Origin of the sequence: Pseudomonas sp. B21-017 (assembly GCF_024749245.1) — a bacterium.
Lineage (GTDB): Bacteria > Pseudomonadota > Gammaproteobacteria > Pseudomonadales > Pseudomonadaceae > Aquipseudomonas.
In genome coordinates, this window is record NZ_CP087194.1 from 1,117,501 (window position 1) to 1,175,002 (window position 57,502).

The window sequence follows — 57,502 nt, forward strand, 5'->3', positions numbered from 1 at the left end:
GCTCAACGGATAAAAGGTACTCCGGGGATAACAGGCTGATACCGCCCAAGAGTTCATATCGACGGCGGTGTTTGGCACCTCGATGTCGGCTCATCACATCCTGGGGCTGAAGCCGGTCCCAAGGGTATGGCTGTTCGCCATTTAAAGTGGTACGCGAGCTGGGTTTAGAACGTCGTGAGACAGTTCGGTCCCTATCTGCCGTGGACGTTTGAGATTTGAGAGGGGCTGCTCCTAGTACGAGAGGACCGGAGTGGACGAACCTCTGGTGTTCCGGTTGTCACGCCAGTGGCATTGCCGGGTAGCTATGTTCGGAATAGATAACCGCTGAAAGCATCTAAGCGGGAAACTAGCCTCAAGATGAGATCTCACTGGAGCCTTGAGCTCCCTGAAGGGCCGTCGAAGACTACGACGTTGATAGGTTGGGTGTGTAAGCGCTGTGAGGCGTTGAGCTAACCAATACTAATTGCCCGTGAGGCTTGACCATATAACACCCAAGCAATTTGTATGCTTCGAGCTGAAAAGCGAAAGGGCACCAGATTGCGGTGTGTGAAGACGCAATGAACCGAAAGTTCGCAAGCATTCACAAAAACCGCACAAACTATCGCATACCCAATTTGCTGAAGCGTCGAAAGACGGTTCGGTACCCGAATTTCTTGACGACCATAGAGCATTGGAACCACCTGATCCCATCCCGAACTCAGAAGTGAAACGATGCATCGCCGATGGTAGTGTGGGGTTTCCCCATGTGAGAGTAGGTCATCGTCAAGATTAAATTCCGAAACCCCTATCTGCGTATGCAGGTAGGGGTTTTGTTTTGTCCGCAGGAAAGTTTCTTCAGCCTGGATCATGGCTATATCTTTTTTATCGAATATCGCAGTATATGAAAATATATAGCGAGAATTCGTACAAAAGGAATGATCGATGACAGCGGCCCTGAGCGGTAAAGAAGCAGTAGGCGAGCATTACACGTCGGAAACGATGCGCCATGCGCAGCAGATGACCTGGAAGGCTATCGAACAGATTGCCCGGGTTGTTTCTCCCGGCATGCGCGAGTCCGAAGCCCAGTCACTGGGTAAACAGGTTCTGTCGGAACTTGGCATGGATCGCATCTGGCACCCGCTGCTGATCCGCTTTGGCGCCAATACGCTCAAGACGTTCAAACAACGCTCCGATGGCGATCCTGTGTTGGGTGACGAAGATATTTTCTTCGTCGACATGGGCGCGGTCTGGCAAGGGCACGAAGGTGATGCAGGGGCGACGTTCACCACCGGTTCCGACCCGGAAATGATCGCCTGTGCTGCGGCCTCCCGGGAGCTTTTCAATAGAGTCGAAGGTTTTTGGCGCAGCGAGCGGGTTTCCGGCATGGAGCTTTACCGCTATGCGGCCGACCAGGCGCAAGCCATGGGGTGGAAGCTCAACCTGGACATCAAGGGCCACAGAGTCAGCGATTTCCCTCATGCCATTCACCGTGGTGGCGACCTCGGGGATTTAGACAAGTGCCCAACGACCGGCCTGTGGATTCTGGAAATCCAGATCGCCCACCCTGAGCGCCCTTTCGGAGCGTTCTACGAAGACTTGCTTATCTGATTAAGGAAACCTCATGCCAAACCAAACAGAGCAACCGGTTCTGCTGTTCTCCTACGGTACTTTGCAGGACCGGGCCGTTCAGCTGTCCACCTTCGGGCGCGAGTTGAAAGGGCGCCTGGACAGCCTGCCAGGTTACAAGCAGAACTTGGTCGAGATAACCGATCCGGCGGTGTTGGCGGCGAGTGGGAAAAGCCATCATCCGATCGTGCAGGAGAGTGGCGACCTGTCGGACAAGATCGCCGGCACTGTTTTCGAGATCACGGCCCAAGAGCTGGTCGCGGCCGACGAATACGAGGTGGCGGACTACAAACGCGTCAGTGTGACCCTCAAGTCCGGCATCAGTGCCTGGGTCTACGTGCGAGCCTGACTTCCGGAAGTTTCACGCCGACGGGCAAGGACTCTCGCCGGCGATGATCATGCAGGCCCAGGCTGAAGTTCAGCAATTGCCTGGGGGGATACTCATTTGCTGGGGAGGAGGATTACTGACCACACTACCAAAGTGATCGCTGCCGCCAACAGACTACACGTCCCGGCAATCAAATGACGGAAGGCGGGGTGTTCAGACTGCTTGAGTCTGGCAATCACCAAGAGCCATGTGCCGACGAAGGCGCCCATAACCGCCATCAACGTATAGAGTACGTATAAAACGATCCGTGCTGAGGAGGCTTCTCCGGGGGCAAGCCATCTATTGAACAAAACCAGCACCGCTATCCCGACAATAAAACTACCCACGGCACCTGCCAGGTTGGCGAGCCATAGATTCACAGCTCCGCGGTTCTTCACCACCCAAATCCACATCCCCACTGTCGCAGCGAGGAACACCAATACGCCAATTAGCAGCATTCAATCCTTTTCCTTGTTCGCCATAACCCTGAAACCGCCATTGGTCATCTTTGATGAGATGAGGCGATGGCAACACGATATCAAACCGATGGGATTATGCCGAAGGATGTTGCTGACTGATGTGGATTTTGGCTGCGTTTGGCTCCGTCACTCATTGAATACAGGGTCGACGTTAAAAACGCTGGAACGCTCCCTTGGCCCGTCTCAACAGGCCAAGGGATCTGTAAACCTAAGCCTCCCAGCCAGCCCCACTAACCGCTGCCTGCGCCAGCGGGTGCAAGTCTGCTCCCTGATGCGTCGTCTGCCAGGCCAGCAACTCCTTGCGCATGCCGGGCGTCCAGTACATCTGCAGATGATTGCGCACGCCGAGCACGGCCTGTTGCTGATCCGGTTCGCTGGCAAAGTATTGGGCGATCTGGTTGACCATCTTGATCAGGTTTTCCGTACTCATCGGCGTACCTCGGCTTTTGTCCCGGCGCTGCGTTCATGGCGACGTTCGTTGAGCAGGCGTTGTTGTTCGTCGCTGAATGCCTGATAGCGTTTTTGCCACTCGGAAGGGTGATAGACGCGGCTGACCTCCACGGCGGTGACCTTGTACTCCGGACAGTTGGTCGCCCAGTCGGAGTTGTCGGTGGTGATCACGTTGGCACCCGACTCAGGGAAGTGGAAGGTGGTGTACACCACGCCCGGGGCAACCCGTTCGGTGACTCGTGCCCGCAGTACGGTCTGGCCGGCGCGGCTGCCGATGCCGACCCAATCGCCTTCGTTGATCCCACGGCTCTCGGCGTCGGTCGGGTGGATTTCCAGGCGGTCTTCGTCGTGCCAGGCGACGTTTTCAGTACGCCGGGTCTGGGCGCCGACGTTGTACTGGCTGAGGATGCGTCCGGTGGTCAGCAGCAGCGGATAGCGACTGTTGACCTTTTCCTCGGTCGGCACGTAGCCGGTGAGCATGAAGCGCCCCTTGCCACGCACGAATTCCTCAATGTGCATGGTTGGGGTGCCGTCCGGTGCCGCGGCGTTGCACGGCCATTGCAGGCTGCCGTGACTATCCAGTGCGGCGTAGCTGACGTTGGTGAAGGTCGGCGTCAGGCTGGCGATTTCATCCATGATTTCCGACGGATGCTTGTAGTTCATCGGATAGCCCAGGGCGTTAGCCAGAGCCACGGTGCCTTCCCAGTCGGCCTTGCCGCCCAGAGGCTCCATGACCTTGCGTACCCGGGAGATGCGCCGCTCGGCGTTGGTGAAGGTGCCGTCTTTTTCCAGGAACGAGGCGCCTGGCAGGAACACATGGGCGAACTTGGCGGTTTCGTTGAGGAAAATGTCCTGCACCACGATGCATTCCATGGCCGACAGCGCCGCGGTGACGTGTTGGGTGTTGGGGTCGCTCTGGGCGATGTCTTCGCCCTGGCAGTACAGGCCCTTGAAGCTGCCGGCCAGTGCAGACTCGAACATGTTGGGAATGCGCAGGCCCGGATCGGGTTGCAGGGTGACGTTCCAGGCCTGTTCGAACTGCGTCCGTACCACCTCGTTGGAGACGTGACGGTAACCGGGCAGTTCGTGGGGGAAGGAGCCCATGTCGCAGGAGCCCTGAACGTTGTTCTGCCCACGCAACGGGTTCACGCCCACGCCTTCGCGACCGATGTTGCCGGTGGCCATGGCCAGGTTGGCAATGCCCATGACCGCGGTACTGCCCTGGCTGTGCTCGGTGACGCCCAGGCCGTAGTAGATCGCCGCGTTACCGCCGGTGGCATACAAGCGCGCAGCGGCACGGATATCGGCAGGTTCTACGCCGCAGACAGGGCCAAGGGCTTCCGGCGAGTTTTCCGCTCGGCTGACGAACTCTTTCCAGTGGGCGAAATCGTTGCCTTCGCAACGGGCGTCGATAAAGGCCTGGTTGAGCAAGCCTTCGGTGACGATGACGTGGGCCAGGGCGTTGAGCATGGCGACGTTGGTGCCCGGACGCAGGGCCAGGTGCAGTTCGGCGCGGGCATGCACCGTGTCCACCAGGTCAATACGGCGTGGGTCGATGACGATCAGTCGCGCGCCTTCACGCAGGCGGCGCTTGAGCTGGGAGGCGAACACCGGGTGAGCGTCGCTGGGGTTGGCACCCATCACCAGGATCACGTCAGCCTGCATCACCGAGTCGAAACTCTGTGTGCCGGCGGACTCGCCCAGGGTTTGTTTCAGGCCATAGCCGGTCGGTGAGTGGCAGACCCGCGCACAGGTGTCGACGTTGTTGTTGCCGAACGCGGCGCGCACCAGTTTTTGCACCAGGTAGGTTTCTTCGTTGGTGCAACGGCTGGAGGTGATGCCACCAATGGAATCGCGGCCGTATTTTTGCTGCAACCGGCGGAATTCGCTGGCGGCGTAAGTCACCGCTTCATCCCAGCTGACTTCCTGCCAAGGGTCGTTAATGGACTTGCGGATCATCGGCTTGGTGATGCGATCCGGGTGAGTCGCGTAGCCCCAGGCAAAGCGCCCCTTGACGCAGGAGTGGCCGTGGTTGGCCTGGCCGTTCTTGTCTGGAACCATGCGCACCAGTTGGTCGCCTTTCATCTCGGCGCGGAACGAACAGCCCACACCGCAATAGGCGCAGGTGGTGATCACACTGTGTTCGGGCTGACCCAGTTCGACCACACTTTTTTCCATCAGCGTCGCGGTCGGGCAGGCTTGCACACAGGCGCCGCAGGACACGCATTCCGAGTCGAGGAAGTCCTCGCCACCGGCGGCCGCGACCCGGGATTCGAACCCGCGCCCGGTAATGGTCAGGGCAAACGTACCCTGGGTTTCTTCGCAGGCGCGCACGCAGCGGTTGCAGACGATGCACTTGCTCGGGTCGTAGTCGAAGTACGGGTTGGACGTGTCCTTCACGTCGTCCAGATGGTTCTCGCCCTCATAGCCGTAACGCACTTCCCGCAGGCCGACCTGGCCGGCGACGGTTTGCAGCTCGCAGTTGCCGTTGGCCGAGCAGGTCAGGCAATCCAGCGGGTGATCGGAGATGTACAGCTCCATGACGTTGCGGCGCAGGGTCGCGAGCTTCGGCGTCTGGGTGTGCACGGTCATGCCTTCGCTGACCGGCGTGGTGCAGGATGCGGGGTAGCCGCGCATGCCGTCGATCTCCACCAGACACATCCGGCAGGAGCCAAAGGCTTCCAGGCTGTCGGTGGCACACAGTTTGGGGATGGTGGTGCCCAGCAACGCGGCGGCGCGCATCACCGAGGTGCCTTCGGGCACGCTGATGCTTTGGCCGTCGATGTTCAGGGTGACTTGCACCTGGCTTTCGCGGGCCGGGGTACCCAGATCCATATCGGTTTTCGGGTCGAATACAGTGATCATTGCTCGGCCTCCGAGGCTTGCAGACCGAAGTCGGCGGGGAAGTGCTTGAGGGCGCTGACGACCGGATAGGAGGTCATGCCACCCAACGCGCACAGCGAACCGTATTGCATTGTGTCGCACAGGTCCTTGAGGATAATCGCCTGCTCATCGCGACCGTTCTGGTCAGGCGCAGCCAGCAGGCGGTCTATCACCTCAACGCCCCGGGTCGAGCCGATACGGCACGGTGTGCATTTGCCACAGGATTCCTCGGCACAAAACTGCATGGCGAAGCGCGCCATGTGGGCCATGTCCAACGTGTCATCAGCCACCACCACACCACCGTGGCCGAGCATCGCGCCCATGGCGGCGAAGGCTTCGTAATCCAGCGGCGTATCGAATTGCGAGGGTGGCACCCACGCACCGAGAGGGCCGCCAACCTGCGCGGCCTTCAGCGGCCGGCCACTGGCGGTCCCGCCGCCGTAGTCTTCCACCAATTCCCGCAGGGTCAGGCCAAAGGCCCGTTCCACCAGACCGCCGTGACGAATATTACCCGCCAGCTGGAAGGGCATGGTGCCCAGGGAACGGCCCATGCCGTAGTCGCGATAGAACTGCGCGCCCTTGGCCATAATCATTGGCACCGAGGCCAGCGTCAGCACGTTGTGCACCAGGGTCGGCAGGCCGAACAGGCCCTGCAGCGCGGGGATCGGCGGCTTGGCGCGGACGATCCCGCGCTTGCCTTCGAGGGAGTCCAGCAGCGCGGTTTCCTCACCGCAGATGTAAGCGCCGGCACCGACCCGCACTTCCATGTCGAAGGCCAGTCCGCTGCCGCCGACATTGGCGCCGAGGTAACCGGCGGCCCGGGCGATGTCCAGCGCCTCGCGCAAGGTGGCCACGGCCTGTGGATATTCCGAGCGCACATAGATGTAGCCGTAGCTGGCGCCGACGGTGATGCCGGCAATGGCCATGCCTTCGATCAGCAGGAAGGGGTCGCCTTCCATCAGCATACGGTCGGCGAAGGTGCCGGAGTCGCCTTCGTCGGCGTTGCACACAATGTATTTCTGCGCCGCTTGGGTAGCGCGCACCGTGCGCCATTTGATCCCGGCCGGGAAAGCCGCGCCGCCACGGCCACGCAGGCCAGAATCGAATACTGCAGTCGCGGTCTGCTCGCCGCCCAGAGCGATGGCCTGGGTCAAGCCCTCGAAACCGCCATGAGCCCGGTAATCCTCCAACGACAGCGGCCGGGTAATACCGGCGCGGGCGAACAACAGGCGTTGTTGGCTCTTCAGATAAGGCAACTCCTCCACCAGCCCCAAGGCCAGCGGATGAGCGGACGGCTCGCCTTGCAGCGCATCGAGCACGGACGGCACATCGGCAGCGGTCAGCGGGCCGAAGCCGATACGACCTTGCGGGCTGTCCATTTCCAGCAGCGGTTCCAGCCAGTACAGGCCGCGCGAGCTGGTGCGCTGCAAGTCCAACGACAGACCGCGCTCCCGGGCCTGAGTGGTCAGGGCCACGGCCACCTCATCGGCGCCTACGGCACGGGCAAGAGAATCACAGGGCAGATAAAGCGTCGGCATCATGCGTCCTCCTGGCAAGCGTTGAGCAGGGCATCCAGGCGTTCGGCAGTGAGCCGCGCATGCACCTGACCATCCAGCTCCAGGGCAGGCGAGCAGGCGCAGGCGCCGAGGCAATACACCGGGCGCAGACTGATGTTGCCGTCGGCACTGCTGCCGTGGTCGTCCAGTTGCAGGCGGTCGCGCAATTGCGCCGCGAGCTGCTCGGCACCGCGGCTCTGGCAGGACTCGGCCCGGCACAGACGCAGGATATGTCGGGCAGGAGGCGCGGTACGGAAATCATGGTAGAAGCTGATCACCCCGCGAACCTCGGCCTGACTCAGGTTGAGGGCGTGGGCAATCTCGGGAACGGCGGCATCGGGGATATAACCGATGCCCTCCTGAATTTCATGAAGGATCGGCAACAATGCGCCGGGCAAACCCTTGTGGCGCTCCAGCAGGCTGTTGACCATAGGCAGGTGCAACATCTCATCAGACATACAGCATTCCTCACGGTCACGGACAAACCAGGCGGTTGTCGGTCGTCCGAAAGTGTCGGCTGCGGCGTTCACACCACGTCACGGTTTCGTGGCATTTTCAGACCGTTGGCCAGGGCACCCTGAGTGGGCATCTTGTTGTGCCCGGCGCGGTCTTTGCCGCACCTCTTCAGGCATATCACGCAGCTTGCCACGCCGCCTTTGAATCATCCGCACCAAAGCGACGTGTTCGGTTCTGCCTACGACTATCCATTAAGTCTAGATGAGCGGGGCGTGGGGCGTTCGCTCACTGACCTAATGCCCTGAGGGCCTGTCGATGCCTGATATATATCAAGCATCACAGGTAAGAAACAGCATCAGATCCGTGGGCAATTCCAGGGAGCAGATGCGTTGATTTATTGCGCTGTAAACCAAAGGCCCTATAAACATTCACGCTGGATAAAAAGCCCCGCTTTGATCTGATCAACTAAAAGCCCCGAAAAGCTCGGGGCTAACAATCCCTGTCAGACAACCGCAACCCCTGTAGGAGCGAAGCTTGCTCGCGAAAGCGCCAGCTCAGCCAACATCAATACTGATGCCCGGCCACCATCCCAAGCAGCTCACTCCCACAGGCGTCATACCGGTCACCCACCGGCATCAAAACCATCCCGCCATTCTCCAGCCACTACCCTTCAGATGTCGCCGCCCGCTCAGGTGCCGGCGCAGAATCTCGATCCCGCGCAAGCACCTTCACCGCATCATCAACCACCGCCTTACTCATCGCCGTCAAATAATGCGCAGCCCAGGCATGGCGGCTTCAGGTATCGCAAAAAATGTCACCGCCGTCAGATGGACCGTCCCCTTTTTATGCAATTGTTTCTCCCGCACGACAACGCTACCCTTTACGCCGTTTGGAATTTAAGTTTTTAACAGGAAAAAATAATATGGATATTCAGCACTTCTATCCTTCAGTGCGCCGCTTTATAAAAATTGACGCGATCATACTGCTTTTTATTACCCCGCTTTTTGTTCATGCGGACATTACAGAGGAAGAGGCGACGGCTAACTGTCTTAAAGTTAGTGAATACTCCGCCGAGGGCGGAAAGTATTACAAGCTTAAGCAATACGCCAAGGCTCGGGAGCAATACGAGCGGCAGGTCGGCTGGTCGGAGAGTTGTCAGCTAGGCGAAGAGGCAGTTGCGATGGCCTACAATAACGTCGCTCTCACCTATGTACACGAAGGCAATTACCTTAAGGCCCGGGCATGGCTGAATATTCTTCCAAACGACAAAAAGTCGATTTTCAACCTTGAAAAATTCAGTAGCGATATAAAAAACTCGGTAGAGAAACTGTCTGCTAAGTCAGAAGGACAATATTGGCAATATGCCGGGGCGTCGTTATGGAGCACCATGACTATCAAGCCGCAGGGTCAGAAATACAAAGTTGATTTTCAGGGTTATTACACTGGCCTGATGGCGATGTACTACGGTCCCAATATAGGTGAGTTTTCAACGGTATTAGAGGTTGATAATGGCAAGGCTAAATACGCCATGAGCGGAGATGACGAAGGCGACTGCGTATACGACTTCGACATTAAAAAAGATCTGCTCACTGTAAAGCGCACGGCAGGTGAGTGGTGCGGCTTTGGTCATAATGTGGGAGCTGAAGGCGTTTATAACAGGGTTGAGTTCTAGCAGCTTTCTTGAAATTCGCGAAATTTGGTAAACAGCCGAAACCCTACATAGTCGGACTGGCATTTGTACGAGTGTCGGTAGTAGCAATTCCAGTAACTGATCATGCGTGCTTGCGTCGTTTGAAAGTACGCCTGATTGTCCCGAATAAAACGACCGTAAAGCGCCGGATCGAACTTGGGTAGGTGCGCTTCAACGGTTTCTAGAATCTGGATGACGTACTCGCCTGTCAGTTGCAACACGAACGGGACAATCCAGGGGGCATGCACTGAGAGAATCCGTTCCAATTGACGTTGGCGCACATGACCATCGTGGTGCCGTGTCAGAAGGCACGAGTACAAAAGGCTCTGGGTTTCACTCAAGTAGTCAAAGGCTGTCTCATAACCTAGGTCATAAATCCGGTAGGGAATGATCAACTCCTCCTCACCGACTCTGACCTCTATGAATCGATGCATTTCCACACGCGCCTGGCAGAGCAGCCCTATAACCTGGTCGAGAGCCTCTGCCTCTTGTTTAAGAAAAGCCGGAAACGCCTGGTTTGCACACTGCATTTTCATTCACTGAATATCTTTCAAGTATTCCTTAAGGGCAATGAGCGGTGTATCAAGCTGTTCCATCGTCTGCGCAGCGCTGAAATCTCCTGACAATCTATCCAGCTCTCGACCCAGCGGCGTACCACCCCCACCTATCGCCTCAAGCGCCAACTCCACGCATTCACCCACTTTGACCTTAATGGTCTCGACATCCCCTCGCCGCACCAGCAACTCAAACACATCCCGCTGGTAATCACCCATGACCAGATCGTCACGCAAAATCGGACTTGAATCTTCCGTCTCATAAGCCAGCTTGAGAGAGAAGAGGGCAACAGTTTCCAGCTGCAATTCCATGGGGGAATCCTTGTGAAATGTTCCACCGGTGCGGGACGTGCGTGACAAGAAGCAAGATCAAAAGATCGCAACCTTCGGCAGCCCCCACACGACAGCGGTGCGGGCAATGGCTTTTCTACAGGCGAAAAAAAAGGCCTTGCAAAGCAAGACCTTTCTTAATTTTGGTGCCCCGAGGGAGACTCGAACTCCCACTCCTTTCGAAAACGGATTTTGAATCCGCCGCGTCTACCAATTCCGCCATCAGGGCTCAATGGCGGCGAAGTATAGAGAGGTGAATACCGCTGGTCAATCAGGTACATGGAGAATTTTTGATATTTCCGCTAGACTTCCCGGCCCTGCTAGACGAACCCCATCATGCGCGTTGCTGACTTTACCTTCGAGCTCCCTGATTCGCTGATTGCTCGCCATCCTTTGGCCGAGCGTCGCGGTAGTCGCCTGTTGACCCTGGATGGGGTCAGCGGCGCCCTGGCACACCGTCAATTCACTGATTTGCTTGAGCATTTGCGCCCAGGCGATTTGATGGTGTTCAACAATACCCGGGTGATTCCGGCGCGGCTGTTTGGCCAGAAAGCTTCCGGCGGCAAGCTGGAAATTCTGGTGGAGCGGGTGCTCGACAGTCATCGCGTGCTGGCCCATGTGCGTTCCAGCAAATCGCCCAAGCCCGGCTCGAAGATTTTGATCGACGGCGGTGGCGAGGCCGAGATGCTGGCGCGTCACGATGCGTTGTTCGAACTGGGGTTTGCCGAAGAGGTGTTGCCGCTGCTCGACCGCGTCGGGCACATGCCGTTGCCTCCTTATATAGATCGCCCGGATGAAGGCTCGGACCGCGAGCGTTATCAGACGGTGTACGCCCAGCGCCTGGGCGCGGTGGCGGCGCCGACGGCGGGGCTGCATTTTGATCAGCCGCTGATGGAGGCGATTGCCGCCAAGGGCATCGAGACCGCATTCGTGACCTTGCACGTCGGCGCGGGCACGTTCCAGCCGGTGCGCGTGGAGAAGATCGAAGATCACCACATGCACAGCGAATGGCTGGAAGTCGGCCAGGACGTGGTCGATGCCGTTGCGGCCTGCCGCGCTCGTGGCGGTCGTGTGGTGGCCGTGGGGACCACCAGCGTGCGTTCCCTGGAAAGTGCCGCGCGCGATGGCGTGCTCAAGCCGTTCAGTGGCGACACCGATATCTTTATCTACCCGGGTCGGCCGTTTCATGTGGTCGATGCTCTGGTCACCAACTTCCATTTGCCCGAATCCACGCTGTTGATGCTGGTTTCGGCGTTCGCCGGTTATCCCGAGACCATGGCCGCCTATAAAGCCGCCGTCGACAACGAATACCGCTTTTTCAGCTACGGTGATGCGATGTTTATCACCCGTAATCCCGCACCACGTGGCCCTGAGGACAAAGAATGAGTCGCCAAAGTCGTATGTCGTTTGAGTTGCTTGCTACTGACGGCAAGGCGCGTCGCGGTCGTTTGACCTTCCCGCGCGGTACCGTCGAGACCCCGGCCTTCATGCCGGTGGGCACGTACGGTACGGTCAAGGGCATGCTGCCGCGGGATATCGTCGCCACCGGCGCGGAAATCATTCTGGGCAACACTTTCCACTTGTGGTTGCGTCCTGGCACCGAAGTGATCAAGAAGCACGGCGACCTGCACGATTTCATGCAGTGGAAAGGCCCGATTCTGACCGACTCCGGCGGTTTCCAGGTGTTCAGCCTGGGCGCCATGCGCAAGATCAAGGAGGAGGGCGTGACCTTCGCTTCTCCGGTCGACGGCGCCAAAGTGTTCATGGGCCCGGAAGAGTCGATGCAGGTCCAGCGTGACCTGGGCTCCGACATTGTGATGATTTTCGACGAATGCACCCCGTACCCGGCCGACGAAGACGTCGCTCGCGTATCGATGGAGCTGTCGTTGCGCTGGGCTCAGCGTTCGAAAAACGCCCATGGCGACAACACGGCGGCGTTGTTCGGCATCGTCCAGGGCGGCATGCACCAGGATCTGCGCATGCGCTCCTTGGAAGGCCTCGACAAGATCGGCTTCGACGGCCTGGCCATCGGCGGTCTGTCGGTGGGCGAGCCCAAGCACGAGATGATCAAGGTGCTCGATTACCTGCCGGGTCAGATGCCGGCTGACAAACCTCGTTACCTTATGGGCGTTGGCAAACCGGAAGATCTGGTTGAGGGTGTGCGCCGCGGTGTGGACATGTTCGATTGCGTGATGCCAACCCGTAATGCCCGCAACGGGCATCTGTTCATTGATACAGGCGTGCTGAAGATCCGTAACGCGTTCCATCGCCATGATGATTCGCCGCTGGATCCGACCTGCGATTGCTATACCTGCCAGAATTTCTCCCGCGCTTATCTGCATCACCTGGACAAGTGCGGCGAAATGCTGGGAAGCATGCTCAATACCATCCATAACTTGCGCCATTATCAAGTGCTTATGGCTGGTTTGCGCGAGGCTATTCAACAGGGTACATTGGCCGCCTTTGTCGATGCCTTCTACGCCAAACGCGGGTTGCCTGTTCCGCCTTTGGACTGAGTTTTCTGACCCCAAGATTCAACATTTGCAACTGGAGTGCTAAATGAGCTTTTTTATCTCTAATGCCATGGCTGACGCTGCTGCACCTGCGGCAGGCCCGATGGGCGGCGGCTTTGAGTGGATTTTCCTGGTCGGTTTCCTGGTCATCTTCTACCTGATGATCTGGCGTCCACAGGCCAAGCGCGCCAAAGAGCAGAAGAACCTGCTGAGCAGCCTGCAAAAAGGTGACGAAGTTGTGACCACCGGTGGTATCGCCGGCAAAATCACCAAAGTGTCCGACGACTTCGTGGTTCTGGAAGTTTCCGACACCGTTGAAATGAAGTTCCAGAAAGGCGCCATCGCCGCCACGCTGCCAAAAGGCACGCTCAAAGCGATCTAAGTTACAACTTCTACTCAATCGACGGGGCGCGCAAGGCGCCCCGCGTCATAAGCGGGCGGCGTGATGCTGAACAAATACCCTCTGTGGAAATACATTCTGATCCTGGCGGTGCTGGCGGTCGGTCTGATTTATTCCGCTCCCAATCTATATCCTGATGACCCGGCCATTCAGGTCAGCGGTGCAAGCACTGCGCTGCAAGTCAATCAGGCTGATCTGGACCGTGTGAGCACCGCGCTCAAGGAATCCGGGATCAACGTCAAGGCGGCCACGCTGGCGGCAAACGGCAAGGGCGGTCTGATTCGCCTGGTCAAGGCTGAAGACCAGTTGCCAGCCAAAGACGTTGTGCGCAAGGCATTGGGCGATGACTACGTCGTTGCACTGAACCTGGCGCAAACCACCCCGCAATGGCTGCGCAGCCTGGGCGCGCACCCGATGAAGCTGGGTCTGGACTTGTCCGGTGGTGTGCACTTCCTGCTGGAAGTGGACATGGACAAAGCCCTCGACGCACGCCTGAAAGTCTACGAAGGCGATGTGAAGAGCCTGTTGCGCAAAGAGAAACTGCGCTATCGCAGCCTGCCGCAACTGGGCGGTGCCATTCAGCTGGGCTTCACTGATGAAGACTCCCGCGAACAGGCCCGTGCGCTGATCCGCAAGAACTTCAACGATTTCGACATTGTTCCGGCCGACCTCAATGGCCAACCGGTACTGCGTCTGGCGATGACCCCGGCCAAGCTGGCGGAAATCCGTGAATACTCCATCAAGCAGAACTTGACCACGGTACGTAACCGCGTCAACGAGCTGGGTGTTGCCGAACCTATCGTTCAGCGCCAGGGCGCCAACCGCATCGTGGTTGAGCTGCCGGGCGTGCAAGACACCGCAGAAGCCAAGCGTATCCTCGGCAAGACGGCCAACCTGGAGTTCCGTCTGGCCGCTGAGCCTGGCGCTTCGAAAGCCACTTCCGAGGAATTCGAGTTCCGTGAAGGCAAGCGTCCTCCGGCTCTGATCGAGCGTGGCCTGATCATCACCGGCGACCAGGTGACTGACGCCAAGGCCGGCTTCGGCGAGCACGGTACGCCAGAAGTGAACATCCGTCTGGATGGTCACGGTGGCGAGCTGATGAGTCGTGCGACTCGCAGCAACGTCGGTCGCAGCATGGCGGTGATCTTCATCGAACAGCGTCCGGTCACCACTTACGTCAAGCAAGTGGTCAACGGCGTCGAGAAAGACGTGCCGGTTCAGACGTTCAAGGAAGAGAAGAAGATCATCAGCCTGGCGACCATCCAGTCGCCGCTGGGTGCCCAGTTCCGCATCACTGGCCTGAACGGCCAGGGCGAATCGTCCGAGCTGGCGCTGCTGCTGCGTGCCGGTGGTCTGGCGGCTCCGATGTACTTCGCTGAAGAGCGCACCATTGGCCCAAGCCTGGGTGCCGACAACATCACCAAAGGTATCGATGCATCGTTGTGGGGCATGCTGTTTGTCTCGCTGTTCATCATGGCCATCTACCGCTTCTTCGGCCTCATCGCCACCGTTGCGCTGGCAGTGAACATGGTGATGCTGCTGGCCTTGATGTCGCTGCTGGGTGCAACGCTGACCCTGCCGGGTATCGCCGGTATCGTATTGACCATGGGTATGGCGGTCGACGCCAACGTCCTGATCTTCTCGCGGATACGTGAAGAGATCGCGGCCGGCATGACCGTACAACGGGCAATCAACGAAGGCTTCGGCCGGGCATTCACCGCGATTCTCGACGCCAACCTGACAACCTTGTTGGTGGGCGGGATTCTCTTTGCCATGGGCACCGGCCCGGTCAAGGGTTTCGCCGTGACCATGTCCCTCGGGATCTTTACCTCGATGTTCACGGCCATCATGGTGACCCGCGCGATGGTCAACCTGATCTTCGGCGGTCGTGACTTCAAGAAGTTGTGGATTTAAGGGGCTGCCATGTTACGTACAATCAACTTCATGGGCGTTCGCAACTTTGCGTTCGGCGTCACATTGTTCCTTACCGCGCTGGCAATGTTCAGTGTCTTTCATAAGGGCATGAACTGGGGCCTGGACTTCACCGGCGGTACGCTCATCGAGCTGACCTACGAGCGTCCGGCCGATGTCACCAAGGTGCGTGAGCAACTGGCTACAGCCGGTTATCACGAAGCCATCGTGCAGAACTTCGGTGCGACTACCGATCTTCTGGTGCGCATGCCTGGCGAAGACCCGCAACTGGGTCACCAGGTGGCTGAAGCGCTGCAGAAAGTCGGCGGCGACAACCCGGCTCAGGTCAAGCGTGTCGAGTTCGTCGGCCCGCAGGTGGGTGAAGAACTGCGCGACCAGGGCGGCCTCGGCATGCTGATGGCACTGGGCGGCATCCTGATCTACCTGGCTTTCCGCTTTCAGTGGAAGTTTGCGGTCGGTGCGATCGTGTCCTTGATCCACGACGTTATCGTGACCGTCGGTATCCTGTCGTTCTTCCAGATCACCTTCGACCTGACGGTGCTGGCGGCGGTACTGGCGATCATCGGTTACTCGCTCAACGACACCATCGTGGTATTCGACCGGGTTCGTGAGAACTTCCGCGTCCTGCGCAAGGCCAGCCTGATCGAGAACATCAACATCTCGACCACGCAAACCCTGCTGCGGACCATGGCGACGTCGATCTCCACCTTGCTGGCGATCGCGGCCCTGTTGTTCTTCGGTGGCGACAACCTGTTCGGTTTCTCCATTGCCCTGTTCATCGGTGTTCTGGCGGGTACTTACTCCTCGATCTACATCGCGAACGTGGTGCTGATCTGGCTGAACCTGAACAGCGAAGACCTGATTCCTGTGGCAACGAGCGAGAAGGAAGTCGACGACCGCCCATAACGGTTATCTTTTTCCTGCTGCAAGCCGAGAAGGCGCGAGTGTTGAACTCGCGCCTTTTTTTATGCTCCAAGGCTGGGAGAAGCGCGGGTATGTCCCGTCTGTTATAGCCAGGAGGTTCATGTGAACAAGTCGTTGCTGGTTGGTGCGGTATTGGGTGCTGTCGGTGTGACTGCCGGTGGTGCTGTTGCCACCTACAAACTGGTTAAAAGCGGCCCTGAGTATGCACAAGTGCTGGCCGTTGAACCGGTCAAGACACAAATCAAGACTCCACGTGAAGTGTGCAAGGACGTTACGGTGACCCGGCAAGCGCCGGTGAAAGACCAACACCAGATCGCCGGTACGGTGGTCGGCGCCCTGGCTGGTGGCCTGTTGGGCAACCAGATCGGCGGCGGTACAGGCAAGAAAATCGCCACAGTGGCCGGTGCGGTCGGCGGCGGTTATGCGGGTAACAAGGTGCAGGAAGGCATGCAGGAGCGTGACACCTACACCACGACTCAGACTCGCTGTAACACGGTCAATGACATCAGCGACAAGGTCGTAGGCTACGACGTTCGTTATTCGCTGGACGGCAAGGAAGGCAAGGTGCGGATGGATCGCGATCCGGGCAATCAGATTCCGGTCGACAAGGATGGCAAGCTGATCCTGGGGCAGAACGAACCGGCCCGGTAATGAGCTGAGCGTCTACTCAAAAAGAAGCATCCCGCAAGGGATGCTTTTTTTGTGCCCGAATTTCATGTGTCACCTTCAACGTGTTATGCAAGACTCTTCATTTTTGCGGCCTTTTGCCCGCCAGTCCTGAGCCCCCATGCCTGCCATCGATCATCCCCTGATAGACCAGTTCCTCGACGCCCTGTGGCTGGAGAAAGGCCTTTCCGATAACACCCGCGATGCCTATCGCAGCGACCTGGCCTTGTTCAACGGCTGGTTGCAGGAAAAAGGCCTGGAGCTGATCAACGCCGGGCGCGAGTTGATCCTCGATCACCTGGCCTGGCGCCTGGAGCAAAACTACAAACCCCGTTCTACGGCGCGATTCCTCTCCGGCGTGCGTGGTTTCTATCGCTATTTGTTGCGGGAAAAGCTGATTGCCGTCGATCCGACCCTGCGCGTGGATATGCCGCAACTGGGTAGGCCATTGCCTAAATCCTTGTCGGAAGCCGATGTGGAGGCCTTGCTGGCCGCGCCGGACTTGAGCGAGGCCATCGGTCAGCGTGATCGCGCCATGCTTGAGGTGCTTTACGCGTGTGGCTTGCGGGTGACGGAGCTGATCAGCCTGACGCTGGAGCAGGTCAACCTGCGCCAAGGCGTGCTGCGGGTGATGGGCAAGGGCAGCAAGGAACGTCTGGTGCCGATGGGCGAGGAGGCGATTGTCTGGGTCGAGCGTTACATGCGCGATGCCCGTGGCGAGTTGCTGGGCGGGCGTCCCAGCGATGTGCTGTTCCCCAGCCAGCGCGGTGAGCAGATGACCCGCCAGACCTTCTGGCATCGCATCAAGCACCAGGCCAAGGTCGCCGGGATCGGCAAGTCGCTGTCGCCGCATACCTTGCGTCATGCCTTCGCCACGCACCTGCTCAACCACGGTGCCGACCTTCGGGTGGTGCAAATGTTGCTCGGCCACAGCGATCTCTCCACCACCCAGATCTATACTCACGTCGCCCGGGCGCGCTTGCAGGATCTGCATGCCAAGCATCACCCCAGAGGCTAATCAATGCGGGATGGTTACAAACCCTGTGGCGAGGGGGCTTGCCCCCCGTTCGGCTGCGCAGCAGTCGTCAAGCCTCACGCCTCGGTCCATATGTCGGATAGGGATCGCCAAAGAGGGGCTGCTTCGCAACCCAACGGGGGCAAGCCCCCTCGCCACACGGGCCTTATGTGGTAGGCTTTGCCGGTTTGCACGATGGGCGGTTATGACCCGGTGTTTCGGCACGGGCGTTCTGATCGTCCCATTTGTCCGCCTTCAGGAGTTCTCATGCGTCTGACCCAGATTTTCGCCGCTGCAGCCATTGCGTTGGTCAGCACCTTTGCCGTCGCCGATGACGCGGCCGACCAAGCCATTCGTAAAAGCCTGGAAAACCTCCAGCTCGACGTGCCGGTCGAAACCATCACCGCCAGCCCGCTGCCAGGTCTGTACGAAGTCAAGCTCAAGGGCAGCCGCGTGCTTTACGCCAGCGCCGACGGCCAATACGTGGTTCAGGGCTACCTGTTCCAGCTCAAGGACGGTAAACCGGTCAACCTGACCGAGAAGACCGAACGCCTGGGCATTGCCAAACTGATCAATGGCATTCCTGTGGCTGAAACCGTGGTCTACCCGGCCATCGGCGAAACCAAGTCGCACATCACCGTGTTCACCGACACCACTTGCCCGTATTGCCACAAGCTGCACGCCGAAGTGCCTGAGCTGAACAAACGCGGCATCGAAGTGCGTTATGTTGCGTTCCCGCGCCAGGGCCTGGGCTCGCCGGGTGACGAGCAACTGCAAGCCGTGTGGTGCTCCAAAGACAAGAAAGCCGCCATGGACAAGATGGTCGATGGCAAGGAAATCAAGGCCGCCAAGTGCGATAACCCGGTGTCCAAGCAGTTTGCCCTCGGTCAGTCGATTGGCGTGAACGGTACACCGGCCATCGTTTTGGCTGACGGTCAGGTCATTCCGGGCTACCAGCCTGCGCCACAAGTCGCCAAACTGGCACTGGGCGCGAAGTAAATTCGCATCGTCACGGCCAGCCTTTGACGAGCGTGGTCCGGCGGCAGCATTTGCCGGGCCATCAATAGAGAGCCGCGAACCTGCGGCTGTTTTCACGGCCGGCCTCGAGTCGGCCGTTTTATGGGGAGTTCACAGTGAAACCGGTCAAAGTAGGCATCTGTGGGTTAGGGACCGTCGGTGGCGGTACCTTCAACGTACTTCAGCGCAACGCCGAGGAAATTGCTCGTCGTGCCGGGCGTGGAATCGAAGTGGCACAAATTGCCATGCGCACGCCAAAGCCTCAGTTCCAGACGACCGGTATTGCGATTACCAACGATGTCTTCGAAGTGGCCACGAACCCTGAGATCGACATCGTCATAGAGCTGATGGGCGGCTATACCGTTGCCCGCGAGCTGGTACTCAAGGCCATCGAGAATGGCAAGCATGTGGTCACCGCGAACAAGGCACTGATTGCCGTTCACGGTAATGAAATTTTCGCCAAGGCTCGCGAGAAGGGCGTGATCGTTGCGTTCGAAGCGGCCGTGGCCGGCGGCATCCCGGTGATCAAGGCGATCCGTGAAGGCCTGTCCGCCAACCGTATCAACTGGGTGGCCGGCATCATCAACGGCACCGGCAACTTTATCCTTACCGAAATGCGTGAAAAAGGCCGGACCTTCGAAGACGTGCTGGCCGAAGCGCAGGCCCTGGGTTACGCCGAAGCCGACCCGACGTTCGACGTCGAAGGCATCGACGCCGCCCACAAGCTGACGATCCTGGCGTCCATCGCGTTCGGCATTCCGCTGCAATTCGACAAGGCCTACACCGAAGGCATCACCAAGCTGACCACCGCTGACGTGAACTACGCCGAAGCGCTGGGCTATCGCATCAAGCACCTGGGCGTGGCGCGCAGCACCGCGGCCGGTATCGAGTTGCGCGTGCACCCGACGCTGATCCCGGCCGATCGCCTGATCGCCAACGTCAACGGCGTGATGAACGCGGTGATGGTCAACGGTGATGCTGCCGGTTCGACCCTGTTCTACGGTGCTGGTGCCGGTATGGAACCGACCGCTTCGTCGGTAATCGCCGATCTGGTGGACGTGGTTCGCGCCATGACCTCCGACCCGGAAAACCGTGTACCGCACCTGGCCTTCCAGCCGGATTCGCTGTCGGCCCACCCGATCCTGCCGATCGAAGCCTGCGAAAGCGCTTACTACCTGCGCATTCAGGCCAAGGACCATCCGGGCGTGTTGGCCCAGGTGGCGAGCATCCTGTCGGAGCGCGGCATCAACATCGAATCGATCATGCAGAAGGAAGTCGAGGAACACGACGGCCTGGTGCCGATGATCCTGCTGACCCATCGCGTGCTGGAACAGCACATCAACGATGCGATCGCTGCCCTGGAAGCCTTGGCGGGCGTGGTCGGTCCGGTTGTACGGATCCGCGTCGAGCACCTGAACTAAGCCGTTATCGTTCACCGGGCCCGCACGCGGGCCCGGCATTGCGAACACTGTCCATTGGAGTCAGTCATGCGTTACATCAGTACCCGCGGCCAGGCACCGGCCCTGAATTTCGAAGACGTCCTGCTGGCCGGTCTAGCCACCGACGGCGGTCTGTACGTCCCGGAAAACCTGCCACGTTTCACTCAGGAAGAAATCGCTTCCTGGGCCGGCCTGCCGTATCACGAACTGGCCTTCCGGGTGATGCGCCCGTTCGTCACCGGCAGCATCCCCGATGCCGATTTCAAAAAGATTCTTGAAGAAACGTACGGCGTGTTTTCCCACAACGCCGTGGCGCCGTTGCGTCAGCTGAACAGCAACGAATGGGTGCTGGAGCTGTTCCACGGCCCGACCCTGGCGTTCAAGGACTTCGCCCTGCAACTGCTCGGTCGCTTGCTCGACTACGTACTGGAAAAACGCGGTGAGCGCGTGGTGATCGTCGGCGCTACCTCCGGTGACACCGGTTCGGCGGCCATCGAAGGCTGCAAGCATTGCGAAAACGTTGACATCTTCATCCTGCATCCACACAACCGCGTGTCCGAAGTGCAGCGTCGCCAGATGACCACCATCTTCGGCGAGAACATCCATAACATCGCCATCGAAGGCAACTTCGATGACTGCCAGGAAATGGTCAAGGCGAGCTTCGCCGACCAGAGCTTCCTCAAGGGCACTCGCCTGGTAGCGGTGAACTCGATCAACTGGGCGCGGATCATGGCCCAGATCGTTTACTACTTCCACGCAGCCCTGCAACTGGGTGGCTCGGCGCGTTCGGTATCGTTCTCGGTGCCGACCGGCAACTTCGGCGATATCTTCGCCGGTTACCTGGCGCGCAACATGGGCCTGCCGATCAACCAGTTGATCGTCGCCACCAACCGCAACGACATCCTGCACCGCTTCATGAGCGGCAATCAGTACGTCAAGGAAACCCTGCACGCCACGCTGTCGCCGTCCATGGACATCATGGTCTCGTCGAACTTCGAACGCCTGCTGTTCGACCTGCACGGTCGCAACGGCGCGGCGATTGCCGGTTTGATGGACACCTTCAAGCAGGGCGGCGGTTTCAGCGTCGAGCAGGAACGCTGGACCGAGGCGCGCAAGCTGTTCGATTCGCTTGCGGTGGATGACGCCCAAACCTGCGAAACCATTGCCGAAGTCTTCGAGCAAACCGGCGAGCTGCTGGACCCGCACACCGCCATCGGCGTGAAGGCCGCGCGCGAATGCCGTCGCAGCCTGGATATCCCGATGGTGATCCTGGGCACGGCTCATCCAGTCAAATTCCCGGACGCGGTGGAAAAAGCCGGTGTAGGAAAAGCACTCGAACTACCTGCACATCTTTCTGATTTGTTTGAGCGAGACGAGCGTTGCACCGTGTTGCCGAATGACCTGAAAGCCGTGCAGGCCTTTGTCAGTCAGCATGGCAACCGCGGCAAGCCACTGTAACCGGTAAAAGCTGTCACATTTTGAAGCCCGTCTCCTGACGGGCTTTCTCATTTCTGCATGCCACACTTGTCGGGTTTCGTAAATGAAGAGCCGCCCATGAAGGGCGGGCGAGACGATCACCAAGGAAGTGGCAATGCTGTTTTTTAGAGGGTTTAAACCAGCTGCGTGCTGGATATTTCTGGTCGGCGCCATGAGCGTTGCTCAATGGGGGCTGGCGGCGCAATTGGCGGCTTATGAGCCCCGGGGGGCGGTCGCCGAGGCCGCTATCGGGCTAGACGCTCAGGAGCTGCAATGGATTGCGGAACATCCGACGGTCACGGTCGCGTCGGCGCAGTACCCGTTGTATCTGTTCAAGGATGAGCATGGACACTGGAGCGGGTTGAACAACGATGTGCTCAACCGCATCAGCGCCATGACAGGGCTGAAGTTCCTCCATGAAGAGACGTTTTCCACCGATCAATTGCTGGAGCGGCTGGAAAGCGGCGCGGCAGACATTAGCACCACACTGGCAATGAGTGAGGAGCGCAAGGAGTTCCTGGATTTCAGTCATGCGTTCGGTGGTGCGGGCTGGGTGTTCGTCGGGCGAGCGGGCGCGCCAGCGGTGCAATCCATGCAGCAGCTGTCGAAAAGAGTACTGGTGCTGCCAGCCCGGCATGCGCTGGAGGCGACCATTCGTCGCGACTATCCGTCCATCGAGCTGCGTTCGGTCAAAACCTACGCCGAGGCCAGGGCGCTGGTCGAAAGCGGCGAAGCCTACGCCACCATCGAGAATGAAACCGGGGCGCAGCTCTATCCGTCAGGGCAGCTCAAGGTGGGCGATACGGTGGAGGGTAAATGGGAAGCTGATCATCTGGCGCTACGCAAAGGGCAGCCGCAATTGTTGAGCATCCTCAACAAGGCGCTCGAAGCGTTTCCGCCTGCCGAATTACGCGCGATTCGCTTGAAGTGGCTCGATGGCATTGTTCCCGTACAGACGCCTTCGACCTGGCAGCAAATAACCGAATGGGGCTGTTGGAGCGTTTTTTTCGCCAGTGTTTTTGCGCTGCTATCCCTGCTGTGGAACCGGCGACTCACGGTGTTGATCCAGCAACGTCGGGACGCGGAAAAAGATCTCAATGACCAGCTCGCCTTCCAGCATGCCTTGATAGACGCCATGCCCGATCCGATGTTCGTGCGTGATCTGGAGGGGCGCTTGATCATGTGCAACAAGAGTTATGAAGAGGGGTTGTCGACCCGTTTCGACCAGATTCAGGGGCGTCGACTGATCGAACTCGATGTCTTGCCCAAAGAAACCGCCGAGCAACTGCACGCCGAGTTCATGGCCCAGCTCGGTACGCGCAAGACCCGCTTCAGCGAACGTCAGTTGATGTTCAAGGACGGCGTCAGGGACATCTATCAGTGGACGGTGCCGTTTTACAGTGCCGACGGTCAATTGCGAGGACTGCTGGGCGGATGGACCGATCTGGCCAAGCGGAGACAAGGCAGGCGTAAAGCGCAATGCCTGTAGCAGCTGCCGAGCCTGCGAGGCTGCGTTCGGCTGCGCAGCAGTCGTAAAACCTGCTTGCAAGGTCTGACTGAAGCACCGCGTGGCCTGGATTCACGACTGCTGCGCAGCCGAACGCAGCCTTCGACAGCTGCTACAAGGAATGCGTCTCGGGTGAAAGGGTTTAAACGCGGCTGTTTTTTTACTGTCATCTTTTCCGGGCATGCTTTATCCACCAGAGGCGCCGGTGCGCCTGCCGTTGGAATCCAGAACTTTCTTCTCGGGCCTGGGGTCATTTACTGTGGATACGCCCCAGGCACTTTGTTTGCGGACTATTGAGTGGTGATCGAGATGGAAAGTATCAGTCTATTGCTCGGCGAGGCTCTGAGCCCGTACCAAGTCACGTTGACCCCATCGGGTGCCCATGGCGAATGCCTGGTGACGCTCAAGAGTGCGACCGGCGCTATCGTGGTCGAACGGCTGTTCAATCAGGCCCAGTTAACCGATAAACGTCTGCTGACGGATGTCGTCGACGGCTTGCACCGTGACGTGCTGATCGCTGAAGGACGCCTGGAGCCCTGTGTTATCGCGGCGTTGCGCAATGCTGCTCAGGACAAGCGCCTGGCCAGCCGAAATTGAAGTGTTTTTTGTGGGAACCTTCCTGCGCCAAGGTCAGTCAGACCATGTAACGGCAGGATCAAGCATTGTGCTCCGGTGCTTGTAGCTTGCTGCTACGGGTCTGTAATACAGGCCACGTTTAACCCCGAGTTGTCTCCCCACTTCTCGGGGTTTCTTTTTGCCTGCGATTTGTCATTGCGTGGCCTGATGCTCGAAAAAGGCCTTGGTTTCTTCCAGGTAATTCTTGCGTCTTTGCGGGTCGAGCCAGTCGGCATACAACGGGTCCAGGTGCTCGCGGGGCAGGGCGCGCAATAGTCGGTTGATTTCACTGATCGCCTGTCGACCCTGGGGCGTATTCGAGCAACCGATGTACACGGGCATGTAGTTGCCCGTGCCTTTGACCGGGTAGAACTCCAGTTGCTCATCGGCCAGGTTTTCCTGATGGGCCTGATAGCGGATTTCCGGCCAGTAACCCAATACCACCTGCAAACGCCCCAAGCGTTGCATCTGCAGCAGGCTGCCGAGGGCGTCATTGCCATAGTGGGGCGTCAGCGCGCCGGCTGGCGCCTGTTGCAGCAGTGTGTCGAGGAACTCACCGTAACGGCGCTCGGCGATCACACCGACTTTCTGTCGACCGCTGGCCAACAGGGCCGCCAGATCGACTTCACCGTTGGAAAGAAACGGCTCCAGCACCGACCGATCTTCACGTCGGATCACCAGCCCATTGCTGACCACCCGGAAGGCCGGAATGGAATACGTGATCCACTGTTCGCGCTCCCTGCTCCAGACCAGCGAGGGGTCGCAGGTAAAGGATTCTTCGTGAAGCATCTGTATGCCGCGGGCGCGATTGACCCGTATCAGGGTGTGTTCGTACTGCGGCATACCGGCGATCAGCAGGGGCATCAATTGGTCAATGACGCCCTGGCCTTTTTTCGGGCCTTCGAAGATCGTCAGTGGCGGCAGGTCGCGCAACAGCCAGAACAAATGCTCCTTAGGTTGCGCCAGGGCCGGGGATATCAGGCCCGACAACAGCCCGAGCGCCGCCAGCAGACGCCCGATGCCGGCGTAATCGAGGACAGATGAAAGCAGGCGATTCAGCTTAGATGGCCCCGTCTTCACGCAGTCGTGCGATCTGTGCCGGGTCGTAGCCCAGATCGTGGAGGACTTGCGCATTGTGTTCACCCAACTGCGGCCCGACCCATTCCGAGGTGCCGGGTGTCTCGGAAAGCTTCGGTACGATGCCGGGCATCTTGAAGTCCTTGCCGTCGGGCAGCTTGGCTTGCAGGAACATTTCCCGGGCCAGGTATTGCGGATCGCTGAACATGTCTTCGGCGCTGAAGATCCGGCTGGCGGGAACGTCGGCCTGGTTCAATTGCTCGATCACCGCGTCCAGTGGCAGTGAGTTGACCCAGCGATCGATCACCCCGTAAATCTCGTCGCGACGGCTGTCACGCCCGTCGTTGCTGGCCAGCACTGGGTCGTTGGCCAGATCCTCGCGGCCGATGATCAGCATGAATCGCTTGAAGATCGCATCGCCGTTGGCGCCGATCTGCACGTGTTTGCCATCGGCGCTGGTGTGGATGGAGGAGGGTGTGATGCCCGGCATGATGTTGCCGGTGCGTTCGCGGATGAAGCCGAACACATCGAACTCCGGGACCATGCTTTCCATCATGGCGAAGATCGCTTCATACAGCGCCACGTCCACCACTTGCCCCAAACCGCCGTTGACCTCGCGATGACGCAAGGCCATCAGTGCGCCGATCACGCCCCAGAGCGCGGCAATCGAGTCGCCGATGGAAATCCCGGTGCGCACTGGCGGCCGGTCCTCGAACCCGGTGATGTAGCGCAGGCCGCCCATGGACTCACCGACCGCACCGAAGCCCGGCTGATCTTTCATGGGGCCGGTCTGGCCAAAGCCCGAGAGCCGCACCATCACCAGTTTCGGGTTCAGTGCGTGCAAGACTTCCCAGCCCAGGCCGAGCTTTTCCAGCACGCCGGGGCGAAAATTCTCGATCAGGATGTCCGCTTCACTGAGCAGCTGTTTCAGGATCGCCAGGCCATCGGGGTGTTTCAGGTTCAGGGTCAGGGATTTCTTGTTGCGCGCCTGAACGAACCACCACAGCGAGGTGCCTTCATACAACTTGCGCCATTTGCGCAACGGATCACCGCCGTCCGGTGACTCGATCTTGATCACTTCGGCGCCGAATTCGCCGCAAATACGCGAGGCAAACGGCCCGGCAATCAACGTACCCAATTCGATGACTTTCAGACCCGAGAGCGGTTTATTGGAGAACGGCATGCGAAATCCTGTAGGACAAAGGCTGAGCGAATACAGCGTTTTATCATAGGCCGACATCCATCGCCCAAAGTTGATTCGCCTTCAATTCGTTGATTGCCCTCTTGCATCGGTTAGACTTGCCGCCTTTCCCCGTATCAAGAAGCCCGTTCATGGCCCAGCCGTCCACGACCTACAAGTTTGAACTGAACCTCACCGACCTCGACCGCAGCGTCTACGAGAACGTGAAGCAGACCATCGCCCGTCACCCTTCGGAAACCGAAGAGCGCATGACCGTGCGGCTGCTGGCCTACGCCTTCTGGTACAACGAGCAGCTGTCTTTTGGCCGCGGTCTGTCAGACGTGGATGAGCCGGCGCTGTGGGAAAAGAGCCTGGACGACCGTGTCCTGCACTGGATCGAAGTCGGCCAGCCAGACGCCGACCGCCTGACCTGGTGCTCGCGCCGCACCGAACGCACCAGCCTGCTGGCCTACGGCAGCCTGCGTGTCTGGGAAGGCAAAGTGATCCCGGCGATCAAGACCCTGAAAAACGTCAACATCGCCGCCGTGCCCCAGGAAGTGCTGGAAACCCTGGCCAAGGACATGCCGCGCGTTATCAAGTGGGACGTGATGATCAGCGAAGGAACGATTTTCGTCACCGACGACCGTGGTCAGCACGAAGTCCAGTTGCAATGGCTGGCCGGCGAACGCGGCTGATTATTCGCCGCTTGGCCGCGTCCCCCCGGTTTTATCCTACGTATTCAAGAGAAGCACCTGTCACCCCATGCGCATCGAACCTCGCCTGTTGCCCGACACCCTGCCATTCCTCGGTGATATTCCACCGCTGTTGACCCGCCTTTACGCGGCGCGGGGCGTGCAGTCCGAGGCTGAACTGGACAAGAGCCTGGCGCGGCTGATTCCGTTCCAGCAGCTCAAAGGCATCGAGGCGGCGGTGGATTTGCTGGTAACGGCGCTGGAGCAGCGTCAGCGGATTCTGATCGTTGGCGACTTCGACGCCGATGGCGCGACGGCCAGTACCGTGGGCATGTTGGGGTTACGCCTGTTGGGCGCGGCGCATGTCGACTATCTGGTGCCGAACCGCTTCGAGTACGGCTACGGCCTTACCCCGGAAATCGTCGAAGTGGCGCTGACCCGCGAGCCGCAGTTACTGATCACCGTGGACAACGGCATTTCCAGCGTCGAAGGCGTGGCAGCGGCGAAAAAGGCCGGGCTCAAGGTGCTGGTCACCGATCACCACTTGCCCGGCGACGAGCTGCCGTTGGCCGATGCCATCGTCAATCCGAACCAGCCGGGTTGCGAATTCCCGAGCAAAGCCCTGGCCGGTGTCGGGGTGATTTTCTATGTACTGATGGCCCTGCGTGCGCGTTTGCGCAGCCTGGGCTGGTACGAGAGCAAGGCGCAGCCGAACATTGGCGAATTGCTCGACCTGGTGGCGCTGGGCAGCGTCGCCGACGTGGTGCCGCTGGATGCCAACAACCGGATTCTGGTGCATCAGGGCCTGGAGCGAATTCGCGCCGGGCGCGCGCGGCCGGGGATCAAGGCGATCCTTGAAGTGGCCAAGCGTGATCATTCGCGCATCACCTCCACTGACCTGGGCTTTATCCTCGGCCCGCGTCTGAACGCGGCAGGGCGGCTGGATGACATGAGCCTGGGCATCGAGTGCCTGCTCACCGAAGACGCTGGCGCCGCCCGTGAAATGGCGGCTCAGCTGGATGGCATGAACCAGGACCGTAAATCCATCGAGCAGGGCATGCAGCGCGAGGCGCTGGCCCAACTCAAGGATCTGCCGGTGGAATCGATGCCGTTCGGCCTGTGCCTGTTCGATCCCGAGTGGCACCAGGGCGTCATCGGTATCCTCGCGTCGCGTATGAAAGAGCGCTATTTCCGTCCGACCATTGCCTTTGCCGATGCCGGCGATGGCCTGCTCAAGGGCTCGGGGCGTTCGGTTCAGGGCTTTCACATTCGCGATGCCTTGAGCGTGGTCGCGGCGCAACATCCGAACCTGATCAGCAAATACGGCGGCCACGCCATGGCGGCCGGCCTGACCTTGCCGGAAGCGAATTTTCCGTTGTTCGCGCAAGCCTTCGACGCCGAAGTGCGCAGGCAAATGCGCGAAGAAGACCTGACCGGGCGACTGCTGTCGGACGGCACCCTGGCGGTCGAGGAGTTTCACCTGGAACTGGCCCGCGCCCTGCGCCACGCCGGACCTTGGGGGCAACACTTTCCGGAGCCGTTGTTTCACGGGGTGTTCCAGTTGGTCGAGCAACGAGTCGTTGGCGAGCGGCACCTCAAAGTGGTGCTCAAGAGTGAATGCGGCTCGGTGAAGCTGGATGGCATCGCCTTCGGGATCGACCGGGACATCTGGCCGAATCCGACCATCAAGTGGGTCGAATTGGCCTATAAACTCGACCTCAACGAGTTTCGTGGGAACGAGACAGTGCAGTTGATGATTGCCCACATCGAACCGCGATAACGGCACGATGCTTTTGTGGCGAGGGAGCTTGCTCCCGCTGGGCCGCGAAGCGGTCCTAAACCTTTAAACGCTTTTTTCCTGTGGTACCGCGTCGGTTGGTTGACGACTGCTGCGCAGCCGAGCGGGAGCAAGCTCCCTCGCCACAGGTATCGCCCGGACCTCAAATTGGCGGTGTTTCATTTCTTGAACCCTCCCTGATCCCGCGATGTCGACTAGGCTCTAAGCACTGCTTGATTATCCTTGTGACGTCTTGTCGAATTTTTTGCCCGCGGGGGCGGGTGCTGCACCTTTTTCCTGTCACTCGTCGACTATTCAAACAGAACCCTGGAGCCTGCCCACTGATTTGAGAGGTGCCCCATGAGTCTGCTGCTTGAACCCTATACCCTTCGTCAATTGACCCTGCTTAACCGCATCGCGGTGTCACCGATGTGCCAGTACTCCAGCGTCGATGGGCTGGCCAATGACTGGCATCTGGTCCATCTCGGCAGCCGCGCGATCGGCGGCGCGGGTCTGGTATTCACCGAAGCCACGGCGGTCACCGCCGATGGGCGTATCACCGCCCAGGACCTTGGTCTCTGGAACGATCAACAGATCGACCCCTTGCAACGTATTACGCGCTTCATTGCCGCTCAGGGCGCCGTTGCCGGCATCCAGCTGGCCCACGCCGGGCGCAAGGCCAGCACGCATCGGCCGTGGCTGGGCAAGCATGGCAGCGTCAAGCCGGAAGATGGCGGCTGGATCCCGGTCGGCCCTTCGCCGATCGCTTTCGACCCCCAGCACACCCCACCCAAGCAGCTTAATGAAAGTGAGATCGCCGAGGTCGTCCAGGCTTTCGTCGATTCGGCCAAACGGGCGTTGATCGCCGGTTTCAAAGTGGTCGAAGTGCACGCCGCCCATGGGTATCTGCTGCATCAATTTCTTTCGCCCTTGAGCAATCAACGGCGCGATCAGTACGGTGGCTCATTCGAGAATCGTATTCGGCTGGTGCTGCAAGTCACCGAAGCGGTGCGGGCCGTGTGGCCTGAAGAGTTACCGGTGTTTGTGCGGGTATCGGCCACTGACTGGGTGGAAGACGGTTGGAACCCCGACGAAACCGTGGAGCTGGCGCGACGTTTGAAAGATCTGGGTGTGGACCTGATCGACGTTTCGTCGGGCGGTACGGCGGTAAATGCCGAGATTCCTACAGGGCCCGGTTATCAGACCCGATTTGCTGAGCGGGTACGTAAAGAGTCGGGCATTGCCACCGGCACGGTAGGCATGATCACCGAGCCAGCCCAGGCCGAGCATATTCTGCGTACCTGTCAGGCCGACATCATCTTCCTCGCCCGGGAGTTGTTGCGTGATCCGTATTGGCCGCTGCATGCCGATGACGATCTGGGTGGGCACAAGGCGATCTGGCCGGCGCAATACCAACGGGCCACCCATCGTGACCAGCCGATTCATGAATCGGATTTGCGTGACTGAGGGCCGCTGTAAAAACGAAAAGCCCCGGTCGGGTTGACCGGGGCTTTTTAACGCCAAAAGATCGCAGCCTATATCAGGTGTACTTGCGCTTATCCGGCGCCGGCGGGAAATACTGGTACAGCCAGGTTTCACTCAACGTGCGGTCATTGGTGCGAATGAACAACCGCAGCTCCACCGGCGCCACGCTGTCATTGGTCGGGTACCAGTCAAAGGTGATTCGGTAGCCCTTTATGTCATCGAGCACCAGCACGTTGAAATCCTTCACCTGACCGTTCGAGCAGGTCACCACCGGTTCGATCCCCGCGCCTTCGGGCAAGCGGTCCAACCCGCCGCCGGTGAAGTCCACGGCAAAGCGGCGTGCCCAGACTTCAGGATAATGCTCACCCGGTGCCCAGCCTTCGACAAAGCCGCCCATGCCCGAACGGGTCGCGTTGACCCGTGCCAGCGGCGTACCCGTCGGTGGCAAGGCGCTCCAGTAGAGCTTGTAGCCGTAGTTCAGGGAGTCACCGGCGGCGACCGGTTTCTTCGGCGTCCAGAACGCGACGATGTTGTCCAGGGTTTCGCCGGTCGTAGGAATTTCCAGCAAATCGATAGAGCCTTCGCCCCACGCGGTTGTAGGTTCTACCCACAGGCTCGGGCGCTTGCTGTACCAGTCGACGGTGTCCTGATAACTGTCGAATTCATGGTCGGTCTGCACCAGGCCAAAGCCTTTCGGGTCGGTGTCGGCGAAGGCGTTGAATTGCAGGGTGGCCGGGTTGTTCAGCGGACGGCAGATCCACTCGCCGTTGCCACGCCACATGGCCAGGCGATCGGAGTCGTGGATTTGCGGGTGAATGGTGTCGCACATACGGCGTTCGTGGGTGCCGCAGCTGAACATGCTGGTCATCGGTGCGATGCCCAGTTGCTCGATGGCGGTGCGGGCATTGACGTGGGCGTCGACTTCCATCACCACGCGCTCGGCCTGGCAATCGATGTCAAAACGGTAGGCCCCGGTGGCGCTTGGCGAATCGAGCAGGGCGTACACCACGAATCGGGTGCTGTCCTTGTCCGGTGTCTCGAACCAGAACTTGGTGAAGTCCGGGAATTCTTCACGCTTCTTGGCGTAGGTGTCGATTGCCAGGCCGCGGGCCGACAAACCGTACTGGCCGGTGGCGTCTACCGCACGGAAATAGCTGGCGCCGAGGAACGACAAGACGTCGTGCTGATCCAGCTCCGGGGCCTTGAACAGCTTGAACCCGGAAAATCCCAGGTCGCCCTTGAGCTGCTGGGTATCGACGGTGGTTTTTTCATAATTGAACAGCGACGGGCGGAAATGCACCTCGCGCGCCAGTCGAGTCTTGGGATCGACGCTGTACATGCGCACCGGCTGCTTGAAACCCATGCCGACGTGGAAGAACTGCACGTCCAGCTGACCTTTCAGATCCTTCCACAGCGAGTGATTGCCGTCGTAGCGGATCGCGTTGAAGTTCTGCGGCGTCATGGTTGCCAGCGTCGGCGGCAGCACCTGTTTGGTGTCCTGATACGGCTTGCCGGCGAGCTGTTTGGCCTGGCTCTTCAGCGCTTCGAAGTCGAACGCCTGGGCGTCGCCATCGGCAGTGCCACTGCTGGCCCAGGCGTTTGCGGCCAGCAGGCCGGTGGCCGAGAGACCGGTGTAAGCCGCGATGGCCATGGACGCTTTGAGCAAATTCCTGCGATGCATAAGTACAACCTGTCGTGAACAATCCCGCGCCGTTCCTGGCACGTGCTGGATCAGAAATAGCGGTTCGGACATGCCTTGGCCAAACACAACGGACTGTAAAGAGATGCCAAATAGCTTAAACCGTTCGATTACAGAGCAAAAATGATTGATAGCACCGCGACAGCGCGGCAATGAAACAAGACATGTCAGGTAACGTTTCTCACAGCGTTTTCTGATTTATAGGGCATATCTGCTTTTTTCGACTAATTACTCTAAAAACCGCTTTTCAGCGCCGATTTAATTTCTATTCTATGGGCATGACCGGTTTCGGCCCTTCAGGCCGGTGGGTTCAGTGCACACAAGACGGCCGCTGAAAGTGATAGGGCGATGCGGTTTTGCAGTTTTCTTTGACGTATAGAAGGACATCGTCCATGTCGAAAGTACAAGGCATCACTGAAATGTTAGGACTCTTTCCCTGCCTGGCCACCGGGCGGCGAAGGCGTCGTCTCAGTTCGGAGGAGTTGAAGTTGGTGGAGCGCTATCGCGAGCTGTCGGAGAGTGACCGGATTGCGATGCGCTATCTGGTGGATGCGATGAGGAGTGTTTCGCGGTTTTGAGGTGTAAAGGATTTGTCCGTTGAGCAAAGGATCGCGGCTTGCGGCAGCGCTTACAGGAGAACTGCCGCAGGCCGCGATCCTTTCGTTTTTAATGCTTGAACATCACATGCCGCACAACCGTGTAATCCTCCAACCCATACATGGACATGTCCTTGCCATAACCGGACAGTTTCTGACCACCGTGCGGCATTTCGCTGACCAGCATGAAGTGGGTGTTCACCCAGGTGCAGCCGTACTGCAGGCGCGCAGACAGGCGATGGGCGCGGCCGACGTCCGAGGTCCAGACCGACGACGCCAGGCCGTAGTCCGAGTCGTTGGCCCAGGCCAGCGCCTGCGCTTCATCGGTGAATTTGGTTACCGATACCACCGGCCCGAACACTTCGCGGCGCACGATCTCGTCGTCCTGTTGTGCGTCGGCCAGCACCGTCGGTTCAAAGAAGAAGCCATTGCCTTCCACTGGCTTGCCGCCGGTGATCAACCGAATGTGCGGTTGCGCCATGGCCCGCTCGACAAACCCGGTTACGCGGTCACGATGTTGCGCGCTGATCAATGGGCCCAGCTCCGTCGATGGATCATCTTGCAAGCCGTACTTGAGGCTGCTGACCGCGGCGCCGAGCTTCTCGACGAAGGTGTCGTAGATGCCTGCCTGAGCGTAGATGCGGCAAGCGGCAGTGCAGTCCTGGCCGGCGTTGTAAAAACCGAAGGTGCGAATGCCTTCCACGGCGGCGTCGATGTCGGCATCGTCGAAGATGATCACCGGCGCCTTGCCGCCCAGTTCCATGTGCATGCGTTTGACGCTGCCGGCGGTGCTGGAAATGATGTTCGAGCCGGTAGCGATGGAGCCGGTCAGCGACACCATGCGCACTTTCGGGTGGGTGACCAGTGGGGTGCCAACGGAAGGACCACGACCGAACACCAGGTTAAGCACACCCGCCGGGAAAATCTCCGACGCCAGTTCTGCCAGGCGCAGGGCGGTCAGCGGGGTTTGTTCCGACGGCTTGAGCACCACGGTATTACCGGCGGCCAGGGCTGGGGCGACTTTCCAGGCGAGCATCATCAGCGGGTAGTTCCATGGCGCGATGGAGGCAATCACGCCGACCGGGTCGCGGCGGATCATCGAGGTGTGGCCGTGCAAGTATTCACCCCCCAGCGCACCGCTCATGCAACGGCTGGCCCCGGCGAAGAATCGGAACACGTCGGCAATCGCCGGGATCTCGTCGTTCAGCGCGGCGCTGTAGGGTTTGCCGCAGTTGTCCGACTCCAGTTTGGCCAGCTCTTCGCCATGGGCTTCGATGATGTCGGCGAGTTTGAGCAGCAACAGCGAGCGTTCTTTCGGCGTGGTTTGCGACCAGCCTTCGAAGGCGCTATCGGCGGCGCGCACGGCGGCGTCGACCTGGGCTTCGCTGGCTTCGTTGATTTCCACCAGTACACGACCGAGGGCCGGGTTGAACACGGCTTGGGCGGGGCCGTCGCCGGCGACCAGTTGGCCATTGATCAAGAGTTTGGTTTGCATGGCTTTGTCCTCCGAAGCTGTTGTTTTCTTTTTGTGGGAACTGGCCCCTGCTCCCACAGGATCCGGTTTCCAGTGGTCAGTTATTTTCCGCCGCTACCGGCGACACTCTCGCCACCACGGGTCAGGTAATACGCGCCGAGAATCGGCAACATGGTCACCATCATGACCAGCATCGCTACGACGTTGGTCACCGGCACGTCCCGAGGGCGGCTGAGCTGGTTGAGCAGCCACAACGGCAAGGTGCGTTCGTGGCCGGCGGTGAAGGTGGTGACGATGATTTCGTCGAACGACAGGGCGAACGCCAGCATGCCACCGGCCAGCAATGCCGAGCCGAGGTTCGGCAGGACGATGTAGCGGAAGGTCTGCCAGCCGTCGGCGCCGAGGTCCATCGACGCTTCGATCAAACTGTAGGACGTGCGGCGCAATCGGGCGATGACATTGTTGTAGACGATCACCACGCAGAAAGTCGCATGACCGATCACGATGGTGAACACCCCCGGCTCGATCTCCAAGGTCTTGAAAGTCGCCAGCAGCGCGATCCCGGTGATGATCCCCGGCAGGGCAATCGGCAGGATCAGCATCAGCGAGATGCCTTGCTTGCCGAAAAAGTCCCGCCGGTACAGCGCCGCCGAGGCGAGGGTGCCGAGGATCAGCGCAATCAGGGTGGCGATGGCGGCGATCTGCAGCGACAGCTTGATCGCCTCCAGTACGTCGGGCCGCGAGAACGCCACGGCGATCCACTTCAGGGTGAAGCCCTTGGGCGGAAAGCTGAACGCCGCGTCTTCGGTGTTGAAGGCATAGAGGAAGATGATCAGGATCGGAAAATGCAAGAACAGCAACCCGCCCCAGGCGGCGATGCGCAGGCCCAGGGATGCCCGGTCTTGAGCGGAAGCGTCAGAGCGCATCGAAAGCCCCCAGGCGTTTGACGATGGACAGGTAAATGGCGATCAGCACGATCGGCACCAGCGTGAAGGCCGCCGCCATCGGCATGTTGCCGATCGCCCCTTGCTGGGCGTAGACCATGCTGCCGACGAAGTAGCCCGGCGGGCCCACCAGTTGCGGCACGATGAAGTCGCCCAGGGTCAGTGAAAAGGTGAAAATCGAACCGGCCGCGATCCCCGGAATCGACAGCGGCAGAATCACTTGCATGAAGGTCTGACGCGGCTTGGCGCCCAGATCCGCCGAAGCTTGCAGCAAGGACGGCGGCAGGCGTTCCAGTGACGCCTGGATCGGCAGGATCATGAACGGCAGCCAAATATAGACAAACACCATGAACCGCCCCAGGTGCGAGGTCGACAGGGTGCTGCCACCCACTCCCGGCATCCCGAGTACGAACTGCAACACCGGCTCCAGGTTCAGGTACTGAACGAACCACTGGGCCACGCCGCCCTTGGCCAGCAGCAAGGTCCAGGCATAGGCTTTGACGATGTAACTGGCCCACATCGGCATCATCACCGCGATGTAGAAAAACGCCTTGATGTTGCCGCTGGTGTAGCGCGCCATGTAGTAGGCGATCGGGAAGGCCACGATTGCACTGGCGATCGACACGACGATGGCCATGCTCAGGGTGCGCAGGATGATGTCGAAGTTCGATGGCTGGAACAGCGCTGCGAAGTTCGCCAGGGTCAGGTCGGGGGTGACCGTCATGGTGAAGTCATCGAAGGTGTAGAAGCCTTGCCACAGCAGAGTCAGCAGCGAGCCGAGGTAGATCGCGCCAAACCACAGCAACGGCGGCACCAGCAGCAGCGACAGATACAGGTTCGGCCGCCGGTACAGCAGGTTGGAAAACCGGCGCAGCGGCGAGCCGTTGGCCGGGGGGCGAGAGATCACACTGTCCATCTCATACCCCGCCTACAACATTGTCGTGCAGCGGGATCATCGCCTCGCGCGCCCAGCGAGCGCTGATGCGTTGCCCGGGCTGATGTTGCGCACTGACGTCCAGCCACTGGACGTTGGCCTGGCTGATGTTCAGGGTCTGGCCGTTTTCCAGTTTCAGTTCATAGCGGGTGGAGCTGCCTTGATACTGGATGTCGTGGAGCAGGCCGCTGACTTCTATTTCATGGCTGGCCAGCGGCCCTTCGGCGAAACGCACATGTTCCGGGCGGATCGAAAACGGCTGAGGATTGCCGCTCAACTGCCGGGCCAGATCACCGCGTATTACATTGGACGTGCCGACGAATTCGGCGACGAAGGTGGTTGTCGGTTTCATATAGAGGTGGCGCGGCGTGTCGACCTGTTCGATGCGTCCTTTGTTGAACACCGCCACGCGGTCGGACATCGACAACGCTTCGGTCTGGTCGTGGGTGACGAAGATAAAGGTGATGCCTAGCTGGCGTTGCAGCTTCTTCAGTTCGCCTTGCATTTGCTCGCGTAGCTTCAAGTCGAGGGCGCCCAAGGGTTCATCGAGCAACAACACACGAGGGCGATTGACCAATGCGCGGGCCAGGGCCACCCGTTGGCGTTGGCCGCCCGACAGCTGCACCGGTTTGCGCTCGCCGTAGCCGTTGAGGGCGACCATGTCGAGGGCTTCTTCGGCGCGTTTGTGGCGTTCGGTCTTGCCGACGCCTTTGACTTTCAAACCGTAGGCGACGTTGTCGAGTACGTTCATGTGCGGGAACAGCGCGTAATCCTGGAACACGGTGTTCACGTCGCGCTGATACGGCGGCAGCCCGGCGGCTTCGGCGCCATGGATGCGGATGGAGCCGGTGCTCGGCTGTTCGAAACCGGCGATCAGGCGCAGGCAGGTGGTTTTACCCGAACCAGAAGGGCCCAGCAGGGAAAAGAACTCGCCGTCCTGGATGTCGATGGAAACCCGGTCAACGGCCTTCACCTCACCGAACTGACGGGAAACGTTGGTGAACTGGACTGCAAGCGTCATGGATACGGTGCTCCCAAAAAGCCGGGGCCCATCACAGCGGCTCCTGCCTGGACTTCTGAAAAAGCTGAATCGGTGTGCTTTTTTAGCTGGAATGCTCACTGTGGCGAGGGGGCAAGCCCCCTCGCCATAAAGCTCCCTCGCCACAAGGGGGTGTATTACCTGCCTCCCATAATCGCGATGTAGTCCTGGGTCCAGCGGCTATAAGGCACGTACTTGCCACCCTCAGCCTGCGGGGTTTTCCAGAAGGCGATCTTGTCGAACTGGTCGAAACCGTTGGTTTTGCACCCCTCGGCCCCCAACAGTTCGCTTGCCTTGCACGCCGCCGGAACCGCCGGCAGCGAGCCGAACCAGGCGGACACATCGCCCTGGACCTTCGGCGTCAGCGACCAGTCCATCCACTTATAGGCACAGTTCGGGTGCTTGGCTTCGGCGTGCATCATGGTGGTGTCGGCCCACCCGGTGGCGCCTTCTTTGGGGATGGTCGAGGCGACTGGCTGTTTCTCGTTCATCAGGCCGTTGACCTGATACGGCCAGGAACTGGAAGCCACCACGCCTTCGTTCTTGAAGTCACTCATCTGCACGGTGGTGTCGTGCCAGTAGCGGTGGATCAACTTTTGCTGGGCGCGCAGCAGGTCGAGAACGGCCTTGTACTGTTTTTCGTCGAGCAGGTAAGGGTCCTTGATGCCCAGTTCCGGCTTGGCGGTTTTCAGGTACAGCGCCGCGTCCGCGATGTAGATCGGGCCGTCATATGCCTGCACGCGGCCCTTGTTGGATTTGCCGTCGGGCAGCTTCTGCTCTTCGAGTATCACGCTCCAACTGGTCGGCGGCTGTTTGAACACGTTGGTGTTGTACATGAGCACATTCGGCCCCCATTGGTACGGGGTGCCATAGGTTTGCTTGTCGACCACGTACCACGGCCCATCCTTCAGGCGCGGATCGAGATTCTTCCAGTTGGGGATCAATGCGGTGTTGATCGGCTGGACGCGCTTGCCGGCGATCAAGCGCAGGGAGGCATCGCCGGACGCCGTCACCAGGTCGTAACCGCCCTTGGCCATCAGGCTGACCATCTCATCGGACGTACCGGCCGTCTTGACGTTGACCTTGCAGCCGGTTTCCTTCTCGAAAGCGCTGACCCAGTCGTAGGCCTTGTCGCTTTCGCCCCGTTCGATATAGCCGGGCCAGGCAACGATATCCAGCTGACCTTCGCCGGCACCGACGGCTTTCAGCGGTTCGGCGGCCTGCAGGCTGGCGCTGGCCAGAAGCGCCGTGGCGATTGCACTGAGCAGTGCGGTCTTGTGTTCGAACATGGGGTTTCCCTCTTCTTTAATTAGGGTCGGGACAGCGTTGAACGGGGTAGTTCGCCACGAGTGGCTTGTTATTAGCGTAGTGCGCTTTGTGGGAGGCTGACCGAGGCCGGGCTGTGTCATGGGTTTATCCAGACTAGTGCCCGATGTCACGGTCGACAAATCCCCGGGGCTGCATTCGATGAAATAGATTGTGTGGGTGCGTTACCGACTGTTTATCGAGATATGAGCAACATCTGGAAGCACTCTCGCGAAGAGGAACCGGGCACTTTCAATCCAGGCTGGTGGCCTTAATGATCCGGTTAACCCGATTTCGTGGAGGCGGTAAATGAATACCCGTGGATTGCTCGATCAACTGCTCAGGTCCGGTCGGGATCTGTTGCAGAACAAGGCCGGTGGCACGCAGAACAAATCATCCAGCGGTGGGTTGGGCGGTTTGCTCGGCGGCAGTTGAAGCTGGAGCCGGGGTTGAAGGCCGAGTTGGAGACGCAGGTGCGGCAGGCTTTTATGTAAACGTAAGCAGCACCTTTAACGATCCTCAAACAAAACCCGCCACCTCTTGTTGAGGTGGCGGGTTTTGTTGTTTCAGCACTTTTTTCGGATGCCGTTCCGATTTACCGTTTGTCTGGAATAGACCTTTACCTGTTATTTCTGACAGTAGCCAAATCTACGGCTCAATGGCCTGATGTCGCTTATCAGGCCGCTGTTCGCGACCAGCAGACAAGGAGCGTATGTGATGGGTGACGATCTCTCGATGACAGCTGAAAATAATGTCCTGCAAGATTATTCACCGTCTATTCCGGGGGCTACAGCGGATGTCAAAAGCGAAAACTCTGGTGCGGGGAAACCTCTGGTCGGTGTTCCCCTCAGGCTGACCGAGAGCGGGAGGCTTCGTGTTGTCGTTGATCCCCCTATCGATCAGCCAGGCAACCCTGTTACGGCAGTCATTCTTTTTCTCAATGGGGTGAAAGTTGATGTCGAGGCTGAGATTGATGAGCAACTTCGGCGCAGTTTTTGGGTGCCTAAAGCACTACTGCGTGAGGGGCTTCAGCGGTTCACTTATTCAGTAACGCGTCTGAGTGGTAATAGCAGTGAGTCAGCGGCGCTCTTTTGTGAATACAGTCAGCATCGCCCTGCCGGGAGGGACGTCGACCCTCGCGATAACTACCACGACGGCCTGGGTATCGAAGTGCCAGAAGACATTGGGCCAAATGAAGTCAAGAAGGGTGTTTGGGTCACTGTTTCTTACCTTTTCATGAAGCTCCACGATGTCATCACTCTCAAGTGCAATGGGGTTGAAGTCAGACGCGTGGTCGGTGTTTCGGACGATCCACAAGAACCGGATGTGGTCGGCAGCCCTATCAAGATTCGGGTCAGCAAGGACGTGTTCGAAGAGGCCGGGAGTCATCCGGCTTTCCTGTTTGTGTACACGGTCAGGGATCAGTTGGAAAACTACACTGAAAGATCTCTCTGGTCCAAGGGGGTTGAGCGGGACATTGACCTTATGGAGAAACAACTGGCGGGGCCGGACTTGATTGAAGACCCCAATGACGAGAGCGACGACGCTGACACCATCGACCCCGTCAAAGTGAACAGAACACAGTTTCTCCATGCACGGGTACACGCGTTCAAAGGGCTTTTTGAAGCCAAGGATGTTATCCAGGGCAATTATGTTTGCGTGCCACTTACAGGTTCGTCGGTGACAGATAATCCGCAGGTGACTGTCGGCAGAGTGCCATCGACTTATTTGTTGAAAATACCCGCGAGCAAGGTTTTCCCGGGCGGGCAGGTACAAATGACTTGCGAACTGATCAGAAACGGCATGGTGATCGCCAGCTCCTATAACACCAAAGCGCGTGTGCTCAGGGGAGGCGAGGGTGTTTTGCCTGTGCCGACGGTACAAGTGGTCGAGGGCGGTGTTCTTTCACCGGGTAAAAACCTCGAAGGCGCCAACGGGCGTGTCGAGCTGATCGGGTTTCTTCCGGGAGATCAGGCCAAACTGGTGGTCAAGGGCGCGTCGGGCGCAGGGTCACCCAAGTTTGGATTTAAGCCGTTCAATTCCAACTCACGGGCCAACTTCAAGCTCGACACAAAATTCATCAGTGCCAATATCGGGCGCCAAGTCGAATTCTCATGGACTCTGCTGCGCAACGGCAACGAGACCGTCTCCGAGTCATTGATTGTCACCGTAGAAAAGTACAAAGAACAGGATCCGAACTTTCCGGCGCCTGAAGTTGCAGAGGCGAATGGGCGCGATTTGGATACCCGTTCGTTCGTCGGGGATGCTCATGTTGCGGTCGTGCCCTGGTCATTTATCGATATCGGCCAACCGTATACGCTGGATGCCAGCGGAACCGACAGCAATGGCAACTCCGTCACGATCCCGATTACCAGTGGAAAAGAAACAACGGCGACGGAGGTAGAAAAGGGCTTGCAAATACCTTTGTTGCGTCAAAAACTGCTGAAACTCAGGAACGGCAGTGAGCTGACGATTCGGGCAAAAGTCGACCTGCACCCCAACGAAAACGAACAGACGATCGTGACCTTCCCGCTGCAAAGTTACGCGGTCACTACCCTGGCACTGCAGACGCCGAATATCACGTCACTGAAGGACAGCAAGGGGGAGATCAAAGAAGGGGGCTACACCACCGATATTCGCGTCACCGTGACAGTCGCGTCGAGTCCGAAACTTGAAGTGCAGATTCTGGATGGCAAAACGTCTGTCAGCAGGCAGTTTGCCAATGACCAGGGTATTTCGACCCATACCGTCACGGGGCTGGGTTTGACGAGCCATCGTCTTGTGGCCAGAACTGTTTACGGGCCTCAGCCGGAGTCTGCCCCTCGTACGTTTACAGTGCTGGCTCCGTTAAAAGCTCCAACCATCTCTTACGTTCTGTTTCAAGGAAGTTACGTTCCTTCGGGGGGTAACGCGAATAATTGGGTCACGTTCTTCGGTACTTGCGATGCTCGTCCCTATGCGCGAACAGTATTACTGACTACTGAGGCAGGTGGTGGATACCAGTTTGGCATACCGGCCAATCATACGACCTGGAATCAACTCGCCTGGTTTGGTCGCGGATATCGCTACCACCGTTTGGTCGATATCGAGTCGAATCTGTCCTCTAACGTCCATGCCGTTAACTGGCAGTGAGCGTCAGCGGCTTTAACGGGGCGCAGCTTTTCGGAAGCTCCTTCAGATCGCGTTTATCCGTTAGGAACGGGTGCACGCGATCGGCATAGGAGCTGCCGAAGGCTGCGATCTTTTTGCTTACAAACGACGCCGTCCTGGAGGCTGCGTCGGTGGCGAAGGGGGCTTGCCCCATTAGGTGGCGAAGCCGCCCCAAAATTTACAGATGCGGTTATTCAGACAAACCGCATTGGCCGGGTTTGCGACTGCTGCGCAGCCGAACGGGGGCAAGCCCCTCGCCACAAATGTTCGTCAGGAACCGCCTTATCGTTCTTCGCGAGCAAGCCCGCTCCCACAGACCCTCGGCTATACTCCCCCGCAATTTGACCCGCACCGAGGACTGACTGTGAAGAACTGGACGTTGCGCCAACGCATTTTGGCGAGCTTTGCGGTAATTATCGCAATCATGCTGCTGATGGTTGTGGTGTCTTTTTCTCGGCTGATGAAGATCGACGCCGGCGCAGAATCGGTTCGCACCGATGCGGTCCCGGGGGTGTATTACAGTTCGATGATCCGCGGTGCGTGGGTCGACAGTTTTAACCTCACCCAACAGCTTGTCGGCCTTTCCGGGCATCGTGAAATGACCGTCGCCGACCAGACCATGTACAAAAGTTTCGAAGAGCGCTTGAACGAGCAAATAGCCAACTACCGTAAAACCATTTTCACGGAGGACGATCGGGCTCTGTTCGAGGAGTTCGAAGTGCGTCATCAGCTCTACAACAAAGAGATGAACAACGTTATCGATCTCTATCAGCGCAAAGAGTACGACCAGGCGGTGCTTGCCCTGGAGCAAAAACTGACGCCGGCCTGGGTCAATGGGCGCATGCAATTGAACAGCCTTCTTGAAAATAATCACGCCCTGGCTGAACAATCCACGCTGGCCATCAGTGACGCGGTGACGGCCGCCAAAATCAGCATGGGCGTCTCTTTGCTGGTGGCAATCATCGCCGCCGGCCTCTGCGGCCTGCTGCTGATGCGCGCGATCATGGCGCCGATGAATCGCATTGTGGATATCCTCGAAGTCATGCGCACCGGCGATCTCAGCAGTCGCCTGAATCTGGATCGCAAGGACGAGTTCGGCGCGGTGGAAACCGGGTTCAACGACATGATGACCGAGCTCACCTCGTTGGTGTCCCAGGCCCAGCGTTCCTCGGTGCAGGTCACCACGTCGGTCACCGAAATCGCCGCGACCTCCAAGCAGCAACAGGCCACCGCCACCGAAACCGCGGCCACCACCACCGAAATCGGTGCGACATCCCGTGAAATTGCCGCCACCTCGCGCGACCTGGTGCGCACCATGACCGAAGTCTCCACCGCCGCCGACCAGGCTTCGGTGCTGGCCGGTTCTGGTCAGCAAGGCCTGGCGCGCATGGAAGACACCATGCACTCGGTGATGGGCGCGGCAGATCTGGTGAATGCCAAACTGGCGATCCTCAATGAGAAGGCCGGCAACATCAACCAAGTGGTGGTGACCATCGTCAAAGTCGCCGACCAGACCAACCTGTTGTCCCTGAACGCCGCGATCGAAGCCGAGAAGGCCGGCGAGTATGGTCGCGGGTTTGCCGTGGTCGCCACCGAAGTGCGACGTCTGGCAGACCAGACCGCCGTGGCCACCTACGACATCGAGCAGATGGTGCGCGAGATCCAGTCGGCGGTGTCGGCCGGGGTCATGGGCATGGACAAGTTCTCTGAGGAAGTGCGCCGCGGCATGTCCGAGGTGCAGCAGGTGGGCGAGCAGCTGTCGCAGATCATTCATCAGGTTCAGGCGCTGGCGCCGCGGGTGTTGATGGTCAACGAAGGCATGCAGGCTCAGGCCACCGGCGCCGAGCAGATCAACCACGCGCTGGTGCAGTTGGGCGATGCCAGCAGCCAGACGGTTGAGTCCTTGCGCCAGGCCAGTTTCGCCATCGACGAACTGAGCCAGGTGGCCGTGGGGCTGCGTGGCGGTGTCTCGCGATTCAAAGTCTGATGAGCGAACTTACGGCCAGGCGCGGCGTGGCGATGCCGACGAAGCAGTCGTTGTTTCTGGTGTTCCGCATCGGCAATGAGCGCTACGCCTTGCAGGCCATTGAGGTGGCTGAAGTACTGCCGCAACTGCCGTTGAAGCCCATTCCCCGGGCGCCGGACTGGGTGGCGGGGGTGTTCGCCTATCGTGGCGCGGTGGTGCCGGTGATCGACCTCAGCGCGCTGACGTTTGGCCAACCGGCCCAGGCCCGCACCAGCACGCGGCTGGTGTTGGTGCACTATCGGCCGGATGAGGCGAGGCCTGCGCAATTGCTCGGGCTGATTCTGGAGCAGGTCACCGACACGTTGCGCTGCAACCCGGCGGACTTTCAGCCTTATGGCCTGGACAATCGCCAGGCGCCGTACCTCGGCCCGGTGCGCGAAGATGCCCAGGGGCTGCTGCAATGGGTGCGGGTTGCCGATTTACTGGATGCACAGGTTCGCGCCTTATTGTTTCCCTCGCCGCCGCTGGACCTGGCGCAGTTTGAGGAGCAGGGATGAGCAGCGATCAACGGTTTTTCGATTTCCTCAAGGAACGTATCGGCCTGGATGTCGGCTCGGTCGGCCCGGCGATCATCGAGCGTGCGGTGCGCCAGCGCATCACGGCGGTTCGGGCGCTGACGGCCGATGAGTATTGGCACACGTTGTTGGGTTCGCGTGACGAACAGCAGGCGCTGATTGAAGCGGTGATCGTCCCCGAAACCTGGTTTTTCCGTTACCCGGAATCCTTCGCCACGCTGGCGAAACTGGCGGCCAAGCGGCTGGCAGCGATCAACAACATGCGCGCCCTGCGGATTCTCAGCTTGCCGTGTTCTACCGGCGAAGAACCGTACTCGATCGCCATGGCATTGCTTGATGCCGGGCTGGCGCCGCACCAGTTCAAGGTCGACGGCATGGACGTCAGCCCGCTGTCGGTGGAAAAGGCCAGGCTCGCGCTGTACGGCAAGAATTCGTTTCGTGGCCAGGACCTCGAGTTTCGCGAGCGCCATTTCACCGCTGAACACGATAACTATCGCCTCAGCGGGCGCGTGCTTGAACAAGTGCGTTTACAGGTCGGTAACCTGCTGGATCCGACCTTGCTGGTCAACGAGCCGCCCTATGACTTCGTGTTCTGTCGCAACCTGCTGATTTATTTCGACCAGCCGACCCAGCAGCAAGTGTTCGAAGTGCTCAAGCGTCTGACTCACATCGACGGCGTGCTGTTTATCGGCCCGGCCGAGGGCAGTCTGCTCGGCCGTTTCGGCATGCGCTCGATCGGTATACCGCAGTCGTTTGCCTTCAGTCGCCAGAGCGCGCTCGAGCCGCTTGCGACCTTCGCGCCGATGTCGCTGCCCGTGCAGCAACCGTTGCGCAGCATGACTCCGCCGCCTGTGCGCAGTCGGCCTTTTGCGACGGTCGTGCCGATGCCTCGGGCTGCCGCCATCCCTTCGGCCACTTCTTCGGACGCCGCCACGCTGTTGGCGAATATCGCCGCGCTGGCCAATGAAGGCAAAAGTGCCGAGGCCCGCGCCGCGTGCGAAAGTTATTTGCGCAGTCACGAACCGGTGGCCCAAGTGTTCTATTGGCTGGGGCTGCTCAGCGATGTCGCCGGCAGTGCCCTGGAGGCCCAGGGGTTTTATCGCAAGGCGTTGTACCTCGAACCGCAACACCCCGACGCGTTGATGCACCTGGCTGCCTTGCTGCAATCCCAGGGCGACACGGCGGGTGCCAGACGATTGCAGGCCCGCGCCGCCCGCAGCGAGCGCGCCGCTGACAGTGAGCGTAAACGATGAACGCCTCCGACACCTTGAACGTCACCCATGAAGATGCACAGGCCATCGACGACTGCTGGAATCGCATCGGTATCCACGGCGACCAGTCCTGCCCGCTGCTGAACGAGCACATTCATTGCCGCAATTGCGCGGTGTATTCGGCTGCCGCCACGCGCTTGCTCGACCGCTACGCCTTGCAGCAGGATGACCGTGGGCAAATCTCCACGGTGGCCGAGAGCGAGGTGAAAACCCGTTCGCTGCTGATGTTTCGCCTCGGCGAAGAGTGGCTGGGCCTGGCCACTCGCAGCCTGGTCGAAGTGGCGCCACTGCAAGCGATCCATTCCTTGCCGCACCAGCGTTCCCGGGCATTGCTCGGCGTGGCGAATGTGCGCGGTGCCTTGGTGGCGTGCCTGTCTTTGGTGGAGCTGTTGGGGCTCGACGACACCAGTAGTGTGGCGCCCGGCGCGCGGGTAACGCCGCGGATGCTGATCATCGCCGCCCACGGCGGGCCGGTGGTGGTGCCGGTGGACGAAGTGGACGGGATTCACGCCATCGACGAGCGCATTCTCGATGCCGCGTCCCAGTCCGGCACCCAGGCCAGCGCCAAATACACCCGCGGAGTCTTGCCATTCAAAGGTCGCAGCCTGCGTTGGCTGGATGAAGAGCAGCTGCTGTCTGCCGTGACCCGGAGCCTCACATGACCCCCGACCAAATGCGTGACGCCTCTTTGCTGGAGCTGTTCAGCCTGGAAGCCGAGGCCCAGACCCTGGTGCTGAGCGCCGGTCTGCTGGCGCTGGAGCGCGATCCGACCCAGGCCGATTACCTCGAGTCGTGCATGCGCGCGGCCCATTCGCTCAAGGGCGCGGCGCGAATTGTCGGCGTCGATGCCGGGGTCAGTGTTGCCCATGTGATGGAGGATTACCTGGTCAGCGCCCAGGAAGGGCGCCTGTACCTGCGACCCGAACACATTGATGCGCTGTTGCAGGGCACCGATCTGCTGATGCGGATTGCGACGCCGAACAATGCTCCGGCGCCTGCGGATATCGACGCTTATGTCGTCTTGATGGGACGGCTGCTTGAACACATGGCGACGGTTGCCCCCATCGCGCTGCCGATGGCAGAACCTCAGCTCGAACCGCCGACACCCAGGGTCGAGCCGCCCGGTCGTGCTGCCGAAACACCCGTCGACACACTCATTGAAACACCCCAGGCAGAGCCCGCCGAGCCTGCGTCCAAGACCAAGCGCACCACCGACACTGGCGAGCGTGTATTGCGCGTCACGGCCGAGCGCTTGAACAGCCTGCTCGACCTGTCGAGTAAATCCCTGGTGGAAACCCAGCGCCTCAAGCCGCACCTGGCCACCATGCAGCGCCTTAAACGCATGCAGAGCAATGGCCTGCGGGCGCTGGAAAGCCTCAACGTTCATCTCAAGGACCATGCCTTGAGCCTCGAAGCCCAGGAAGCCTTGGGCGATGCCCGCCGATTGCTGGCCGAGTCCCAGCAATTACTGGTGGAAAAAAACGCCGAACTGGACGAGTTCGCCTGGCACGCCAGTCAGCGCGCACAGGTGTTGTATGACACCGCGCTGGCCTGTCGCATGCGGCCGTTCGCCGACGTGCTGAGCGGTCAAGTGCGCATGGTCCGCGATCTTGGGCGCAACCTTGGCAAACAGGTGCGGCTGGAGATCGAGGGCGACAAGACTCAAGTCGACCGCGACGTACTGGAAAAACTCGAAGCGCCGCTGACGCACCTGCTGCGCAATGCGGTGGATCACGGTATCGAAACCCCGGAACAGCGGCGCTTGGCCGGCAAACCGGAGGAAGGCGTGATCCGTTTGCGAGCCTCCCATCAGGCCGGTCTGCTGGTGCTGGAACTGAGCGATGATGGCAATGGCGTCGACCTGGAAAAGGTCCGCCGCACGATCGTCGAGCGGCAGTTATCCCCAGCCGAGACTGCCGCGCAATTGAGCGAAGAAGAGCTGCTGACGTTCCTGTTTCTGCCGGGTTTCAGCCTGCGCGACACGGTCACCGAAGTCTCCGGGCGCGGCGTCGGGCTGGATGCGGTTCAGCACATGGTCCGGCAGTTGCGCGGCGCCGTGGTGCTGGAGCAGACAGCGGGCGCGGGCAGTCGTTTCCATCTTGAAGTGCCGCAGACGCTGTCGGTGGTGCGCAGCCTGGTGGTGGAAGTCGGTGACGAGGCGTATGCCTTCCCGCTGGCGCACATCGAGCGCATGTGCGACCTGGAGCCGGAAGACATCATGCAGGTCGAAGGCCGGCAGCACTTTTGGTACGAAGGCCGGCATGTCGGGCTGGTCGCCGCCAGTCAGCTGTTGCATCGGCCGGCGAGCCAGAACAGCGCGCAGACCCTCAAAGTCGTGGTCATCCGCGAGCGCGAGGCGATCTACGGGGTGGCGGTCGAGCGGTTTATCGGCGAGCGGACGCTGGTGGTGCTGCCGCTGGACGAGCGTCTGGGCAAGGTACAGGACATTTCCGCCGGGGCTTTGCTCGACGACGGCTCGGTGGTGCTGATCGTCGACGTCGAAGACATGCTGCGTTCGGTGGACAAACTGCTCAATACCGGGCGTCTGGAGCGCATTGCCCGGAACGCCAATCAGGCTGTTGAAGCCGCGCGTAAACGGATTCTGGTGGTGGACGATTCGCTGACCGTTCGTGAGTTGCAGCGCAAGTTGCTGCTCAATCGCGGCTACGACGTCGCCGTGGCGGTGGACGGTATGGATGGCTGGAATGCCCTGCGTTCGGAGGATTTCGATCTGCTGATCACCGACATCGACATGCCGCGCATGGACGGCATCGAGCTGGTGTCTTTATTGCGTCGCGACAATCGCCTGCAGTCGCTGCCGGTGATGGTGGTGTCCTACAAGGACCGCGAAGAAGACCGTCGCCGTGGACTGGACGCCGGCGCCGACTATTATCTAGCCAAGGCCAGTTTTCATGATGACGCCTTACTGGATGCGGTCGTTGAGCTCATTGGAGGGGCGCGCACATGAAAATCGCCATCGTCAACGACATGCCCATGGCGGTAGAGGCTTTGCGCCGCGCCCTGGCGTTCGAACCGGCGCACGAGGTGGTCTGGGTCGCCAGCAACGGGGCGGAGGCGGTGCAACGTTGCGCCGAATACACTCCGGATCTGATCCTGATGGATTTGATCATGCCATTGATGGACGGCGTGGAAGCGACCCGGCGGATCATGGCCGAGACCCCGTGCGCGATCGTCATCGTCACCGTCGACCGCCAGCAGAACGTGCACCGGGTGTTCGAAGCCATGGGCTACGGCGCGCTTGATGTGGTCGATACCCCGGCGCTGGGCGCTGGTAACCCTCAGGAAGCCGCTGCGCCGCTGCTGCGCAAGATCCTCAATATTGGCTGGTTGATCGGTGACCACAGCAATCGGGAGCGATCGACACCGAGCCCGCACCGCAACTCGGCCTCGCGCCAGCACCTGGTGGCGATCGGTTCATCCGCTGGCGGGCCGGCGGCGCTGGAAGTGCTGCTCAAGGGCCTGCCCCGGGATTTTTCGGCGGCCATCGTGCTGGTCCAGCATGTGGATCAGGTGTTCGCCGCCGGCATGGCCGAATGGCTTGCCAGCGCCAGCGGCCTGGACGTGCGCCTGGCCCAGGAAGGCGAACCGCCGCAAAGCGGCACGATCCTGCTGGCCGGTACCAATCATCACATCCGCTTGCTGAAAAACGGCACGCTGGCCTACACCGCCGAACCGGTCAACGAGATCTATCGGCCTTCGATCGATGTGTTTTTCGAGAGTGTGGCCAATTACTGGAGCGGTGATGCCGTGGGCGTTCTACTGACCGGTATGGGGCGTGACGGCGCCCAGGGGCTTAAACTCATGCGCCAACAGGGCTACCTGACCATCGCTCAGGACCAGAACAGCAGTGCCGTGTACGGAATGCCCAAGGCGGCCGCAGCCATCGACGCTGCCGTGGAAATCCGTCCACTGGACAAGATAGCGCCACGTTTGCTGGAGATTTTCCAAAAATGACTATCATTAGCAGCAATCGTGGCCCAAGCAGTACTCAGGTGACCGCACATGAATGAATTACAGCTCGACGACTTCAAAACCGACGAAAACGCCGCCATGGTGTTGTTGGTGGACGATCAGGCGATGATCGGCGAGGCGGTGCGCCGTGGTCTGTCGAACGAAGAAAACATCGACTTCCACTTCTGCGCCGACCCGCACCAGGCCATCGCCCAGGCGATCCGCATCAAGCCGACGGTGATCCTTCAGGACCTGGTCATGCCCGGCCTCGACGGCCTGAGCCTGGTGCGCGAATACCGTAATCACCCGGCGACCAAGGATATTCCGATCATTGTCCTGTCGACCAAGGAAGACCCGCTGATCAAGAGCGCGGCGTTTGCCGCCGGGGCCAACGATTACCTGGTCAAGCTGCCGGACAACATCGAACTGGTGGCGCGTATCCGCTATCACTCGCGCTCCTACATGACCCTGCTGCAGCGTGACGCGGCGTACCGTGCGTTGCGGGTCAGCCAGCAACAGTTGCTCGACACCAACCTGGTGCTGCAACGCTTGATGAACTCCGACGGTCTGACCGGGCTGTCGAACCGCCGGCATTTCGACGAATACCTGGAACTGGAGTGGCGGCGTTCGTTGCGTGATCAGACGCAATTGTCGTTGCTGATGATCGATGTCGACTATTTCAAGTCCTACAACGACAGTTTTGGCCACCTCGAAGGCGATGAAGCCCTGCGCAAAGTCGCCACGGCCATTCGCGACGCCAGCGCCAGGCCATCGGACCTGCCGGCCCGTTACGGCGGCGAAGAGTTCGTCCTGGTCTTGCCCAACACCTCGCCGGGCGGTGCGCGGCTGGTGGCGGAAAAACTGCGCCAGACCGTGGTCGGATTGAAGATCCCGCACGTTTTCCCGACCGAAGGTTCGTGCCTGACCATCAGCATCGGCCTGTCGACCGTGATCCCGCAGCCGGGCAGCGACTGCCGGCAATTGATCTTGGCGGCGGACAAGGGGCTGTACCTGGCGAAGAACAATGGGCGCAACCAGGTGGGAATTGAGTAACCCGCTGACTGTAGCGCTGTCGCAGCTGCCGAGCCCGCGAGGCTGCGTTCGAGGACGAAGTCCTCGCAAGTCCTGTGTATGCGGTTTGCCTGAATGACCGCGTTGTCTGACTTTACGACGGCTGCGCCGCCGAACGCAGCCTCGCGGGCTCGGCAGCTGCTACGGGCCCCCCGCGTTATTCCGTAAACCATTCGCCCCTAAAGCCGCCAGGCGGGCTGCCTTGACAGCGTGATTACGTTATACTCGCCGGCTTTCAAAAGTTCGCCAACGAGTGCTGCCCGCCATGGAAATCAACCCGATCCTTAACAGTATCAAGGACCTGTCCGAGCGCTCCGAAACTATTCGGGGGTATCTTTGACTACGATCAAAAGCATGAGCGTCTGACCGAAGTCAATCGCGAGCTTGAAGATCCGAGTGTCTGGAACAACCCTGAGTACGCTCAGAACCTGGGTCGCGAGCGCTCTGCGCTGGCCCAGATCGTAGAAACCCTCGATGAAATGTCCAGCGGTCTGGCCGATGCCAAGGACCTGCTGTTGATGTCTGCCGAGGAAGAAGACCAGGCCGCCGTCGACGACGTAGCCCTTGAAGTGGAGCGCTTGCGCGAAGCCCTCGAGAAGCTCGAATTCCGTCGCATGTTCAGCGGCGAGATGGACCAGAACAACGCCTACCTGGACATCCAGGCCGGCTCCGGCGGTACCGAGGCCCAGGACTGGGCCAACATCCTGCTGCGCATGTACCTGCGCTGGGCGGATAAACGCGGTTTCGACGCGACCATCATGGAATTGTCGGCCGGTGAAGTCGCCGGTATCAAAGGCGCGACCGTGCACATCAAGGGCGAATACGCCTTTGGCTGGCTGCGTACCGAAATCGGCGTGCACCGTCTGGTGCGCAAGAGCCCGTTCGACTCCGGCAACCGTCGTCACACCTCGTTCTCGGCCGTGTTCGTGTCGCCGGAAATCGATGACAACATCGAAATCGACATCAACCCGTCGGACCTGCGCATCGACACCTACCGCTCCTCCGGTGCCGGTGGTCAGCACGTAAACACCACCGACTCGGCCGTACGGATTACTCACGTACCGACCAACACCGTGGTCAGCTGCCAGAACGAACGCTCCCAGCACGCCAACAAAGACACCGCGATGAAAATGTTGCGGGCGCGCTTGTACGAGCAGGAAGTGCAGAAACGCAACGCCGCCTCCCAGGCCCTGGAAGACACCAAGTCGGACATCGGCTGGGGTCACCAGATCCGTTCGTACGTGCTCGATGCCTCGCGGATCAAGGATCTGCGCACCAACATCGAACGCAGCGACTGCGACAAGGTGCTCGACGGCGACATCGACGAATACCTGGTGGCGAGCCTGAAACAAGGGCTGTAAGGCACGCCCTACAGCGATCCCCAGCCGAAGGCTGGGGGCAACGAATCTGTGATGGAATTTTTAAAGACATGAGCGACCTACAACTCGACCCGCAAGCCCTGCAACAGGAAGAAAACTCCCTGATCGCCCTGCGCAAGGAAAAGCTTGCTGCCGAGCGCGCCAAGGGCCAGGCCTTCCCCAACGACTTCCGCCGCGACGCCTACTGCGAAGACTTGCAGAAGAAGTACGCGGACAAGACCAAGGAAGAGCTGGCAGAGGCTGCGATCCCGGTCAAGGTTGCCGGTCGTCTCATGCTCAACCGTGGCTCGTTCATGGTGATTCAGGACATGTCCGGGCGCATCCAGGTTTACGTCAACCGTAAAACCCTGTCCGAAGAAACCCTGGCCGCGGTGAAAACCTGGGACCTGGGCGACATCATTGCCGCCGAAGGCACCCTGGCCCGTTCCGGCAAGGGCGACCTGTACGTTGAAATGACCAACGTGCGCCTGCTGACCAAATCCCTGCGCCCACTGCCGGACAAGCACCACGGCCTGTCCGACACCGAGCAGCGCTACCGCCAGCGTTACGTCGACCTGATCGTCAACGAAGACGTGCGCCAGACCTTCCGCGTGCGTTCGCAAGTGATTGCGCACATCCGCAGCTTCCTGATGAAGCGTGACTTCCTGGAAGTCGAAACGCCGATGCTGCAAACCATTCCGGGTGGTGCGGCGGCCAAGCCGTTCGAAACTCACCACAACGCGCTGGATATGCAGATGTTCCTGCGTATCGCGCCGGAGCTGTACCTCAAGCGTTTGGTTGTCGGCGGGTTTGAAAAGGTCTTCGAAATCAACCGCAACTTCCGTAACGAAGGCGTTTCGACCCGGCACAACCCCGAGTTCACCATGCTCGAGTTCTACCAGGCCCACGCTGACTACGAAGACAACATGGACCTGACCGAGGAACTGTTCCGCGAACTGGCGCAGCTGGTTCTGGGCAGCACCGACGTGCCTTACGGCGACAAGGTGTTCCACTTCGGCGAGCCGTTCGTGCGCCTGTCGGTGTTCGACTCGATCCTCAAGTACAACCCGGAACTGACCGCTGCCGACCTGAACGACATCGACAAGGCCCGCGCCATCGCCAAGAAGGCCGGCGCCAAGGTGCTCGGCTTCGAAGGCCTGGGCAAACTGCAGGTGATGATTTTCGAAGAACTGGTCGAGCACAAGCTGGAACAGCCGCACTTCATTACCCAGTACCCGTTCGAAGTGTCGCCGCTGGCCCGTCGTAACGACGAGAACCCGAGCGTCACCGACCGTTTCGAACTGTTCATCGGCGGCCGTGAAATCGCCAACGCCTACTCCGAGTTGAACGACGCGGAAGACCAGGCCGAGCGCTTCATGGCGCAGGTGGCCGACAAGGATGCCGGCGACGACGAAGCCATGCACTACGACGCCGACTTCGTTCGCGCGCTGGAGTACGGCATGCCGCCAACGGCTGGCGAAGGGATCGGCATCGACCGTCTGGTGATGTTGCTGACCAACTCACCGTCGATCCGCGACGTGATCCTGTTCCCGCACATGCGTCCGCAAGCGTAAATGTTTCAATTAAAAAGCCGCCTAAAACAGGCGGCTTTTTATTGCCTGTCTGGTACAAACGTATCAATTGGTTACTTTTGACGTTAGAGAGGAATACCTGTCGTGAATCGTGCAATTGCTCAAGAAGGTGCAGCGGATATCGCCACTGCGGTCGCTGAAAGTGTTCAGTACCAGGGCCGCAAGGCCAGCCGACAGGGCAGCGAACAGCGTCGACAGGACATTCTCGACGCGGCGATGCGCATTGTCGTGCGCGATGGCGTGCGGGCTGTGCGGCACCGTGCGGTGGCCGCCGAGGCCTGTGTGCCGCTGTCGGCCACCACTTACTACTTCAAGGACATCGATGACCTGCTCACCGATACCTTTGCCCAATACGTGGAACGCAGCGCGGCATACATGGCCCGGTTGTGGGCCAGCAATGAAGGCCTGTTGCGCGAGATGGTTGTCAGCGGTGATGGCACCGCCGAGTCGCGCTCGCAGCTGGCGGACGATATCGCACGGCTGATGGCTGACTATGTTCATCGGCAATTGATCAATCGCCGCGAGCACTTGATGGCCGAGCAAGCCTTCCGCCAGGAAGCGTTGCTTAACCCGCGTCTGGCGTTGTTGGTGCGTTCCCATCAGCAAATTCTCTTGCAGGGCACCTGCCAGCTTTTCGAAGTATTGGGATCCCGCGAGCCACAACAAGATGCCAAAGTGTTGACGGCGATTGTCGGACGGATGGAATATCAGGGCCTGCTCAACGATGCCGAGCCTGTTGCCGAAGAGGAAATGCTCGGCATCCTGACCCGCTACATGCACCTGGTACTGGCGTCGGTGTAACCCCTTGTGGGACTCAACCCTGTGGGAGAGTGGCCAGTAGGGGGCATCGTGTGTCGATAGGGAGTGTTGAATGAAAGCCTGGCGTGTCGTGGTGATCGCCTTGTCGTTCCTGCTGCTCAGTGGCTGCCTGGTGACCTTCAAGGAGTCGCTGCCCGCCAGCGAGCCCGCGCCCAAAGGGCTGCTCGGCAAATGGGCCAGCACCAACGCCTGGGGCGAGCCGATGAACCTGGAACTGACACGCGTCGGCGACAATCACTACCAGGCGGTCAGCTACTTCAAGGCCAAACCCCATGAGCGCGAAGCCTATCCCTTCACGGTGTCGCGCCATGGCAATCGCTGGTACCTGTCGGCGAAGGTGCCGGCGCAGTTCGGCGGGCATTTCACCATCGCCGGTTTCGAGCTCAACGATAAGCACGAACTGGTGGTCTACAACCTCGACCTTGAGCAGATCAGACAGGCCATGGGGCAAGAAGCCCTCAGTGGCGAAGGCTTTCAGACTGAAGATGGCGATGGGGTGTTGATCAACAACAGCCTGGATCAGGTATTCGCCTACCTCGACGACCCGGCCAATTCCGATGTCTTCGTCGAAGCGGTACGCTATCAGCGCCTGGCCAAAACCAAATAAACCCAGCACGTAACAGCTTTACTACAGGAGTCTCGGGTGGACGAATACCAGCAGACGATACGCATGTTGTCCGATCGCATAGTGCTGGCGCAGACGCCGATTCGCATTCTGGATGCGGTCAAGTGGGATGACAGTATTCGCAAGGGGTTCCTCAAGGGCAAGGGCAAGGAAATGCCGGCCGTGGACCGCGACTACTACCTCAATCGACCGCTGTCGTTCGACTCCAGCAAAGTGAAGCTGGAATTCCAGAACATCGAGCGCGACATCACTCGGCAACTCGGCCAGTTCAACCCGGTCGGGCAGATCATGCGCCGCATGTGCAAGGAATACCGCATGGTGGTGCGCATGCTTGAAGCGCGCGGCACCGAGGATTTCGGGCTGATTTCCCAGGAGTTGTACGGCGCGGCGTCCGATGCGTTTCACGCCGGCGACCCGACCCTGGCCGACCTGGGGCTGATGCTCTCCGATTACCTGAACAACATCGACGGCCGTGGCGACCTCAAGGACGAACCGAAAGTCCTCACCGCCAAGGAAGCCGTCGACCTGCTGCAACATCGGTTGAACAAGGTGTTTGGCGAAAACGAGGAAACCATCCGGGTGTTCGAGTCCGACGGGATCGTCGCCGACGCGGCGGCCGGCGCCGACTACATCAAGATCCGCACCGACGCGATGTTCAACAATCGCGACGTGCGTGCGCTGGAAGTCCATGAAGGGCTGGTGCATGTGGGCACCACCCTCAACGGCCTGAATCAGCCGATCTGTACGTTCCTGTCCAAGGGCCCGCCGTCGTCCACCGTGACTCAGGAGGGCCTGGCGATCCTGATGGAGATCATCACCTTCGCCTCCTACCCGAGCCGCTTGCGCAAACTGACCAACCGCACCCGCGCCATTCATATGGTGGAGGAGGGCGCGGACTTCTTGCAGATCTTTGAGTTCTTCCGGGCTCAGGGCTTTGAAATGGCCGAAAGCTACGGCAATGCCAGTCGGGTGTTCCGCGGCTCGGTGCCGAATGGTCTGCCATTTACCAAAGACTTGTCCTACCTCAAGGGCTTTATCATGATTTACAACTACATTCAGTTGGCCGTGCGCAAAGGCAAGCTGGAGCAGATACCGCTGTTGTTCTGCGGCAAGACTACGCTGGAGGACATGCGGACCTTGCGCCAATTGGTGGACGAAGGCCTGGTGGTGCCGCCCAAGTACCTGCCTGAGCAGTTCCGCGACATGAACGCGTTGTCGGCGTGGATGTGCTTCTCCAACTTCCTCAACCACCTGAGCCTGGACCGGATCGAAGCGGATTACTCCAATATCCTTTGATTCAGATCATTCCCACGCTCTGCGTGGGAATGCCGCCATGGACGCAGAGCGTCCACTGTGACGCAGAGCGTCACGGTATGCACTCCCACGCGGAGCATGGGAACGATCACCCACATTGAGGCTTCACCGGATGAGAATCCTCGGCATCTTCTGCCTGCTCCTGGCCCTCGGCGGTTGCAGCTCTTTGCTGTTCTACCCCGAGCCCGGCCAGCCGTTCACCCCGGAAAAAGCCAAGCTCGACTATCGCGACGTCACCCTGACCACTGCCGACGGCCTCAAGCTGCATGGCTGGTGGCTGCCGGCGAAAAAAGGCGTCGAAGTCAAAGGCACTGTGCTGCATCTGCACGGTAACGGCGGCAACCTGGCGTGGCATCTGGGTGCGAGCTGGTGGTTGCCGAAGCAGGGCTATCAGGTGTTGCTGGTGGACTATCGCGGGTACGGATTGTCCGAAGGTAAGCCGGCGTTGCCGGAGATTTATCAGGACATCGACGCCGCCTTCACATGGCTCGACCAGGCGCCGGAGGTCAAGGGCAAGCCGTTGATCCTTCTCGGTCAGAGCCTTGGCGGTTCGATGGCCGTGCATTACCTGGCCCAGCATCCCGAGCGCCAGCGGCAACTCAAGGCTTTCGTGCTCGATGGCGTGCCTGCCAGCTACCGCGATGTCGGGCGTTTCGCCCTCAGCACCTCCTGGATGACCTGGCCGTTCCAGGTGCCGTTGTCCTGGCTGGTGCCGGATGGCGATAGCGCGATCCGTTCCATGACACAGCTCAATGGTGTACCGAAACTGATCTATCACAGTATCGATGATCAGCTGGTGCCCCTTTCCAACGGCATCCGACTGTATCAAGCTGCGCCGCCGCCGCGAGTGCTGCAACTGACCCGGGGCGGTCATGTGCAAACCTTCGCCGACCCGGTCTGGCGAAAAGTCATGCTGCGTTACCTCGAAGACCCGCAGCATTTCAACGGCCTGCGCCGCCTGGGTGAAATTCCGAATTACCCGGCACCCCCGAATTCTGAAGATGAACCACCAGAGAGTCCGCAATGAGTGAAGAACGTAACGCCATCCCGCTGATCATCACCGGTATTTGCAGCATCCTCGGCACCGTCGGGGCCCTGTGGTGGTACGGCTACCTGCACTTCGCCAAACCCGAGGATGCGTTGCTGCTCAGCGACTTCACCATGCTCAAGACCGTGCCGGGCGAAGACTACAAAATCTCCCTGGAACCGGCCGCGCAAGTGGCGCAGTGCATCGATGGCGTACTGGTGATGTTTGATACCGAACAGAAAGGCCTGACCGGCGTACTGGTCAACAACAAGAAAAAAGCCGTGCGCTGCATGGGCCAGGAAACCCCGCAAAAACTCGAACAATAAAACATCCCGTAGGAGCGAGGCTTGCCCGCGAAGAACGATGACGCGGTCTAATAGATACACCGAGTCATCGTTCTTCGCGGGCAAGCCTCGCTCCTACAGACGTTACATGGCAGCGTGGTTCACTTAATTCGAGCTGACAGCCGAACGCGGTATCACCGGCTGGTTGTCGTTGGAAATGGTCACTTCCACCCGACGGTTCATCGCACGGCCGGAGACGCTGGTGTTTTCGGCCACCGGGTATTCCTTGCCATAACCCTGGACCACGATGCGCGCCGGGTCGACACCCATCTTGATCAGGGCCACTTGCACCGAGGTCGCGCGGCGCTCGGACAGCGACTGGTTGTACGACGCCGCGCCGGT

At 59.7% G+C, this 57,502-nt stretch carries 49 protein-coding genes, 1 tRNA gene, 2 rRNA genes and 4 pseudogenes (2 of these 56 running past the window's edge); 38 read left to right on the forward strand and 18 right to left on the reverse strand.

Annotated elements, in window-relative coordinates; translation table 11 throughout:
* The 4 genes from LOY28_RS04865 to LOY28_RS04880 all read left to right on the forward strand — a co-directional run.
* Positions 1-484 (forward strand): 23S ribosomal RNA (locus LOY28_RS04865) (it extends 2,408 nt beyond the left edge of the window).
* A gap of 168 nt (positions 485-652) precedes the next feature.
* Positions 653-768 (forward strand): 5S ribosomal RNA (gene rrf, locus LOY28_RS04870).
* Positions 769-921: 153 nt separating this feature from the next.
* Complete coding sequence (locus LOY28_RS04875; protein WP_258613150.1) at positions 922-1,587, forward strand: M24 family metallopeptidase; 666 nt, start codon at positions 922-924, stop codon at positions 1,585-1,587.
* Between the two features lie 13 nt (positions 1,588-1,600).
* A complete protein-coding gene (locus tag LOY28_RS04880) occupies positions 1,601-1,954 on the forward strand; it encodes a gamma-glutamylcyclotransferase family protein (RefSeq protein ID WP_258613151.1) in 354 nt (117 codons plus the stop codon).
* A 92-nt stretch (positions 1,955-2,046) separates the two neighbouring features.
* On the opposite strand, the gene LOY28_RS04885 is transcribed toward LOY28_RS04880, so the two are convergent.
* The 6 genes and pseudogenes from LOY28_RS04885 to LOY28_RS04910 form a co-directional block, all read right to left on the reverse strand.
* Entirely contained in the window at positions 2,047-2,430 is a 384-nt protein-coding gene (locus LOY28_RS04885) for a hypothetical protein (RefSeq protein WP_018926722.1), read from the reverse strand.
* A 229-nt stretch (positions 2,431-2,659) separates the two neighbouring features.
* The gene (locus LOY28_RS04890; RefSeq protein WP_018926721.1) at positions 2,660-2,881 is read right to left on the reverse strand and encodes a formate dehydrogenase subunit delta; all 222 of its coding nucleotides are present in this window, start codon (positions 2,879-2,881) and stop codon (positions 2,660-2,662) included.
* Entirely contained in the window at positions 2,878-5,766 is a 2,889-nt protein-coding gene (gene fdhF / locus LOY28_RS04895; protein ID WP_019581640.1) for a formate dehydrogenase subunit alpha, read from the reverse strand. The genes LOY28_RS04890 and fdhF overlap by 4 nt, the downstream gene beginning before the upstream one ends.
* The gene (locus LOY28_RS04900) at positions 5,763-7,325 is read right to left on the reverse strand and encodes an NADH-quinone oxidoreductase subunit NuoF (RefSeq protein ID WP_258613152.1); all 1,563 of its coding nucleotides are present in this window, start codon (positions 7,323-7,325) and stop codon (positions 5,763-5,765) included. Before LOY28_RS04900 ends, fdhF begins: the two co-directional genes overlap by 4 nt.
* Complete coding sequence (locus LOY28_RS04905) at positions 7,322-7,798, reverse strand: formate dehydrogenase subunit gamma (protein ID WP_018926718.1); 477 nt, start codon at positions 7,796-7,798, stop codon at positions 7,322-7,324. Before LOY28_RS04905 ends, LOY28_RS04900 begins: the two co-directional genes overlap by 4 nt.
* A 661-nt stretch (positions 7,799-8,459) precedes the next feature.
* Positions 8,460-8,588, reverse strand: a pseudogene (locus LOY28_RS04910) (DUF3077 domain-containing protein); the annotation flags it as partial.
* A gap of 130 nt (positions 8,589-8,718) precedes the next feature.
* Between LOY28_RS04910 and LOY28_RS04915 the strand changes: the two are divergent.
* Positions 8,719-9,468, forward strand: a complete 750-nt coding sequence (locus tag LOY28_RS04915) for a tetratricopeptide repeat protein (RefSeq protein ID WP_258613153.1) — start codon at positions 8,719-8,721, stop codon at positions 9,466-9,468.
* Here the strand turns inward: LOY28_RS04915 and LOY28_RS04920 are convergent.
* The 3 genes from LOY28_RS04920 to LOY28_RS04930 all read right to left on the reverse strand — a co-directional run bounded on the left by LOY28_RS04920 (position 9,465) and on the right by LOY28_RS04930 (position 10,599).
* The gene (locus tag LOY28_RS04920) at positions 9,465-10,022 is read right to left on the reverse strand and encodes a hypothetical protein (RefSeq protein WP_258613154.1); all 558 of its coding nucleotides are present in this window, start codon (positions 10,020-10,022) and stop codon (positions 9,465-9,467) included. The genes LOY28_RS04915 and LOY28_RS04920 overlap by 4 nt on opposite strands.
* Positions 10,023-10,352 carry a hypothetical protein gene (locus LOY28_RS04925; RefSeq protein ID WP_230139359.1) on the reverse strand — a complete coding sequence of 110 codons (330 nt, stop codon included), beginning with the start codon at positions 10,350-10,352 and terminating at the stop codon, positions 10,023-10,025.
* 162 nt (positions 10,353-10,514) lie between these two features.
* Positions 10,515-10,599 (reverse strand) — tRNA-Leu (locus LOY28_RS04930).
* A 107-nt stretch (positions 10,600-10,706) separates the two neighbouring features.
* Here LOY28_RS04930 and queA point away from each other — a divergent pair.
* The 12 genes from queA to LOY28_RS04990 all read left to right on the forward strand — a co-directional run bounded on the left by queA (position 10,707) and on the right by LOY28_RS04990 (position 23,856).
* Positions 10,707-11,756, forward strand: coding sequence for a tRNA preQ1(34) S-adenosylmethionine ribosyltransferase-isomerase QueA (queA, locus tag LOY28_RS04935; protein WP_019651853.1), 1,050 nt, complete (start codon positions 10,707-10,709; stop codon positions 11,754-11,756).
* A 14-nt stretch (positions 11,757-11,770) separates the two neighbouring features.
* Complete coding sequence (tgt, locus tag LOY28_RS04940) at positions 11,771-12,886, forward strand: tRNA guanosine(34) transglycosylase Tgt (RefSeq protein ID WP_019651852.1); 1,116 nt, start codon at positions 11,771-11,773, stop codon at positions 12,884-12,886.
* Between the two features lie 43 nt (positions 12,887-12,929).
* The gene (gene yajC, locus LOY28_RS04945; RefSeq protein WP_007934009.1) at positions 12,930-13,265 is read left to right on the forward strand and encodes a preprotein translocase subunit YajC; all 336 of its coding nucleotides are present in this window, start codon (positions 12,930-12,932) and stop codon (positions 13,263-13,265) included.
* 63 nt (positions 13,266-13,328) lie between these two features.
* Positions 13,329-15,197: a protein translocase subunit SecD gene (gene secD, locus LOY28_RS04950; RefSeq protein WP_018926707.1), complete on the forward strand. Its 1,869-nt coding sequence runs from the start codon at positions 13,329-13,331 to the stop codon at positions 15,195-15,197.
* A gap of 9 nt (positions 15,198-15,206) precedes the next feature.
* Positions 15,207-16,121, forward strand: coding sequence for a protein translocase subunit SecF (gene secF, locus LOY28_RS04955; protein WP_018926706.1), 915 nt, complete (start codon positions 15,207-15,209; stop codon positions 16,119-16,121).
* A gap of 120 nt (positions 16,122-16,241) precedes the next feature.
* Complete coding sequence (locus tag LOY28_RS04960; RefSeq protein ID WP_018926705.1) at positions 16,242-16,790, forward strand: glycine zipper 2TM domain-containing protein; 549 nt, start codon at positions 16,242-16,244, stop codon at positions 16,788-16,790.
* Positions 16,791-16,926: 136 nt separating this feature from the next.
* Complete coding sequence (xerD, locus tag LOY28_RS04965) at positions 16,927-17,823, forward strand: site-specific tyrosine recombinase XerD (protein WP_007934017.1); 897 nt, start codon at positions 16,927-16,929, stop codon at positions 17,821-17,823.
* Between the two features lie 264 nt (positions 17,824-18,087).
* Positions 18,088-18,819 carry a DsbC family protein gene (locus LOY28_RS04970; protein WP_018926704.1) on the forward strand — a complete coding sequence of 244 codons (732 nt, stop codon included), beginning with the start codon at positions 18,088-18,090 and terminating at the stop codon, positions 18,817-18,819.
* Between the two features lie 134 nt (positions 18,820-18,953).
* Positions 18,954-20,258 carry a homoserine dehydrogenase gene (locus LOY28_RS04975; RefSeq protein WP_018926703.1) on the forward strand — a complete coding sequence of 435 codons (1,305 nt, stop codon included), beginning with the start codon at positions 18,954-18,956 and terminating at the stop codon, positions 20,256-20,258.
* A 66-nt stretch (positions 20,259-20,324) separates the two neighbouring features.
* Positions 20,325-21,734 (forward strand): threonine synthase, encoded by a 1,410-nt coding sequence (gene thrC, locus LOY28_RS04980; RefSeq protein ID WP_258613155.1) that lies wholly within the window; start codon positions 20,325-20,327, stop codon positions 21,732-21,734.
* A 133-nt stretch (positions 21,735-21,867) separates the two neighbouring features.
* Positions 21,868-23,241, forward strand: a complete 1,374-nt coding sequence (locus LOY28_RS04985) for a transporter substrate-binding domain-containing protein (RefSeq protein ID WP_086946352.1) — start codon at positions 21,868-21,870, stop codon at positions 23,239-23,241.
* Positions 23,242-23,568: 327 nt separating this feature from the next.
* Positions 23,569-23,856: a DUF3509 domain-containing protein gene (locus LOY28_RS04990; protein ID WP_019581629.1), complete on the forward strand. Its 288-nt coding sequence runs from the start codon at positions 23,569-23,571 to the stop codon at positions 23,854-23,856.
* Between the two features lie 171 nt (positions 23,857-24,027).
* Here the strand turns inward: LOY28_RS04990 and LOY28_RS04995 are convergent, their stop codons facing one another.
* Both LOY28_RS04995 and LOY28_RS05000 read right to left on the reverse strand, forming a co-directional pair.
* Entirely contained in the window at positions 24,028-24,954 is a 927-nt protein-coding gene (locus LOY28_RS04995) for a TIGR02285 family protein (protein ID WP_258613156.1), read from the reverse strand.
* Positions 24,935-26,134 carry a CaiB/BaiF CoA-transferase family protein gene (locus LOY28_RS05000; RefSeq protein ID WP_018926698.1) on the reverse strand — a complete coding sequence of 400 codons (1,200 nt, stop codon included), beginning with the start codon at positions 26,132-26,134 and terminating at the stop codon, positions 24,935-24,937. Before LOY28_RS05000 ends, LOY28_RS04995 begins: the two co-directional genes overlap by 20 nt.
* A 149-nt stretch (positions 26,135-26,283) precedes the next feature.
* Here LOY28_RS05000 and LOY28_RS05005 point away from each other — a divergent pair, with 149 nt between their 5' ends.
* The 3 genes from LOY28_RS05005 to LOY28_RS05015 all read left to right on the forward strand — a co-directional run bounded on the left by LOY28_RS05005 (position 26,284) and on the right by LOY28_RS05015 (position 30,067).
* Positions 26,284-26,826: a YaeQ family protein gene (locus LOY28_RS05005; protein WP_007940622.1), complete on the forward strand. Its 543-nt coding sequence runs from the start codon at positions 26,284-26,286 to the stop codon at positions 26,824-26,826.
* A 67-nt stretch (positions 26,827-26,893) separates the two neighbouring features.
* The gene (recJ, locus tag LOY28_RS05010) at positions 26,894-28,603 is read left to right on the forward strand and encodes a single-stranded-DNA-specific exonuclease RecJ (protein ID WP_258613157.1); all 1,710 of its coding nucleotides are present in this window, start codon (positions 26,894-26,896) and stop codon (positions 28,601-28,603) included.
* A 357-nt stretch (positions 28,604-28,960) separates the two neighbouring features.
* Entirely contained in the window at positions 28,961-30,067 is a 1,107-nt protein-coding gene (locus LOY28_RS05015; RefSeq protein WP_258613158.1) for an NADH:flavin oxidoreductase/NADH oxidase, read from the forward strand.
* Positions 30,068-30,140: 73 nt separating this feature from the next.
* On the opposite strand, the gene LOY28_RS05020 is transcribed toward LOY28_RS05015, so the two are convergent.
* A complete protein-coding gene (locus LOY28_RS05020; RefSeq protein WP_258613159.1) occupies positions 30,141-31,766 on the reverse strand; it encodes a glucan biosynthesis protein D in 1,626 nt (541 codons plus the stop codon).
* A 410-nt stretch (positions 31,767-32,176) separates the two neighbouring features.
* On the opposite strand from LOY28_RS05020, the gene LOY28_RS05025 reads away from it, so the two are divergent.
* Positions 32,177-32,362 carry a hypothetical protein gene (locus LOY28_RS05025; RefSeq protein WP_007940616.1) on the forward strand — a complete coding sequence of 62 codons (186 nt, stop codon included), beginning with the start codon at positions 32,177-32,179 and terminating at the stop codon, positions 32,360-32,362.
* Positions 32,363-32,450: 88 nt separating this feature from the next.
* On the opposite strand, the gene LOY28_RS05030 is transcribed toward LOY28_RS05025, so the two are convergent.
* From LOY28_RS05030 to ydcS, 5 genes are all read right to left on the reverse strand, one after another.
* Entirely contained in the window at positions 32,451-33,875 is a 1,425-nt protein-coding gene (locus LOY28_RS05030) for a gamma-aminobutyraldehyde dehydrogenase (RefSeq protein WP_086946354.1), read from the reverse strand.
* Between the two features lie 80 nt (positions 33,876-33,955).
* Positions 33,956-34,780 (reverse strand): ABC transporter permease, encoded by an 825-nt coding sequence (locus LOY28_RS05035; protein WP_258613160.1) that lies wholly within the window; start codon positions 34,778-34,780, stop codon positions 33,956-33,958.
* Positions 34,770-35,714 (reverse strand): ABC transporter permease, encoded by a 945-nt coding sequence (locus tag LOY28_RS05040; RefSeq protein ID WP_258613161.1) that lies wholly within the window; start codon positions 35,712-35,714, stop codon positions 34,770-34,772. Before LOY28_RS05040 ends, LOY28_RS05035 begins: the two co-directional genes overlap by 11 nt.
* 1 nt (position 35,715) lies before the next feature.
* On the reverse strand, positions 35,716-36,753 hold the full coding sequence (locus LOY28_RS05045) for an ABC transporter ATP-binding protein (protein WP_258613162.1): 1,038 nt from the start codon (positions 36,751-36,753) through the stop codon (positions 35,716-35,718).
* Between the two features lie 155 nt (positions 36,754-36,908).
* On the reverse strand, positions 36,909-38,060 hold the full coding sequence (gene ydcS, locus LOY28_RS05050; RefSeq protein WP_018926690.1) for a putative ABC transporter substrate-binding protein YdcS: 1,152 nt from the start codon (positions 38,058-38,060) through the stop codon (positions 36,909-36,911).
* 325 nt (positions 38,061-38,385) lie between these two features.
* On the opposite strand from ydcS, the pseudogene LOY28_RS05055 reads away from it, so the two are divergent.
* From LOY28_RS05055 to LOY28_RS05130, 17 genes and pseudogenes are all read left to right on the forward strand, one after another.
* A pseudogene (locus LOY28_RS05055) lies at positions 38,386-38,508 on the forward strand (DUF533 domain-containing protein); the annotation flags it as partial.
* 285 nt (positions 38,509-38,793) lie between these two features.
* Positions 38,794-41,208: a hypothetical protein gene (locus LOY28_RS05060; RefSeq protein WP_018926688.1), complete on the forward strand. Its 2,415-nt coding sequence runs from the start codon at positions 38,794-38,796 to the stop codon at positions 41,206-41,208.
* Positions 41,209-41,650: 442 nt separating this feature from the next.
* A pseudogene (locus LOY28_RS30045) lies at positions 41,651-42,064 on the forward strand (MCP four helix bundle domain-containing protein); the annotation flags it as partial.
* Positions 42,038-43,213: pseudogene (locus LOY28_RS05065) on the forward strand (methyl-accepting chemotaxis protein); the annotation flags it as partial. The pseudogenes LOY28_RS30045 and LOY28_RS05065, both read left to right, overlap by 27 nt.
* Entirely contained in the window at positions 43,213-43,749 is a 537-nt protein-coding gene (locus tag LOY28_RS05070) for a chemotaxis protein CheW (RefSeq protein WP_026346089.1), read from the forward strand. The pseudogene LOY28_RS05065 and the gene LOY28_RS05070, both read left to right, overlap by 1 nt.
* A complete protein-coding gene (locus LOY28_RS05075) occupies positions 43,746-45,020 on the forward strand; it encodes a protein-glutamate O-methyltransferase CheR (protein WP_019651833.1) in 1,275 nt (424 codons plus the stop codon). The genes LOY28_RS05070 and LOY28_RS05075 overlap by 4 nt, the downstream gene beginning before the upstream one ends.
* Positions 45,017-45,700: a chemotaxis protein CheW gene (locus LOY28_RS05080; protein ID WP_258613163.1), complete on the forward strand. Its 684-nt coding sequence runs from the start codon at positions 45,017-45,019 to the stop codon at positions 45,698-45,700. Before LOY28_RS05075 ends, LOY28_RS05080 begins: the two co-directional genes overlap by 4 nt.
* Positions 45,697-48,006: a hybrid sensor histidine kinase/response regulator gene (locus LOY28_RS05085; protein WP_258613164.1), complete on the forward strand. Its 2,310-nt coding sequence runs from the start codon at positions 45,697-45,699 to the stop codon at positions 48,004-48,006. Before LOY28_RS05080 ends, LOY28_RS05085 begins: the two co-directional genes overlap by 4 nt.
* The gene (locus LOY28_RS05090) at positions 48,003-49,013 is read left to right on the forward strand and encodes a chemotaxis response regulator protein-glutamate methylesterase (protein WP_258613165.1); all 1,011 of its coding nucleotides are present in this window, start codon (positions 48,003-48,005) and stop codon (positions 49,011-49,013) included. The genes LOY28_RS05085 and LOY28_RS05090 overlap by 4 nt, the downstream gene beginning before the upstream one ends.
* Positions 49,014-49,061: 48 nt before the next feature.
* Positions 49,062-50,063 carry a PleD family two-component system response regulator gene (locus LOY28_RS05095; RefSeq protein WP_018926681.1) on the forward strand — a complete coding sequence of 334 codons (1,002 nt, stop codon included), beginning with the start codon at positions 49,062-49,064 and terminating at the stop codon, positions 50,061-50,063.
* Between the two features lie 283 nt (positions 50,064-50,346).
* A protein-coding gene (gene prfB / locus LOY28_RS05100; protein WP_096481021.1) for a peptide chain release factor 2 occupies positions 50,347-51,442 on the forward strand; the annotation gives its coding sequence in 2 pieces (ribosomal slippage) (positions 50,347-50,418 and positions 50,420-51,442; 1,095 coding nt in all).
* A gap of 68 nt (positions 51,443-51,510) precedes the next feature.
* Positions 51,511-53,013, forward strand: a complete 1,503-nt coding sequence (gene lysS, locus LOY28_RS05105; RefSeq protein ID WP_019581612.1) for a lysine--tRNA ligase — start codon at positions 51,511-51,513, stop codon at positions 53,011-53,013.
* A 102-nt stretch (positions 53,014-53,115) separates the two neighbouring features.
* Positions 53,116-53,832, forward strand: coding sequence for a TetR/AcrR family transcriptional regulator (locus LOY28_RS05110; RefSeq protein ID WP_007940176.1), 717 nt, complete (start codon positions 53,116-53,118; stop codon positions 53,830-53,832).
* Between the two features lie 70 nt (positions 53,833-53,902).
* The gene (locus tag LOY28_RS05115) at positions 53,903-54,457 is read left to right on the forward strand and encodes a hypothetical protein (RefSeq protein ID WP_019581611.1); all 555 of its coding nucleotides are present in this window, start codon (positions 53,903-53,905) and stop codon (positions 54,455-54,457) included.
* 63 nt (positions 54,458-54,520) lie between these two features.
* Positions 54,521-55,771, forward strand: coding sequence for a flavohemoglobin expression-modulating QEGLA motif protein (locus LOY28_RS05120; RefSeq protein ID WP_172901247.1), 1,251 nt, complete (start codon positions 54,521-54,523; stop codon positions 55,769-55,771).
* Positions 55,772-55,901: 130 nt separating this feature from the next.
* Positions 55,902-56,816 carry an alpha/beta hydrolase gene (locus LOY28_RS05125; protein WP_007940179.1) on the forward strand — a complete coding sequence of 305 codons (915 nt, stop codon included), beginning with the start codon at positions 55,902-55,904 and terminating at the stop codon, positions 56,814-56,816.
* Complete coding sequence (locus LOY28_RS05130; protein ID WP_007940182.1) at positions 56,813-57,142, forward strand: hypothetical protein; 330 nt, start codon at positions 56,813-56,815, stop codon at positions 57,140-57,142. The genes LOY28_RS05125 and LOY28_RS05130 overlap by 4 nt, the downstream gene beginning before the upstream one ends.
* Positions 57,143-57,265: 123 nt before the next feature.
* On the opposite strand, the gene LOY28_RS05135 is transcribed toward LOY28_RS05130, so the two are convergent.
* Positions 57,266-57,502, reverse strand: partial view of an OmpA family protein gene (locus LOY28_RS05135; protein ID WP_064616253.1) — the final stretch only. It continues 552 nt past the right edge of the window; only the last 237 of its 789 coding nucleotides appear in the window; its start codon lies off the right edge, out of view; its stop codon occupies positions 57,266-57,268.

Bases quoted from the DNA above. Each gene is read 5' to 3' on its own strand.
- LOY28_RS05000 (WP_018926698.1), bottom strand. From the start codon at position 26,134: ATGCCGTTCTCCAATAAACCGCTCTCGGGTCTGAAAGTCATCGAATTG.
- LOY28_RS05035 (WP_258613160.1), bottom strand. From the start codon at position 34,780: ATGCGCTCTGACGCTTCCGCTCAAGACCGGGCATCCCTGGGCCTGCGC.
- LOY28_RS04875 (WP_258613150.1), top strand. From the start codon at position 922: ATGACAGCGGCCCTGAGCGGTAAAGAAGCAGTAGGCGAGCATTACACG.
- LOY28_RS05075 (WP_019651833.1), top strand. From the start codon at position 43,746: ATGAGCAGCGATCAACGGTTTTTCGATTTCCTCAAGGAACGTATCGGC.
- fdhF (WP_019581640.1), bottom strand. From the start codon at position 5,766: ATGATCACTGTATTCGACCCGAAAACCGATATGGATCTGGGTACCCCG.
- LOY28_RS05070 (WP_026346089.1), top strand. From the start codon at position 43,213: ATGAGCGAACTTACGGCCAGGCGCGGCGTGGCGATGCCGACGAAGCAG.
- LOY28_RS05125 (WP_007940179.1), top strand. From the start codon at position 55,902: ATGAGAATCCTCGGCATCTTCTGCCTGCTCCTGGCCCTCGGCGGTTGC.
- LOY28_RS04915 (WP_258613153.1), top strand. From the start codon at position 8,719: ATGGATATTCAGCACTTCTATCCTTCAGTGCGCCGCTTTATAAAAATT.
- LOY28_RS05085 (WP_258613164.1), top strand. From the start codon at position 45,697: ATGACCCCCGACCAAATGCGTGACGCCTCTTTGCTGGAGCTGTTCAGC.
- xerD (WP_007934017.1), top strand. From the start codon at position 16,927: ATGCCTGCCATCGATCATCCCCTGATAGACCAGTTCCTCGACGCCCTG.
- LOY28_RS05040 (WP_258613161.1), bottom strand. From the start codon at position 35,714: ATGGACAGTGTGATCTCTCGCCCCCCGGCCAACGGCTCGCCGCTGCGC.
- LOY28_RS04920 (WP_258613154.1), bottom strand. From the start codon at position 10,022: ATGAAAATGCAGTGTGCAAACCAGGCGTTTCCGGCTTTTCTTAAACAA.
- LOY28_RS05020 (WP_258613159.1), bottom strand. From the start codon at position 31,766: ATGCATCGCAGGAATTTGCTCAAAGCGTCCATGGCCATCGCGGCTTAC.
- LOY28_RS04990 (WP_019581629.1), top strand. From the start codon at position 23,569: ATGGAAAGTATCAGTCTATTGCTCGGCGAGGCTCTGAGCCCGTACCAA.
- lysS (WP_019581612.1), top strand. From the start codon at position 51,511: ATGAGCGACCTACAACTCGACCCGCAAGCCCTGCAACAGGAAGAAAAC.
- LOY28_RS05090 (WP_258613165.1), top strand. From the start codon at position 48,003: ATGAAAATCGCCATCGTCAACGACATGCCCATGGCGGTAGAGGCTTTG.
- queA (WP_019651853.1), top strand. From the start codon at position 10,707: ATGCGCGTTGCTGACTTTACCTTCGAGCTCCCTGATTCGCTGATTGCT.
- recJ (WP_258613157.1), top strand. From the start codon at position 26,894: ATGCGCATCGAACCTCGCCTGTTGCCCGACACCCTGCCATTCCTCGGT.
- LOY28_RS04985 (WP_086946352.1), top strand. From the start codon at position 21,868: ATGCTGTTTTTTAGAGGGTTTAAACCAGCTGCGTGCTGGATATTTCTG.
- LOY28_RS05130 (WP_007940182.1), top strand. From the start codon at position 56,813: ATGAGTGAAGAACGTAACGCCATCCCGCTGATCATCACCGGTATTTGC.
- LOY28_RS04880 (WP_258613151.1), top strand. From the start codon at position 1,601: ATGCCAAACCAAACAGAGCAACCGGTTCTGCTGTTCTCCTACGGTACT.
- LOY28_RS04925 (WP_230139359.1), bottom strand. From the start codon at position 10,352: ATGGAATTGCAGCTGGAAACTGTTGCCCTCTTCTCTCTCAAGCTGGCT.
- secF (WP_018926706.1), top strand. From the start codon at position 15,207: ATGTTACGTACAATCAACTTCATGGGCGTTCGCAACTTTGCGTTCGGC.
- LOY28_RS05005 (WP_007940622.1), top strand. From the start codon at position 26,284: ATGGCCCAGCCGTCCACGACCTACAAGTTTGAACTGAACCTCACCGAC.
- LOY28_RS04890 (WP_018926721.1), bottom strand. From the start codon at position 2,881: ATGAGTACGGAAAACCTGATCAAGATGGTCAACCAGATCGCCCAATAC.
- LOY28_RS05115 (WP_019581611.1), top strand. From the start codon at position 53,903: ATGAAAGCCTGGCGTGTCGTGGTGATCGCCTTGTCGTTCCTGCTGCTC.
- thrC (WP_258613155.1), top strand. From the start codon at position 20,325: ATGCGTTACATCAGTACCCGCGGCCAGGCACCGGCCCTGAATTTCGAA.
- LOY28_RS05015 (WP_258613158.1), top strand. From the start codon at position 28,961: ATGAGTCTGCTGCTTGAACCCTATACCCTTCGTCAATTGACCCTGCTT.
- LOY28_RS05060 (WP_018926688.1), top strand. From the start codon at position 38,794: ATGGGTGACGATCTCTCGATGACAGCTGAAAATAATGTCCTGCAAGAT.
- LOY28_RS04970 (WP_018926704.1), top strand. From the start codon at position 18,088: ATGCGTCTGACCCAGATTTTCGCCGCTGCAGCCATTGCGTTGGTCAGC.
- LOY28_RS04900 (WP_258613152.1), bottom strand. From the start codon at position 7,325: ATGATGCCGACGCTTTATCTGCCCTGTGATTCTCTTGCCCGTGCCGTA.
- LOY28_RS05025 (WP_007940616.1), top strand. From the start codon at position 32,177: ATGTCGAAAGTACAAGGCATCACTGAAATGTTAGGACTCTTTCCCTGC.
- ydcS (WP_018926690.1), bottom strand. From the start codon at position 38,060: ATGTTCGAACACAAGACCGCACTGCTCAGTGCAATCGCCACGGCGCTT.
- LOY28_RS04885 (WP_018926722.1), bottom strand. From the start codon at position 2,430: ATGCTGCTAATTGGCGTATTGGTGTTCCTCGCTGCGACAGTGGGGATG.
- LOY28_RS04905 (WP_018926718.1), bottom strand. From the start codon at position 7,798: ATGTCTGATGAGATGTTGCACCTGCCTATGGTCAACAGCCTGCTGGAG.
- LOY28_RS05045 (WP_258613162.1), bottom strand. From the start codon at position 36,753: ATGACGCTTGCAGTCCAGTTCACCAACGTTTCCCGTCAGTTCGGTGAG.
- LOY28_RS05080 (WP_258613163.1), top strand. From the start codon at position 45,017: ATGAACGCCTCCGACACCTTGAACGTCACCCATGAAGATGCACAGGCC.
- tgt (WP_019651852.1), top strand. From the start codon at position 11,771: ATGTCGTTTGAGTTGCTTGCTACTGACGGCAAGGCGCGTCGCGGTCGT.
- LOY28_RS05030 (WP_086946354.1), bottom strand. From the start codon at position 33,875: ATGCAAACCAAACTCTTGATCAATGGCCAACTGGTCGCCGGCGACGGC.
- LOY28_RS05120 (WP_172901247.1), top strand. From the start codon at position 54,521: ATGTTGTCCGATCGCATAGTGCTGGCGCAGACGCCGATTCGCATTCTG.
- LOY28_RS05095 (WP_018926681.1), top strand. From the start codon at position 49,062: ATGAATGAATTACAGCTCGACGACTTCAAAACCGACGAAAACGCCGCC.
- secD (WP_018926707.1), top strand. From the start codon at position 13,329: ATGCTGAACAAATACCCTCTGTGGAAATACATTCTGATCCTGGCGGTG.
- yajC (WP_007934009.1), top strand. From the start codon at position 12,930: ATGAGCTTTTTTATCTCTAATGCCATGGCTGACGCTGCTGCACCTGCG.